This window comes from Mycobacterium sp. 1164985.4 (assembly GCF_001668575.1).
Lineage (GTDB): Bacteria > Actinomycetota > Actinomycetes > Mycobacteriales > Mycobacteriaceae > Mycobacterium.
In genome coordinates this window covers 1-56790 of sequence record NZ_LZMD01000061.1, presented here as the reverse complement: position 1 = coordinate 56790, position 56790 = coordinate 1, and the positions used below count along the sequence as shown (strand labels likewise).

General features: G+C 68.6%; 56 protein-coding genes (1 of these 56 only partly in view). 39 read left to right on the top strand and 17 right to left on the bottom strand.

Translation table 11 applies throughout. The features are described from left to right. Both lppK and A5650_RS11450 read right to left on the bottom strand, forming a co-directional pair. Positions 1–54, bottom strand: the start of a protein-coding gene (gene lppK / locus A5650_RS11455; RefSeq protein WP_197501845.1) for a lipoprotein LppK. 492 nt of this gene lie to the left of the window's left edge; the window shows 54 of its 546 coding nt (coding positions 1–54); the start codon lies at positions 52–54; its stop codon lies beyond the left edge, outside the window. 7 nt (positions 55–61) lie between these two features. Beyond that, entirely contained in the window at positions 62–553 is a 492-nt protein-coding gene (locus A5650_RS11450) for an MTB12 family secreted protein (protein ID WP_067290798.1), read from the bottom strand. A 145-nt stretch (positions 554–698) separates the two neighbouring features. Here A5650_RS11450 and arc point away from each other — a divergent pair, with 145 nt between their 5' ends. Both arc and A5650_RS11440 read left to right on the top strand, forming a co-directional pair. Beyond that, on the top strand, positions 699–2537 hold the full coding sequence (gene arc / locus A5650_RS11445) for a proteasome ATPase (protein WP_067290795.1): 1839 nt from the start codon (positions 699–701) through the stop codon (positions 2535–2537). A 13-nt stretch (positions 2538–2550) separates the two neighbouring features. After that, the gene (locus A5650_RS11440; RefSeq protein WP_067290792.1) at positions 2551–3177 is read left to right on the top strand and encodes a hypothetical protein; all 627 of its coding nucleotides are present in this window, start codon (positions 2551–2553) and stop codon (positions 3175–3177) included. 4 nt (positions 3178–3181) lie between these two features. On the opposite strand, the gene A5650_RS11435 is transcribed toward A5650_RS11440, so the two are convergent. Then, positions 3182–4339: a hypothetical protein gene (locus A5650_RS11435; RefSeq protein ID WP_067290788.1), complete on the bottom strand. Its 1158-nt coding sequence runs from the start codon at positions 4337–4339 to the stop codon at positions 3182–3184. A gap of 94 nt (positions 4340–4433) precedes the next feature. Here A5650_RS11435 and dop point away from each other — a divergent pair, with 94 nt between their 5' ends. The 4 genes from dop (at position 4434) to prcA (ending at position 7872) form a co-directional block, all read left to right on the top strand. Further along, a complete protein-coding gene (gene dop, locus A5650_RS11430; protein ID WP_067290785.1) occupies positions 4434–5942 on the top strand; it encodes a pup deamidase/depupylase in 1509 nt (502 codons plus the stop codon). 93 nt (positions 5943–6035) lie between these two features. After that, entirely contained in the window at positions 6036–6230 is a 195-nt protein-coding gene (locus A5650_RS11425; RefSeq protein WP_003887572.1) for a ubiquitin-like protein Pup, read from the top strand. Then, complete coding sequence (gene prcB, locus A5650_RS11420; RefSeq protein ID WP_067290781.1) at positions 6227–7132, top strand: proteasome subunit beta; 906 nt, start codon at positions 6227–6229, stop codon at positions 7130–7132. The genes A5650_RS11425 and prcB overlap by 4 nt, the downstream gene beginning before the upstream one ends. Further along, a complete protein-coding gene (gene prcA / locus A5650_RS11415; RefSeq protein ID WP_067290778.1) occupies positions 7129–7872 on the top strand; it encodes a proteasome subunit alpha in 744 nt (247 codons plus the stop codon). The genes prcB and prcA overlap by 4 nt, the downstream gene beginning before the upstream one ends. Here prcA and A5650_RS11410 read toward each other — a convergent pair whose 3' ends face one another. From A5650_RS11410 to A5650_RS11400, 3 genes are read right to left on the bottom strand one after another with little or no spacing between them, the layout of a single operon-like run. After that, positions 7873–8760 (bottom strand): alpha/beta fold hydrolase, encoded by an 888-nt coding sequence (locus A5650_RS11410; RefSeq protein ID WP_067290776.1) that lies wholly within the window; start codon positions 8758–8760, stop codon positions 7873–7875. A gap of 20 nt (positions 8761–8780) precedes the next feature. After that, the gene (locus A5650_RS11405) at positions 8781–10352 is read right to left on the bottom strand and encodes an alpha/beta hydrolase (RefSeq protein WP_067290773.1); all 1572 of its coding nucleotides are present in this window, start codon (positions 10350–10352) and stop codon (positions 8781–8783) included. After that, the gene (locus tag A5650_RS11400) at positions 10349–10624 is read right to left on the bottom strand and encodes a DUF7162 family protein (protein WP_067290770.1); all 276 of its coding nucleotides are present in this window, start codon (positions 10622–10624) and stop codon (positions 10349–10351) included. The genes A5650_RS11405 and A5650_RS11400 overlap by 4 nt, the downstream gene beginning before the upstream one ends. A gap of 164 nt (positions 10625–10788) precedes the next feature. On the opposite strand from A5650_RS11400, the gene pafA reads away from it, so the two are divergent. From pafA to A5650_RS11365, 7 genes are all read left to right on the top strand, one after another. Then, entirely contained in the window at positions 10789–12147 is a 1359-nt protein-coding gene (gene pafA, locus A5650_RS11395) for a Pup--protein ligase (RefSeq protein ID WP_156744095.1), read from the top strand. 64 nt (positions 12148–12211) lie between these two features. Continuing rightward, positions 12212–13207: a helix-turn-helix transcriptional regulator gene (locus tag A5650_RS11390; protein ID WP_067290761.1), complete on the top strand. Its 996-nt coding sequence runs from the start codon at positions 12212–12214 to the stop codon at positions 13205–13207. A gap of 31 nt (positions 13208–13238) precedes the next feature. Further along, the gene (locus tag A5650_RS11385) at positions 13239–14198 is read left to right on the top strand and encodes a helix-turn-helix transcriptional regulator (protein ID WP_067290758.1); all 960 of its coding nucleotides are present in this window, start codon (positions 13239–13241) and stop codon (positions 14196–14198) included. Positions 14199–14233: 35 nt separating this feature from the next. Next, positions 14234–14494 (top strand): Sec-independent protein translocase subunit TatA, encoded by a 261-nt coding sequence (gene tatA / locus A5650_RS11380; RefSeq protein ID WP_067290756.1) that lies wholly within the window; start codon positions 14234–14236, stop codon positions 14492–14494. A gap of 51 nt (positions 14495–14545) precedes the next feature. After that, complete coding sequence (gene tatC / locus A5650_RS11375) at positions 14546–15496, top strand: twin-arginine translocase subunit TatC (protein WP_067085290.1); 951 nt, start codon at positions 14546–14548, stop codon at positions 15494–15496. Next, positions 15486–18248 (top strand): DEAD/DEAH box helicase, encoded by a 2763-nt coding sequence (locus tag A5650_RS11370; RefSeq protein WP_502687064.1) that lies wholly within the window; start codon positions 15486–15488, stop codon positions 18246–18248. Before tatC ends, A5650_RS11370 begins: the two co-directional genes overlap by 11 nt. Before the next feature lie 60 nt (positions 18249–18308). Next, the gene (locus tag A5650_RS11365; protein WP_067290752.1) at positions 18309–19103 is read left to right on the top strand and encodes a DUF4333 domain-containing protein; all 795 of its coding nucleotides are present in this window, start codon (positions 18309–18311) and stop codon (positions 19101–19103) included. 10 nt (positions 19104–19113) lie between these two features. On the opposite strand, the gene A5650_RS11360 is transcribed toward A5650_RS11365, so the two are convergent. Continuing rightward, positions 19114–20070, bottom strand: coding sequence for a 5'-3' exonuclease (locus A5650_RS11360; protein WP_067290993.1), 957 nt, complete (start codon positions 20068–20070; stop codon positions 19114–19116). Positions 20071–20139: 69 nt separating this feature from the next. Here A5650_RS11360 and A5650_RS11355 point away from each other — a divergent pair, with 69 nt between their 5' ends. After that, positions 20140–21282, top strand: coding sequence for a M24 family metallopeptidase (locus A5650_RS11355; RefSeq protein ID WP_067290749.1), 1143 nt, complete (start codon positions 20140–20142; stop codon positions 21280–21282). A 6-nt stretch (positions 21283–21288) separates the two neighbouring features. Here the strand turns inward: A5650_RS11355 and A5650_RS11350 are convergent, their stop codons facing one another. Further along, entirely contained in the window at positions 21289–21714 is a 426-nt protein-coding gene (locus A5650_RS11350) for a F420-dependent biliverdin reductase (RefSeq protein WP_067290745.1), read from the bottom strand. Positions 21715–21749: 35 nt separating this feature from the next. Between A5650_RS11350 and dprE2 the strand changes: the two genes are divergently transcribed. The 4 genes from dprE2 to A5650_RS11330 are packed head-to-tail and all read left to right on the top strand — an operon-like array spanning position 21750 to position 25213. Continuing rightward, positions 21750–22508 (top strand): decaprenylphospho-beta-D-erythro-pentofuranosid-2-ulose 2-reductase, encoded by a 759-nt coding sequence (gene dprE2, locus A5650_RS11345; RefSeq protein WP_067290740.1) that lies wholly within the window; start codon positions 21750–21752, stop codon positions 22506–22508. Positions 22509–22536: 28 nt separating this feature from the next. Next, positions 22537–23718, top strand: a complete 1182-nt coding sequence (locus A5650_RS11340; RefSeq protein WP_067290738.1) for a bifunctional cobalt-precorrin-7 (C(5))-methyltransferase/cobalt-precorrin-6B (C(15))-methyltransferase — start codon at positions 22537–22539, stop codon at positions 23716–23718. Further along, positions 23715–24470 carry a precorrin-4 C(11)-methyltransferase gene (gene cobM, locus A5650_RS11335; RefSeq protein WP_067290723.1) on the top strand — a complete coding sequence of 252 codons (756 nt, stop codon included), beginning with the start codon at positions 23715–23717 and terminating at the stop codon, positions 24468–24470. The genes A5650_RS11340 and cobM overlap by 4 nt, the downstream gene beginning before the upstream one ends. After that, positions 24470–25213: a cobalt-precorrin-6A reductase gene (locus A5650_RS11330; RefSeq protein ID WP_067290715.1), complete on the top strand. Its 744-nt coding sequence runs from the start codon at positions 24470–24472 to the stop codon at positions 25211–25213. The genes cobM and A5650_RS11330 overlap by 1 nt, the downstream gene beginning before the upstream one ends. Here A5650_RS11330 and A5650_RS11325 read toward each other — a convergent pair. From A5650_RS11325 to cobG, 5 genes are all read right to left on the bottom strand, one after another. Beyond that, positions 25179–26246 (bottom strand): FAD-dependent monooxygenase, encoded by a 1068-nt coding sequence (locus A5650_RS11325; RefSeq protein ID WP_067290713.1) that lies wholly within the window; start codon positions 26244–26246, stop codon positions 25179–25181. The genes A5650_RS11330 and A5650_RS11325 overlap by 35 nt on opposite strands. 4 nt (positions 26247–26250) lie before the next feature. After that, the gene (locus A5650_RS11320) at positions 26251–27321 is read right to left on the bottom strand and encodes a phosphotransferase family protein (RefSeq protein ID WP_067290710.1); all 1071 of its coding nucleotides are present in this window, start codon (positions 27319–27321) and stop codon (positions 26251–26253) included. Between the two features lie 66 nt (positions 27322–27387). After that, positions 27388–28860 carry a precorrin-2 C(20)-methyltransferase gene (locus A5650_RS11315; RefSeq protein WP_067290707.1) on the bottom strand — a complete coding sequence of 491 codons (1473 nt, stop codon included), beginning with the start codon at positions 28858–28860 and terminating at the stop codon, positions 27388–27390. Further along, on the bottom strand, positions 28857–29483 hold the full coding sequence (locus A5650_RS11310) for a precorrin-8X methylmutase (protein ID WP_067290703.1): 627 nt from the start codon (positions 29481–29483) through the stop codon (positions 28857–28859). Before A5650_RS11310 ends, A5650_RS11315 begins: the two co-directional genes overlap by 4 nt. 9 nt (positions 29484–29492) lie before the next feature. Beyond that, the gene (gene cobG, locus A5650_RS11305; RefSeq protein WP_067290700.1) at positions 29493–30608 is read right to left on the bottom strand and encodes a precorrin-3B synthase; all 1116 of its coding nucleotides are present in this window, start codon (positions 30606–30608) and stop codon (positions 29493–29495) included. A gap of 132 nt (positions 30609–30740) precedes the next feature. On the opposite strand from cobG, the gene A5650_RS26765 reads away from it, so the two are divergent. Next, positions 30741–30905 carry a hypothetical protein gene (locus A5650_RS26765; RefSeq protein ID WP_156744094.1) on the top strand — a complete coding sequence of 55 codons (165 nt, stop codon included), beginning with the start codon at positions 30741–30743 and terminating at the stop codon, positions 30903–30905. On the opposite strand, the gene A5650_RS11300 is transcribed toward A5650_RS26765, so the two are convergent. Continuing rightward, a complete protein-coding gene (locus A5650_RS11300) occupies positions 30906–31844 on the bottom strand; it encodes a TauD/TfdA dioxygenase family protein (RefSeq protein WP_067290697.1) in 939 nt (312 codons plus the stop codon). Positions 31845–31980: 136 nt separating this feature from the next. Between A5650_RS11300 and A5650_RS11295 the strand changes: the two genes are divergently transcribed. The 8 genes from A5650_RS11295 (at position 31981) to A5650_RS11260 (ending at position 41781) form a co-directional block, all read left to right on the top strand. After that, on the top strand, positions 31981–32628 hold the full coding sequence (locus A5650_RS11295; protein ID WP_067290695.1) for an ABC transporter permease: 648 nt from the start codon (positions 31981–31983) through the stop codon (positions 32626–32628). 11 nt (positions 32629–32639) lie between these two features. Further along, entirely contained in the window at positions 32640–33827 is a 1188-nt protein-coding gene (locus A5650_RS11290; protein WP_067290692.1) for an ABC transporter ATP-binding protein, read from the top strand. Further along, positions 33824–34594: an ABC transporter permease gene (locus A5650_RS11285; protein WP_067290687.1), complete on the top strand. Its 771-nt coding sequence runs from the start codon at positions 33824–33826 to the stop codon at positions 34592–34594. Before A5650_RS11290 ends, A5650_RS11285 begins: the two co-directional genes overlap by 4 nt. Beyond that, a complete protein-coding gene (locus A5650_RS11280; RefSeq protein WP_067290679.1) occupies positions 34591–35556 on the top strand; it encodes a glycine betaine ABC transporter substrate-binding protein in 966 nt (321 codons plus the stop codon). The genes A5650_RS11285 and A5650_RS11280 overlap by 4 nt, the downstream gene beginning before the upstream one ends. 65 nt (positions 35557–35621) lie before the next feature. Then, complete coding sequence (locus A5650_RS11275; protein WP_067290678.1) at positions 35622–37085, top strand: flavin-containing monooxygenase; 1464 nt, start codon at positions 35622–35624, stop codon at positions 37083–37085. A 282-nt stretch (positions 37086–37367) separates the two neighbouring features. Next, complete coding sequence (gene cobN / locus A5650_RS11270) at positions 37368–40949, top strand: cobaltochelatase subunit CobN (protein WP_067290667.1); 3582 nt, start codon at positions 37368–37370, stop codon at positions 40947–40949. 62 nt (positions 40950–41011) lie between these two features. Beyond that, positions 41012–41392, top strand: a complete 381-nt coding sequence (locus A5650_RS11265) for a PPOX class F420-dependent oxidoreductase (protein ID WP_067290665.1) — start codon at positions 41012–41014, stop codon at positions 41390–41392. 2 nt (positions 41393–41394) lie between these two features. Beyond that, positions 41395–41781, top strand: a complete 387-nt coding sequence (locus tag A5650_RS11260) for a PPOX class F420-dependent oxidoreductase (protein ID WP_067290990.1) — start codon at positions 41395–41397, stop codon at positions 41779–41781. On the opposite strand, the gene A5650_RS11255 is transcribed toward A5650_RS11260, so the two are convergent. Further along, complete coding sequence (locus A5650_RS11255; protein WP_067290663.1) at positions 41765–42472, bottom strand: dienelactone hydrolase family protein; 708 nt, start codon at positions 42470–42472, stop codon at positions 41765–41767. The genes A5650_RS11260 and A5650_RS11255 overlap by 17 nt on opposite strands. A 47-nt stretch (positions 42473–42519) precedes the next feature. Between A5650_RS11255 and A5650_RS11250 the strand changes: the two genes are divergently transcribed. From A5650_RS11250 to A5650_RS27675, 4 genes are read left to right on the top strand one after another with little or no spacing between them, the layout of a single operon-like run. Beyond that, a complete protein-coding gene (locus tag A5650_RS11250) occupies positions 42520–43005 on the top strand; it encodes an FxsA family protein (RefSeq protein WP_067290660.1) in 486 nt (161 codons plus the stop codon). Between the two features lie 13 nt (positions 43006–43018). Beyond that, positions 43019–44605 (top strand): amidohydrolase, encoded by a 1587-nt coding sequence (locus A5650_RS11245; protein ID WP_067290654.1) that lies wholly within the window; start codon positions 43019–43021, stop codon positions 44603–44605. Next, positions 44598–46238 (top strand): apolipoprotein N-acyltransferase, encoded by a 1641-nt coding sequence (gene lnt / locus A5650_RS11240; RefSeq protein WP_067290651.1) that lies wholly within the window; start codon positions 44598–44600, stop codon positions 46236–46238. Before A5650_RS11245 ends, lnt begins: the two co-directional genes overlap by 8 nt. Next, entirely contained in the window at positions 46235–47011 is a 777-nt protein-coding gene (locus A5650_RS27675; RefSeq protein WP_067290648.1) for a polyprenol monophosphomannose synthase, read from the top strand. The genes lnt and A5650_RS27675 overlap by 4 nt, the downstream gene beginning before the upstream one ends. Positions 47012–47041: 30 nt before the next feature. Here the strand turns inward: A5650_RS27675 and A5650_RS11230 are convergent, their stop codons facing one another. Further along, the gene (locus tag A5650_RS11230) at positions 47042–47377 is read right to left on the bottom strand and encodes an RNA polymerase-binding protein RbpA (protein ID WP_064350208.1); all 336 of its coding nucleotides are present in this window, start codon (positions 47375–47377) and stop codon (positions 47042–47044) included. Between the two features lie 126 nt (positions 47378–47503). Between A5650_RS11230 and A5650_RS11225 the strand changes: the two genes are divergently transcribed. From A5650_RS11225 to A5650_RS11205, 5 genes are all read left to right on the top strand, one after another. After that, positions 47504–47833 carry a hypothetical protein gene (locus A5650_RS11225; RefSeq protein WP_067085347.1) on the top strand — a complete coding sequence of 110 codons (330 nt, stop codon included), beginning with the start codon at positions 47504–47506 and terminating at the stop codon, positions 47831–47833. 485 nt (positions 47834–48318) lie between these two features. Then, the gene (locus A5650_RS11220; RefSeq protein WP_067290643.1) at positions 48319–49101 is read left to right on the top strand and encodes an ABC transporter permease; all 783 of its coding nucleotides are present in this window, start codon (positions 48319–48321) and stop codon (positions 49099–49101) included. Then, the gene (locus A5650_RS11215) at positions 49098–49820 is read left to right on the top strand and encodes an ABC transporter ATP-binding protein (RefSeq protein ID WP_067290640.1); all 723 of its coding nucleotides are present in this window, start codon (positions 49098–49100) and stop codon (positions 49818–49820) included. The genes A5650_RS11220 and A5650_RS11215 overlap by 4 nt, the downstream gene beginning before the upstream one ends. Before the next feature lie 27 nt (positions 49821–49847). Then, the gene (locus tag A5650_RS11210; protein WP_067290638.1) at positions 49848–50861 is read left to right on the top strand and encodes an ABC transporter substrate-binding protein; all 1014 of its coding nucleotides are present in this window, start codon (positions 49848–49850) and stop codon (positions 50859–50861) included. A gap of 7 nt (positions 50862–50868) precedes the next feature. Continuing rightward, entirely contained in the window at positions 50869–51963 is a 1095-nt protein-coding gene (locus A5650_RS11205) for an LLM class flavin-dependent oxidoreductase (protein ID WP_067290635.1), read from the top strand. A gap of 13 nt (positions 51964–51976) precedes the next feature. Here A5650_RS11205 and A5650_RS11200 read toward each other — a convergent pair whose 3' ends face one another. Continuing rightward, positions 51977–52651, bottom strand: a complete 675-nt coding sequence (locus tag A5650_RS11200; RefSeq protein WP_067290631.1) for a hypothetical protein — start codon at positions 52649–52651, stop codon at positions 51977–51979. Between the two features lie 72 nt (positions 52652–52723). Here A5650_RS11200 and A5650_RS11195 point away from each other — a divergent pair, with 72 nt between their 5' ends. From A5650_RS11195 to A5650_RS11185, 3 genes are all read left to right on the top strand, one after another. Then, positions 52724–54232 carry a carboxylesterase/lipase family protein gene (locus A5650_RS11195; RefSeq protein ID WP_067290622.1) on the top strand — a complete coding sequence of 503 codons (1509 nt, stop codon included), beginning with the start codon at positions 52724–52726 and terminating at the stop codon, positions 54230–54232. A 41-nt stretch (positions 54233–54273) separates the two neighbouring features. Continuing rightward, entirely contained in the window at positions 54274–56229 is a 1956-nt protein-coding gene (locus A5650_RS11190; RefSeq protein ID WP_067290619.1) for a DUF7064 domain-containing protein, read from the top strand. A 113-nt stretch (positions 56230–56342) separates the two neighbouring features. After that, positions 56343–56669, top strand: coding sequence for a YnfA family protein (locus A5650_RS11185; RefSeq protein ID WP_067289202.1), 327 nt, complete (start codon positions 56343–56345; stop codon positions 56667–56669). The last annotated feature ends 121 nt before the right edge of the window (positions 56670–56790 follow it).

The window sequence follows — 56790 nt, the reverse complement described above, 5'->3', positions numbered from 1 at the left end:
CGCCGCCGCAAACGCGACGGCGCTCAGGACTGCGAAACGTGTGGTGCGACGCACCGGGCTCCTAGCCGACGGCGGACAGCAGCGCCATGAGCGACTGCTTGGCCATCTGCCAGCCGGTCGGGCTCGGTCCTGGCACGAACTGGATGTTCTGGCTGGCCGACGCGCCGTTGGCGGCGGTCGCGGTGACATCGGCCGACACGACGGGGCCGGTCTGGTCGATGTTGGCCACCGCGAAGCTCAACGGGAACTTGCCTTCGGCAGCCGCCTCACGAAGCTTGGTGTCGGCGACGCGGCTCTCGATGCGTCCGATACCGCCCTGAACGTAGGGCGCCTTGCTCGCGGCCGTGCCGGACGTACCCAACGCCTGCAGCGTCTGCAGCAGCGGACCTTCGAGGTCAGGGGCCGGAGCCTGCGGCATCGGGACGTCCCAGACGACCGGGGCGACGGTCGGTGCGGAGGCCACGTTCGAGGATGCAATGGAAGTCACACCTGCCGCGGCACCTCCGACGACAGCGACCGCTGCGACGCCGGTAACGAGGGCTTTCAGGGTCACGATTTTCCTTTCGATCGGCCCAACACATCAGAGAGGTTAACAGTGGTGCAGGTGTGTCAAATTGCTACACCGCACACAAAGCCTGAATCGCCGGTAGCGTTGAAGTTGTTACTGCACCAACTCTCGGTGCGGGGAGGGGCGCAACATGAGTGAATCAGAGCGTTCTGACGCTTTCTCAGAGGGTTTTGACGCCCGTGGATCCGGCTTGTCCAGTGAGGACGCGGCAGAGCTCGAGGAGCTCCGCCGAGAGGCCGCGATCCTGCGAGAGCAGTTGGAGAACGCGGTCGGCCCCCAGAGTGGTTTACGCAGTGCCCGAGACGTACATCAGCTCGAGGCGCGCATCGACTCACTCGCCGCCCGCAACGCCAAGCTGATGGAGACCCTCAAGGAGGCCCGTCAGCAGCTGCTCGCATTGCGCGAAGAGGTTGACCGCCTGGGGCAGCCGCCGAGCGGCTACGGCGTACTGCTGGGCGTGCAGGACGACGACACCGTTGACGTGTTCACGTCCGGGCGCAAGATGCGCCTGACGTGCTCGCCGAACATCGACACCAAGTCGCTGAAGCAGGGCCAGACCGTCCGCCTCAACGAGGCACTGACGGTCGTCGAGGCCGGCAACTTCGAAGCGGTCGGCGAGATCAGCACGCTGCGCGAGATCCTGTCCGACGGACACCGTGCGCTCGTGGTCGGTCACGCCGACGAGGAGCGAATCGTCTGGCTGGCCGAGCCGCTGGTCGCTGCCGGCGACCTGCCCGACGGTTACGAGGACGCGATCGACGACAGCCGGCCCCGCAAGCTGCGTCCGGGTGACTCGCTGCTGGTCGACACGAAGGCCGGATACGCCTTCGAGCGGATCCCCAAGGCCGAGGTCGAGGACCTCGTGCTCGAAGAGGTGCCCGATGTCAGCTACAACGACATCGGCGGCCTCGGCAGGCAGATCGAGCAGATCCGCGACGCCGTCGAACTGCCGTTCCTGCACAAGGAGCTGTACCGGGAGTACTCGCTGCGCCCGCCGAAGGGCGTGCTGCTCTACGGTCCGCCCGGTTGCGGTAAGACGCTGATTGCCAAGGCGGTCGCTAACTCGCTGGCCAAGAAGATGGCCGAGGTGCGTGGTGACGACGCCCGCGAGGCGAAGAGCTACTTTCTCAACATCAAGGGTCCGGAGCTGCTGAACAAGTTCGTCGGCGAGACCGAGCGTCACATCCGGCTGATCTTCCAGCGCGCACGGGAGAAGGCCTCCGAGGGCACCCCGGTGATCGTGTTCTTCGACGAGATGGACTCGATCTTCCGCACCCGCGGCACCGGTGTGAGCTCTGATGTGGAGACGACGGTTGTGCCGCAGCTGCTTTCGGAGATCGACGGTGTCGAGGGGTTGGAGAACGTCATCGTCATCGGCGCCTCCAACCGCGAGGACATGATCGATCCGGCAATCCTGCGTCCGGGCCGCCTGGACGTGAAGATCAAGATCGAGCGTCCGGATGCCGAAGCGGCGCAGGACATCTTCAGCAAGTACCTCACCGAGGACCTGCCGGTCAACGAGGACGACCTGGCCGAGTTCGGCGGCGACCGGTCGCTGACGATCAAGGCGATGATCGAGAAGGTCGTCGACCGGATGTACGCCGAGATCGACGACAACCGCTTCCTCGAAGTGACCTACGCCAACGGCGACAAAGAGGTCATGTACTTCAAGGACTTCAACTCCGGTGCGATGATTCAGAACGTCGTCGACCGGGCCAAGAAGTACGCGATCAAGTCGGTGCTCGAGACGGGTAAGAAGGGTCTGCGGATTCAGCATCTACTCGACTCGATCGTCGACGAGTTCGCCGAGAACGAGGACCTGCCCAACACCACCAATCCCGATGACTGGGCACGGATCTCGGGCAAGAAGGGCGAGCGGATCGTCTACATCCGCACGCTGGTCACCGGCAAGTCGTCGAGCGCCAGCAGGGCTATTGATACCGAGTCGAATCTGGGCCAGTACCTGTAGGCCCTGTCGCGTCATGTCAGACGACGAACTGTCGACGACGGGCGATGTGTTCGGCAAGCGGTACGGCGAGGTGTTGCTCGTCAAGACCACGCCGTCGGGCGCGGAAGCCACGGTGTACAACACGTTTCCGCTCAACGACTGCCCGCCCGAGCTGTGGAACGCGCTCGACGCGAAGGCCATCGCCGAAGAGAACGGTGCGGTCGCCGCACTGCTCAACGGGCCGCGCTACTGGCTGATGAGCAGCATCGGCAAGCGAGGCCGGGAGACGTTGGAGCGCAGGAGCTTCGGCGGCATCGAGATGCTGCGCCAAGCCACCGTCAAGCTCGCGTCGATGAACCCGGCCCCGTATCAGCTGAACCGCGTGGACCGGAAGGCCGTCTTCACCTTCGACGCCGGGCGGGAGATCTACGAGTTGGTCGATCCGGACGGTCGGCGCTGGGTCATGCAGACCTACAGCCAGACGGTCGACCCGTCCCTGTCGCTGGGCGACCTTCCCGGCCTCGCTTCCAGGTTGTCACTGCCCGACGGCTGGAGCTACCAAGCGCGTACGCCGACTGCGCCGCTCGTCGTCGACACCGCCACCGAGGATGCCTGCGTGACGCAGGACGACCTCGCCAACAGCTACTCGCTGCAGACGTAGGCGATCAGCGGGCGGGCTCCATCGTCAGGTACGCGTCGCGGCCGGCCAGGCTCACTGCGACGTCGGCGATCAGTGGGTCGAAGAAGCGCTCCCGGTACAACGGGTCCACGCTGGTGCTCACCGTGAAGTAGAGCCCGGACAGCACGGCCACGAACAGGGATACATGCACGATCGTCTGCGGGACCGGCACGTGGACCCCGAACCACGTTCCCGGGCACGGCGGTTGACCGACCGGACAGGTCTCTTCCGACGACCACAGCACCGCGACGTCGTCGGGCACCGCGACGATGCCGAGCGCGAGGAAGAACGCGAATAGGCCCGTCGTGAAGAAGATCACCTGGATCGTCTGCGAGAAGACCATCACCGCAACGACATTGACCTGCTCGGCCCGCGACAGCGGTGTGCGCTGCAGGCGTGTCCCGGGCTCGACGGCCAGCGGTGTGCCCTCGAGCAGCTTGGCCGGATCGTCCTGTTCGGCGCGATCCTCGCGCAGCGAACGGACCTCGTCGCGAATCGTCGTGACCACGAACAGCAGCGCGACGAGGGCGAGGAATCCGATTGTCTGCCAAAGTCGTTGGCGCGGCATCCGCGCGGCCAGCTGCCACAGCTCGCCGGTGAAGTACACGACGACCGTCAGCATCAACAACGGCAGCGCGCGGCTCATCAGGGTCCCGAGCGCCCCCAGTTGCACCCATGCGAACCTCAGCGCCCACAGGACGATCGCCCCGATACCAAGATAGGTCAGCCAGACCGCGAGCAGGGCGACGACCGCGAACCCCACCGCTTCGGCCACCGCGATCCCGGAGAAACCGCTGGCGGCGAACGGAAGTCCGAACACGAACACCGCCATCACCACCAGCGCCGCCGACCGGCGTCCGGCTTCGCCGAGCGTGGTGCCGATGCGGTGCAGCAGGTGCAACGCGAAAGGCGCGGCCACCAACAGCGCCGTCAACACCGCCAACCGGATGACGTAACCAATGTCGCGGTCGTCGCCGGTGAGGTCGGCCAGCAGCATCGTCAATGAGATTGCCGCGCCCACGCCGCTCACCATCGGGGCGGAGCGCTCGATCAGCGAGCCGGAGCGGACCCGCCGGGTGAGAACCAGCGGCAGACCGCGGTGCAGGAACCACTCGTGCACCCGACGCATGTCCGACACGGGCATATTGTGCGGGAAATGGGCCGCCAAACCCGCTCACCGCGCCGCAACGGCCAGCACGGTCGCAGGCTACTTTCCGCCGTCACCTAGGCTTGACGACATGCAACGGATTATCGGAACCGAGGTCGAGTACGGCATCTCGTCGCCGTCCGACCCGACCGCGAATCCGATTTTGACCTCCACCCAGGCGGTGCTTGCGTATGCCGCGGCGGCCGGGATCCAGCGCGCCAAGCGCACGCGCTGGGACTATGAGGTGGAATCGCCGCTGCGCGATGCCCGCGGATTCGATCTCAGCCGCTCGGCGGGGCCACCGCCGGTCGTCGATGCCGACGAGGTCGGCGCGGCGAACATGATCCTCACCAACGGCGCGCGGCTGTACGTCGACCACGCCCATCCCGAGTACTCGGCGCCCGAGTGCACCGACCCGCTGGACGCCGTGATCTGGGACAAGGCCGGTGAGCGGGTCATGGAGGCCGCCGCTCGGCACGTCGCCAGCGTCCCCGGGGCGGTGAAGCTGCAGCTCTACAAAAACAACGTCGACGGCAAGGGCGCCTCCTACGGCTCGCACGAGAACTACCTGATGAGCCGGCAGACGCCGTTCTCCGCAGTGATCGCCGGGCTGACCCCGTTCCTGGTGTCGCGCCAGGTCGTCACCGGTTCCGGACGTGTCGGCATCGGGCCGTCCGGCGACGAGCCCGGGTTCCAGCTGTCGCAGCGCTCCGACTACATCGAGGTCGAGGTCGGCCTGGAGACGACGCTCAAGCGCGGCATCATCAACACCCGCGACGAGCCGCACGCCGACGCCGACAAGTACCGCAGGCTGCACGTCATCATCGGCGACGCGAACCTGTCGGAGACTTCGACGTACCTCAAGCTCGGCGCAACGGCGCTGGTCCTCGATCTGATCGAAGAGGGCCCACAAGTCGGGGTCGACCTCAGTGATCTCGCCCTGGCCCGGCCCGTGCACGCGGTCCACGTGATCAGCCGGGACCCGTCGCTGCGCGCCACCGTCGCGCTGGCCGACGGCCGTGAGGTGACCGGCCTTGCGCTGCAACGGATGTACCTCGACCGGGTGGCCAAGCTCGTCGACAGCCGCGACCCGGACCCGCGCGCCGCGGACATCGTCAAGACCTGGGCCGAAGTGCTCGACCTGCTGGAACGCGATCCGATGGAGTGCGCGGAGATCCTGGACTGGCCTGCCAAGCTGCGGCTGCTCGAGGGTTTCCGGCACCGCGAGAACCTGGGCTGGTCGGCGCCGCGGCTGCACCTGGTCGACCTGCAGTACTCCGACGTCCGCCTGGACAAAGGCCTGTACAACCGCCTGGTGGCCCGCGGGTCGATGAAGCGGCTGGTGACCGAACAGCAGGTGCTGGACGCGGTCGACAACCCCCCGACCGACACGCGCGCATACTTTCGCGGCGAGTGCCTGCGCCGCTTCGGCGCCGATATCGCGGCCGCCAGCTGGGACTCGGTGATTTTCGATCTGGGCGGCGATTCGCTCGTCCGGATCCCCACCCTGGAACCCCTGCGCGGCAGTAAGGCGCACGTCGGAGCCCTGCTGGACTCGGTGGACAGCGCCGTCGAACTGGTAGAACAGCTTACGAACTAAGCGCGCTATCGCAGGCAATCCGCGCGACGACCGGTAATGTGGAGTCACGGCGGGCAGCAGTGAGCCCGCCGACAACTTACGCAGGAGGCAGCGATGGCTCAGGAGCAGACCAAGCGTGGCGGTGGTGGCGGCGAGGACGACGACCTCACCGGCAGCACGGCCGCCGGGCAGGAGCGTCGCGAGAAGCTGGCCGAGGAGACCGACGACCTGCTCGACGAGATCGACGACGTTCTCGAGGAGAACGCCGAAGACTTCGTTCGCGCATACGTACAGAAGGGTGGACAGTGACCTGGCCGCAACGCGATCAGCTGGCCTTCCCGTCACCACTACCCGGCGCTCCGTCGGTCCCCGTGGACCTCTCGTCCTTCTCTGAACTGCTGCGCCGCCAGGCGCCCGAACTCCTACCCGCCCACCGCGCCGCCCAGTCGGGCGACGCCCATTCCGACTTCGCGCCGCACGGCACCACGATCGTCGCGTTGAAGTTCCCCGGCGGCGTCGTGATGGCCGGCGACCGCCGCGCCACCCAGGGCCACATGATCGCCAGCCGCGACGTGCAGAAGGTGTACATCACCGACGACTACACGGCGACCGGCATTGCGGGAACGGCGGCCATCGCCGTCGAATTCGCCCGGCTCTACGCTGTCGAACTCGAGCACTACGAGAAGCTCGAGGGCGTCGCGCTGACCTTCCCGGGCAAGGTGAACCGGCTCGCGACCATGGTGCGCGGCAACCTCGGCGCGGCTTTGCAGGGCTTCGTCGCGCTGCCGCTTCTCGCCGGCTACGACGTCGACGACCCGAACCCGGAAGCGGCCGGACGCATCGTGTCCTTCGACGCGGCCGGCGGCTGGAACTTCGAAGAAGAGGGTTACCAGTCGGTGGGCTCGGGTTCGATCTTCGCGAAGTCGTCGATGAAGAAGCTGTATTCGCAAGTGAGCGACGGGGATTCGGCACTGCGGGTGGCGATCGAGGCCCTCTACGACGCCGCCGACGACGATTCCGCGACCGGCGGTCCCGACCTGGTGCGGGGTATCTACCCGACCGCGGTGGTCATCGATGCCAACGGTGCCGAGGAGGTCTCCGAGCAGCGCATTGCCGAGTTCGCCCGTCAGGTCATCGAAAACCGTTCGCGCGCTGACACGTTCGGCCCGGACGCCGTCCACCGTTCGACCGACGCGCGGGGAGATTCGTGAGCTTTCCCTATTTCATCTCGCCCGAACAGGCGATGCGTGAGCGCTCCGAGCTTGCGCGCAAAGGTATCGCCAGGGGACGCAGCGTCGTGGCGCTGGCGTATGCCGACGGCGTGCTGTTCGTCGCCGAGAACCCGTCCCGCTCGCTGCAGAAGGTGAGCGAGCTCTACGACAGGGTCGGGTTCGCCGCCGTCGGACGGTTCAACGAGTTCGACAATTTGAGACGCGGCGGCATCCAGTACGCCGACACCAGGGGCTACGCCTACGCTCGCCGCGACGTGACCGGCCGTCAGCTGGCCAACATCTACGCTCAGACGCTGGGCACGATCTTCACCGAGCAGGCCAAGCCCTACGAGGTCGAGTTGTGCGTCGCGGAGGTCGCCCACTACGGCGAGACGAAACCCCCGGAGATGTACCGCATCACCTACGACGGGTCGATCGCCGACGAGCCGCACTTCGTGGTCATGGGTGGGACGACCGAACCCATCACGACCGCGCTCAACGACTCCTACACCGAGAACGCGAGCCTGCAGGACGCGGTGAAGATCGCCATCGACGCGCTGCAGGCCGCGGGCAATGGCGGCTCAGAACAGCGCGTGCTGGGGCCGTCGACGCTCGAGGTGGCGATCCTGGACGCCAACCGGCCGCGCCGGGCGTTCCGGCGGATCACCGGCGCCGCTCTCGAAGCGCTGCTGCCGGCGTCGGAGACGCCCGCCGAGAGCTCCGACACCGCCGGAGAGTAGTCAGCCCGCGGCAGGCGTCGGTCGGGCCCGGATGAGGATGAGCTCGGCGAACTGCTCGGGGCACTCCAGCGGGGTGAAATGCCCGGCGTCGTAAGCGAAGTGCAGGTGCACATCGCTGAAGTAGTGCCCGAGCCGGTCCGACCACTCGGCGGGGAACAGCGGATCGTGGTGCGGCCACACCACATCGGTGGGCACGTGGATCTTGATGGCCCGCTCGGGCGGCAGTTCGGTCAGTGACTGCGCGATCATCCCGGCGCCCGCGCGGTACCACGCGATCGACGCGGTGAACGCGCCGGGCAGCGCGTAGTCGGACACCAGCCGCTCCATATCGTCGTCGGAGACGGCGAAATTCGGTGCGGACCAATGCGTCCAGAAGTGCCTCAGGTAGTCGCGGACCAGATCGGGATTTCCGTCGAGCAGCTGCCCGGCCAGCGGCAGTTGGTGAAACGCCTGATACCAGAACTCGCTCTGTGCCTTCGCCGTCAGGACGCGGTCGCCGGCGCCGGGTAGCGGCGGGGACAGCACCAGCGACCGCACCAGGTCCGGCTGCATGCGGGCCACGCTCTGCGCGACGCGGCTGCCGACGTCGTATCCGGCGAGCACGACCTCGGTCAGTTCCAGCTCTTTGATCAGGCCGATGACGCTGCCGGCCTGCGCGGTGGCGCTGTAGAAGTGCCGGATCGCGACGGCGTGCTTGTCCGAACCGCCGAACCCGCGCAGATCCGGCACGATGACATCGGCGGCGTCCCCCAGCAGCGGCACCACGCGGCGATAGTCCTGCCGGTTGCCGGGCCAGCCGTGCAGCAGAACGACGGGTGGCGCGCCCTTGGTGCCGAACCGGTCATAGGCGAGCCGGAACCCGTCGACGGGGGAGCTGCGGGACCACACCGGCTTATTCTGGCCAGATCTCAACCCGGTTGTCGTGAGGTTGCGCGATCCCTGCCGATATCGCCGGTGATCACCCCGAGGATCGTCCGCCACGCGTCTGACGGGGCGTTGAGCACGTCGGAATGGGCGCCCGGTCCGGCCATCGGCCTCCCGTCGTCGTAGCGGCCAGCGGGCAACCTGACCACGCCGCGCATCTCGTCCGGGTCGGCGCCGTGGGGGCCGCCCGGAATGCCCTGCACCGCGGTGATGAAGTCGCCCGGCGGCGTCATCGAGAAGCGCAGGACGTGCGGGTTACGGTTGTGCCAGTCGCCGGGGTCGTGGACACCGACCCCCGCGCCGGCGGCCGCCACGTACAGCGTGCGGTCCGACGTCATGCCCAGCGCCTCCGCGGTGCCCACGATGGACCCGCCGTAGGAGTGGCCGATCACGGTTATCGGGATGCGTCGGCGGGTCGAGTCCACCGTGCGGTCGACGTCCTCGCTGAACGCGACCAACCGCGGCGCCATGTTCAGCGCGTATCGCGGGTCGGCCGCGCTCGCGAGACCGCGCACGATGTTGTCGCCGCGCGGGAACGGTCCGCCGAGGTAGGTGATGGCGGCGACGTCACCGCGGGTCGCCGAGACGAACCGGCGGGCGGTCGTGGCGTTGGCGGCCGATCCGGTGATGGTCGTGTTCAGCCCGGGAACCAGCACGGCGACGCTGGACGCCGACGCGACGTCGCCGTGCAGTTCGATCAGAGACCCCCTTCCGGGATCGAAGCCGAGGAGCTGGCGGTCGAGGCGGCCGTGTTTGCCTGCGGGGTCGTCGATCTCACCCAGCAGCTCTCGGTACACCGCGAGGCGTTCGGGGTCGGGTTCGCGCAGCGCGGCCTGCGCGACGTTGGTGCGGTTGGCCTGGACCCGCATCTCCCACGGCACGCCGTCGGTGTTGCCGACCTGCTCGGGGAACTCGTGGACCAACCGCTGCCGCTGCTCGGGCGTCATCGCCGCGATCTGGGCAGCGATCCCGTCTTGGCTCGTCGTCGGCCACGCGGCGACGACGTCGGCGTCGGCGTTCTGCGCACTGGCCGGCGGCGTGATCACGAGTGCCTCGGCGATGTCGGCGGCGGCGTCGGCGTCCGCGGCGTCCAGCCGATCCAGCGCCACATTGAGTCGGTCGGTCAACTCGTCGGCGCGCACGGTCAGCATCTCGGCGGCGACGGACGGCGCACCGCCGGACAGCGTGACCAGCAGTGACGACGGTGGGGCGTGCACCGCGACCGACCCGGTGTCGTCGACGGTGAAGCCCTCCGAGCGTGCGGTGTCCACCAGTGCCAGCACGCCGGCGCGGGCCGCGTCGAGCTGGGCGGCACCGTCGCGGGCGGCAGCGGCCGCCAGGACCAGGGCCCGCGCGAGTGTATCCGCCGTCGCGACAATGCTTTTCGCTTTCATACCGGCGGCGTCGGCGGCCGTACCGGTCCAGAAGCTGAGATCGGCGGGCAGGGTGTCGGCGTGCGCGGACAGGAACCGGGCGTTGCCGTCCCACCCGTCGGCCAGCCGGTTCAGCGCGGCGGGCTGCCACGCTTCGACCTGGCCGATGGTCGGCCGCGTCACCGTCCGATGCGGTCGCCGGTGCGTTGTTCGGCGCGTTCGAACGCGTCCGCGGAGATCCGGGCCGCGAGCGCCCAACCGCGCATGGTGGCGACGACCTCGGCGAGGCCGGGCGCGACGGGCGCCGGTTCGACGACGCCGGCGACGGCCGTGCCGCGAAGGTCGTCCGGATTCAATTCGGGCCAACGCATCTCGGCGATCCGATCGGCGGCGGTCATGACCCGGTCGGCGACGGTGCGCAGTTGCGACACGTCGAGTTCAACGATTTCCCCCATGGCTCATGCTGACAGACTCGGCGGGCGCGCTGCTGAAGTTATCCACAGGCCGGGGACGGGCGCGGCCCTTACGGACCGCCGCGAGGATGTCAACCGAAGGTCCGCCGCCTTCTTCGGCGCGGCTTGCACTCCGTGACCGGCGAGCAACAAGTAGTCTCGATGAGGTGCAGCGACGAATCATGGGCATCGAGACCGAATTCGGTGTCACCTGCACGTTCCACGGCCACCGTCGGCTCAGCCCTGACGAGGTGGCTCGATACCTCTTCCGGCGAGTCGTGTCGTGGGGCCGCAGTTCGAACGTCTTCCTCCGAAACGGCGCCCGGCTCTACCTCGACGTGGGCAGTCACCCCGAGTACGCCACCGCCGAGTGCGACAGCCTGACGCAGTTGGTCACGCATGACCGCGCGGGTGAGCGGGTGCTCGAGGACCTGCTGATCGACGCCGAACAGCGGCTGGCCGACGAGGGCATCGGCGGGGACATCTACCTGTTCAAGAACAACACCGACTCGGCGGGCAACTCCTACGGCTGCCACGAGAACTACCTGATCGTGCGGGCCGGTGAGTTCTCGCGGATCTCCGACGTGCTGCTGCCGTTCCTCGTCACACGCCAGCTGATTTGCGGTGCGGGCAAGGTGCTGCAGACCCCGAAGGCCGCGACATTCTGCCTGAGCCAGCGTGCCGAGCACATCTGGGAGGGCGTCTCCTCGGCGACCACCCGCTCGCGCCCCATCATCAACACCCGCGACGAGCCGCACGCCGACGCGGAGAAGTACCGCAGGCTGCACGTCATCGTCGGCGACTCGAACATGTGCGAGGCCACGACGATGCTCAAGGTCGGCACCGCATCGCTGGTGCTCGAGATGATCGAGGCCGGGGTCGCGTTCCGCGACTTCTCGTTGGACAACCCGATCCGCGCGATCCGCGAGGTCAGCCACGATCTGACCGGCCGCCGGCCGGTCCGCCTCGCCGGCGGCAGGCAGGCCAGCGCGCTCGACATCCAGCGCGAGTACTACTCCCGCGCCGTCGAATACCTGCAGAGCCGCGAGCCCAACACGCAGATCCAGCAGGTCGTCGACCTGTGGGGTCGCCAGCTCGACGCCGTGGAGAGCCAGGACTTCGCGAAGGTCGACACCGAGATCGACTGGGTCATCAAGCGCAAGCTGTTCCAGCGCTATCAGGACCGCTACAACATGGAGCTGTCCGATCCGAAGATCAGCCAGCTCGACCTGGCGTATCACGACATCAAGCGCGGCCGCGGCGTGTTCGATCTGCTGCAACGCAAAGGCCTGGCCACGCGGATCACCACCGACGAGGACATCGAGGCGGCCGTCAACACCCCGCCGCAGACCACCCGGGCCAAGCTGCGCGGGGAGTTCATCAGCGCCGCGCAGGAGGCCGGCCGGGACTTCACCGTCGACTGGGTGCACCTCAAGCTCAACGATCAGGCGCAGCGCACGGTGCTGTGCAAGGACCCGTTCCGATCGGTCGACGAGCGGGTGAAGCGGCTGATCGCCTCGATGTAACTCCCCGGCGCGGCGCGCAGGCTGAGCGCTCGGCCGACCGGCGGGACGCCCTAAGCTGGGTCGAGTGGCGATCTCCAAAGTCGAGCGGTTGATGAACCTCGTGATCGCGCTGCTGTCGACACGGAATTTCATCACCGCCGAGCGGATCCGGCAGACGGTTTCCGGCTACTCGGACAGCGCCAGCGACGAGGCCTTCTCTCGCATGTTCGAGCGCGACAAGAACGAGCTGCGCGACCTGGGCATACCGCTGGAGACCGGGCGGGTTTCGCAGTTCGATCCGACCGAGGGCTACCGGATCAACCGCGACGCCTATGCGCTGCCCGCGGTCGAGCTGACCCCTGACGAGGCCGCCGCTGTCGCGGTCGCCACCCAGCTGTGGGAGTCGCCGGAGCTCATCACCGCCACCCAGGGCGCACTGCTGAAGCTGCGCGCGGCGGGCATCGACATCGACGCGGTGGAGGCCGCTCCGGCGATCACGTCGACCGCGGCGCTGCCCGGCCTGCGCGGTTCGGAAGAGGTGCTGGGAATCCTGTTGTCCGCCATCGACTCCGGACAGGCGGTGCAGTTCCCGCACCGGCCGTCGCGCAGTGACCCATACACCACCCGCACAGTGGAGCCCTGGGGCGTCATCACCCACCGCGGTCGCTGGTACCTGGTGGGGCACGACCGCGACCGCGATGCCACCCGCACGTTCCGGCTCTCCCGCATCGGCGCCGAGGTGGTGACGGTCGGGCCGCCGGGCGCGGTCAAGCGGCCGCGCGACGTCGACCTGCGCGAGATCGTCGAACGCGCCGTGAGCGAGTGGCCCTCCGGTGGTCAGGCCCGCGTGTGGATCGCCGAGGGGCGCGGCACCGCGCTGCGGCGACGGGCCGCGACGACGACCCCGGAAACGCTCAACGGCCGCGCGGGCGAGGTGATCACCATCGACGTCGGGATGTTCGACCGGCTGGCCCGCGAGGTCGCGAGCTACGGCCCGGATGCCGTCGCGCTCGAACCGGAGTCGCTGCGGGAGGACGTACTGGCCAGGCTGCGGGCGCAGGCGAAGGCGGAGCAGAGGTGACTTGCAAGCGAGTAGCGAAGGCGGATCGCGCATGACGGCCGTGTCGACCCGGCTGGTCCGGTTGCTCAACATGGTGCCGTACTTCCAGGCCAACCCGAAGATCACCTACGCCGAAGCGGCCTCGGATCTCGGCGTCAGCGTCAAGCAGCTGCGCGAGGACCTCAACCAACTGTGGATGTGCGGGCTGCCCGGCTACGGGCCCGGCGATTTGATCGACTTCGAATTCTCCGGCGACACAATCGAAGTCACGTTCACCGCGGGCATCGACCACCCGCTGCGCCTGACGTCGCCGGAGGCGACCGGCGTACTGGTGGCACTGCGCGCGCTGGCCGACGTGCCGGGCATGGTGGATCCCGAAGCGGCGCGTAGTGCGATCGCCAAGATCGAGAACGCCGCGGGCACCGTCGGCAGCGACGGCGCGGCGGTCGAAGAACCGGCCCCGATCGAGAGTGAGGCGGCCGCGGCGGTGCGAGCGGCCGTCCGCGACGGGCGGGCGTTGTCGATCGAGTACTACTCGGCTTCGCACGACATGTTGACCAGCCGCATCGTCGACCCGATCCGCGTCGTGCTGGTCGGTGACCACAGCTACTTGGAGGCGTGGTGCCGAACCGCCGAGGGAGTGCGGCTGTTCCGGTTCGACCGCATTGTCGACGCGCAGGTGCTCGACGAGGCCGCGTCGCCGCCGCCACCGGCTGTGCAGGCCGAACCGGACACCTCGCTGTTCGACGCGGACCCGGCGCTGCCGTCGGCGACGCTGCTGATCGACCGTTCGGCGGCGTGGATGTTCGACTACTACCCGCTGCGGGTGAGCCGCGAGTTGCCGGACGGGGGTTGGGAAGCCGCGATGACCTACGCCTCCGACGACTGGATGGCCCGGTTCGTGCTCGGGTTCGGCTCCGCCGTGCGAGTGCTCGAACCCGCCGACCTCGCCGATCGGGTTCGCGAGTCGGCGCTCGCCGCGTTGCGCGCCTACGGCGAAAAGACCGAGTGACGGTAGACTGGCCCGGACGTCTGGAGGTGACCTAAATGGGCGGTCTACAACCCTGGCACTGGGTGATCGTTATCGCTGTATTCGTGCTGCTCTTCGGTGCCAAGAAGCTCCCGGACGCGGCGCGCTCGCTCGGCAAGTCGATGCGGATCTTCAAATCGGAGATCAAAGAGATGCAGTCCGATTCCAAGGCGGAAACGCCGTCGGCGACTCCGATCGCCTCCGAGCGGGTCGACCACGCCTCGGACAACGCAACGGCTCCAACGACCGAGCAGCCCTCGGACAAACGTCCGGCCTGACCGTCGAGAATCGACTAACCGCGGCTCCGCTGCCGCGTCAGTAGGCATGCCGTGCAGACCCCAGGACTCTTCCGAAAACTCGATCCTCGTCGGCGCCGCTCGCGGGTCAACCCCGATGGCACGATGTCGCTGGTCGAGCACCTGCACGAACTACGCACCCGACTCCTGATCTCGGCGGCCGCGGTCGTCCTGACCACCATTTTGGGCTTCCTCTGGTACACCCACGGTGTCTTCGGGCTGCCCAGCCTCGGCGACTGGCTCCGCGGCCCGTACTGCGCCCTACCCCCGTCGTCGCGGGCGACCATCGCGCCCGGCGACGAGTGCCGACTGCTCGCCACCGCCCCGTTCGACCAGTTCATGCTGCGGTTGAAGGTCGCGCTGACGGCGGGCATCGTGCTGGCCTGTCCGGTGTGGCTCTACCAGATCTGGGCGTTCATCACCCCGGGGCTGTACAAGAAGGAGCGCCGGTTCGCGATCGCGTTCGTCACCGTCGGCGCGGGACTGTTCGTCGCGGGCGCGGTGCTGGCCTACCTGGTGCTGGCCACCGCGCTGGGCTTCCTGCTCACTGTCGGCAGCGACGTGCAGATCACCGCGCTGTCCGGCGACCAGTACTTCGGCTTCCTGATCAACCTGCTGCTCGTGTTCGGCTTCAGCTTCGAGTTCCCGCTGGTGATCGTGATGCTCAACGCGGTCGGCGTGCTGACCTACGAGCGGCTCAAGGCGTGGCGCCGCGGCCTGATCTTCGCGATGTTCGTGTTCGCTGCGCTGTTCACCCCCGGCTCGGACCCGTTCTCGATGCTGGCGCTCGCGGCCGCCCTGACTGTGCTCCTGGAGTTCGCAATCCAACTCGCGCGGCTGCACGACCGGCGCAAGGCCAAACGCGCCGCGCTCGAGGACATTCCCGACGACGCGGCGGCGCCTATCGGACCGGTCGAACCCGTCGACGCCTCCAGCACCGTGCCGACGTCCGCGCGGCATGTGATCGATGACGATGCCACCTAGTGAATCGGGCTGCGAACTGGCCCGTTTCACCGAGCAGTTGTCGTTCACGCTCGACGACTTCCAACGCCGCTCCTGCGAGGCACTCGAGAATGGGCATGGGGTGCTGGTGTGCGCGCCGACCGGCGCCGGCAAGACCGTCGTGGGGGAGTTCGCGGTGCATCTCGCGCTGGCGGCGGGTGGTAAATGCTTCTACACCACGCCGATCAAGGCGTTGAGCAACCAGAAGCACACCGATCTGGTGCGCCGGTACGGCCCGGAGAAAATCGGCTTGCTGACGGGGGACCAGTCGATCAACGGCGACGCCGATGTGGTCGTGATGACCACCGAGGTGCTCCGCAACATGCTCTACGCGAATTCGTCCTCACTGCACGGGCTTTCGTATGTCGTCATGGACGAAGTGCACTTCCTGGCCGACCGGATGCGCGGCGCGGTGTGGGAAGAGGTCATCCTGCACCTGCCCGACGAGGTGCGGCTGGTCAGCCTGTCGGCGACGGTGAGCAACGCCGAGGAGTTCGGCGGCTGGATCCAGACCGTGCGCGGGGACACCGCGGTCATCGTCGACGAGCACCGACCGGTTCCGCTGTGGCAGCACGTGCTGGTCGGCAAGCGGCTGTTCGACCTGTTCGACTACCGCGCCACCCGCGCCGACCGCGCTCCCAAGAGGCAGAACCGGGAGCTGGTGGTCGACCCGGAGTTGTTGCGCCACATCGCACATCGGCGCGAAGCCGACCGGCTCACCGACTGGCAGCCGCGGGGCCGGGGCCGTAACAGGGGCCGGCCGGCCATGTACCGCCCGCCGTCGCGGCCGGACGTGATCGCCACGCTGGACCGCGAAGAGCTGCTGCCCGCAATCACATTCATCTTCTCGCGTGCGGGCTGCGACGCGGCGGTCAAGCAGTGCCTGCGGTCGTCGCTGCGGCTGACCACCAACGAGGAACGGGCCCGCATCGCCGAGGTCGTTGACCGTCGCTGCGGCGATCTGCCCGAGTCCGACCTGATCGTCCTGGACTACCACGAATGGCGTGAGGGGCTGCTGCGCGGCCTGGCCGCCCACCACGCAGGCATGCTGCCGGTGTTCCGTCACACCGTGGAGGAGCTGTTCTCCGCGGGTTTGGTGAAGGCTGTATTCGCTACGGAGACATTGGCTTTGGGCATCAACATGCCCGCCCGCACGGTGGTTCTGGAGCGGTTGGTGAAGTTCAACGGCGAGCAACACGTTCCGTTGACGCCCGGCGAGTACACTCAGCTGACCGGGCGCGCCGGCCGTCGCGGCATCGACGTCGAGGGCCATGCGGTGGTGCTGTGGACCCCCGACGTCGAACCCGCCGAGGTGGCGGGGCTGGCGTCCACCCGGACGTTCCCGCTGCGCAGTTCCTTTGCGCCGTCGTACAACATGACGATCAACCTCGTCCGGCAGATGGGCCCGGCCCAGGCGCACAAACTGCTGGAGGCGTCGTTCGCGCAGTATCAGGCCGACCGGTCGGTGGTCGGGCTGCGCCGCGGCATCGAGCGCGGCGAGCGGATGCTCGAAGAGATCAGCGCCGAACTGGGCGATGACGCGATCCTCGACTACGTCCGGCTTCGGATGCAGATCTCCGAACGCGAACGCGCCCAGTCGCGGGCGTCGCGGTTGCAGCGCCGCAGGGCCGCCAACGAAGCGTTGGCATCACTGCGCCGCGGCGACATCATCACGATCACCCATGGCAGACGCGGGGGATTGGCCGTCGTGCTCGAACCGGCCCGCGACGACGAGGATCCCCGCCCGCTGGTGCTGACCGAACACCGCTGGGCCGGGCGGATCTCGTCGGCCGACTACTCGGGCACGTCGGCCCCGCTGGGGTCCATGCCGCTGCCCAAGCGCGTCGAGCACCGCAACCCGCGCGCCCGGCGCGACCTGGCGTCGGCGCTGAACTCCGCGGCCGAACGCCTCGATGTCCCTCCGAAGAAGGGCAAACGCAGCGGCCCCGCGAACCCCGAACGCGACATCGACCCCGAACTCGCCGTTCTGAGGGAGCAATTGCGCGCCCACCCGGTGCACCACCGGCCCGACCGCGAGGAGAAGGCACGGCTGGCCGAGCGGTACCTGCGCATCGAGAAAGACAACGAGCAGATCCGGCAGAAGGTGGCGGCCGCGACGAACTCGCTGGCGCGCACGTTCGACCGGATCGTGGCGCTGCTGACCGAACGGGGATTCATCACCGGGGCCGCCGACGATCCGAAGGTGACCGACGACGGGCGCCTGCTGGCCCGGATCTACAGCGAGAGCGACCTGCTGGTGGCGGAGGCCCTGCGTACCGGCATCTGGGAGGGGCTCGACGCGGCCGAACTGTCGGGCGTGGTGTCGGCGGTGCTCTACGAGGCACGCGGCGACACGCCGGGCGGGCGCGACGGCTTCGACATCCCGACCGGCAAGCTGCGCCGCGCGCTCAACCAGACGCGGCGGCTGTGGAGCGAGCTGCGCGCCGATGAACAACGCCACCGGATCACGGGCAGCCGCGAACCCGACGACGGATTCGTCGCGGCGATTTTCCGCTGGGCCACCACCGGCGACCTGACCAGCGCCCTGGCCGCATCGGATGCCACGGGCAGCGGATCGCCGCTGTCGGCGGGTGATTTCGTCCGGTGGTGCCGACAGGTGCTCGACCTGCTCGACCAGGTGCGCAACGCCGCACCCAGCGCGGCGTTGCGGGCCACCGCGAAACGCGCGATGAACGACGTTCGACGCGGCGTCGTCGCTGTTGATGCGGGGTAATGTGTCGGGAGCAAGACGCCCAGATATTCGCGGCTCGGCCGCGGGTGAACAAGGAGTGATATGAGCGGACCGCAAGGATCTGATCCGACGCAGTCGTGGCCAGGCCAGCAGCCGGACCAGCCTACGGACCAGTCGTCCAGCGATCCATCGGCCAACCAGCAGTGGCAGCCGCAGGGTGGTGACGCGACCCAGGCGGCGCCGAATTGGCAGCCGCCCGCCTACGACCCCTCGCAGCAGGCTCAGCAGTATCCGCAGTACCAGCAGCCGGCGTATCAGCCCCCGCAGCAGTACCCGGGTGGCGAGCAGTACGGCCAGCCCGCATTCCAGCAGCCCGGCCAGTACGCGCAGCCGCACTACGGCCAGCCCTACGCGCAACCCGGACAGACCGGTTATCAGCCCGGCCAGTACGGCGATCAGTCCGGCCAGTTCGGTCAGCAGGCCGGCCAGTACGGCCAGCAGCCGGGGCAGTACGGCCAGTACCCGCAGTACGGCACACCCGGCTCCGAGGACGGTTCCAAGCGCTCACTGGCCGTGATCGGCGGCGTGATCGGCCTGCTGGCGGCGGTCATCGTCGCGGTGGTGCTGGTGCTGGGCTTCTGGAAGCCCGGGTTCTTCGTCACGACCAAGCTCGACATCGGCGCCGCGCAGAGCGGGGTGCAACAGATCCTCACCGATGAGGCCAACGGATACGGCGCCAAGAACGTCAAGGACGTCAAGTGCAACGACGGCCAGAACCCGACCGTTCAAAAGGGCGGCACGTTCGACTGCGAGGTCAGCATCGACGGCACCAAGCGCCAGGTGACGGTCACGTTCCAGGACGACAAGGGCACCTACGAGGTCGGCAGGCCCAAGTAAGCGGTAACCGCTAGCCGTCGAGCCCGTCGAGGGCCTTCTGCAACCGTCCGATCGAGGACGTGACGCCGTACGTCTCGGCGAGCTTGACCACCTTGCGTGGATGCTCGGCGGCCAGCGGCAGCGTGTCGTTCGGCGTCGACCAGTCCAGTTCGGCGTCGGTGGCCACCTTGACCACCGGGGCGGCCGCCTCGATGTAGTCGGCCGCCTTCAACAGCTTGGTCCGGTACGCCTTGCTCATTTTCGACTTCGGGTCGTTGGCCGCGGCGAGGATGTTCTCCAGCGACTTGTGCTGGGCCAGCAGCGTCGCCGCCGTCTTCTCGCCGATGCCGGGCACGCCGGGTAGGCCGTCGCTCGGATCACCGCGCAAAAGGGCGAGCTCGGCGTAGGCCGGGCCCGCCCGGTCGACCGGGACCCCGTACTTCTCCGCCACCTCCACCGGACCCCACTTCGTCGCCTTGGCCAGCCCGCTGCCCAGGTAGAGCACCCGCACCGGCACCGGCTCGTCGCGCACCAGCTGCAGCAGGTCCCGATCGCCGCTGACCACGACGACGGGGTCGCGTTCCTCGCGCGCGGCCAGGGTGCCGAGAACGTCGTCGGCCTCGTGCTCCGCGGCGCCGGCGGTGGGGATGCCGAACGCGTCGAGGATCTCGAAGATCATGTCGACCTGCGGGGTGAGTTCGTCGGGCACCTCCTCGACGTCGGGTTCGCCGTCGGGGTGCTCCTCGAGGACGCGATGCGCCTTGTAGGACGGGATGAGGTCGACGCGCCACTGCGGCCGCCAGTCGTCGTCGCGGCACACCACCATCCGCCCGGGACGCTCCCGGGTGATCACCGTCGCCATGGCGTCGAGGAAGCCGCGCAGCGCGTTGACGGGGCGGCCGTCGGGCGCGGTGATCGAGTTGGGCACCCCGAAGTAGGAGCGAAACCACATGCTGGCGCCGTCGAGCAGGACGAGGGGAGCGGCCACGGTCACTGACAGTAGCGCGAAGGTCGAGCGAGCTCGCCACCTATTCGGGCGCGGATTAGCCTGAATCCCATGACGGCCAACCGATTCAGCACCGATGTCTACGCCTCCCGGCTGCGGGCCGCCGCTTCGGCGGCCGCCGATGCAGGTCTCGCGGGCCTGGTCATCACGCCGGGCTACGACCTGCGCTATCTGATCGGTTCACGGGCGCAGACGTTCGAGCGGCTCACGGCCCTGGTGCTGCCTGCCGACGGCGACCCGACCGTCGTGGTGCCCCGGTTGGAATTGGCCGCGCTCAAGGAGTCCGCGGTCCCCGAACTCGGGCTGACGGTGCGCGACTGGGTCGACGGTGACGACCCCTACGCGTTGGTCGGCGAGGCGCTCGGTGGTGGGACACTGACCACCGCCGTCACGGACTCGATGCCCGCCCTGCATCTGCTGCCGCTCGCCGACGTGCTCGGCGCCGTACCGGTGTTGGCCACCGACGTGCTGCGCCGGCTGCGGATGATCAAGGATCCGGCCGAAATCGACGCGCTGCGCAAGGCCGGGGCCGCGATCGACCGGGTCCACGCGCGGGTCCCCGAATTCCTGGCTCCCGGCCGGACGGAAGCCGACGTCGCCGCCGATATCGCAGAAGCCATTGTCGCCGAGGGACATTCGGAGGTCGCGTTCATCATCGTCGGCTCGGGACCGCACGGTGCCGACCCGCACCACGAGTGCTCCGACCGCGAACTGCGCGCCGGCGACATCGTGGTCGTCGACATCGGCGGACCCTACGAGCCCGGCTACAACTCCGATTCGACCCGCACCTACAGCATCGGCGAACCGGACGCCGACGTCGCGCGTCGGTACGCCGTGCTGCAGCGCGCCCAGCGTGCGGCGGTCGAGGCCGTGAAGCCGGGCGTCACCGCCGAACAGGTCGACGCGGCCGCGCGTGACGTGCTGGCCGCCGAGGGACTGGCCGACGCGTTCGTGCACCGCACCGGACACGGTATCGGGCTCTCGGTGCACGAGGAGCCCTACATCGTCGCCGGCAACGCGCTGACCCTCGAGGCGGGGATGGCGTTCTCGGTCGAGCCGGGGATCTACTTTCCCGGCGAGTGGGGCGCGCGGATCGAGGACATCGTGATCGTCACCGCCGACGGGGCCGAGTCGGTGAACAACCGGCCGCACGATCTGGTGGTGGTGCCCGCAGGCCCTGCCGCGACGGGCTGACCCGCGTCAGTCGGTGATGCGGTCCAACAGGTCCGAGGAGCCCAATACCCGCTCGACGCGGACTTCGATGACGACGCGCTTGGGATTCACCCGCGGCGTGCGGTACCGCTGCGCGTAGCGCAGTTCGGCGTCGCGGACGGCGTCGGGATCGGTGTTGACCGTGGCCTTGCCCTCGAGCGACAACCACCGCGCACCGTCGACCTGACTGAGCACCGCGACGCCCTGGCGCTCGGCGTTCACGGCCTTCTGGGAGCCGCCGCTGGTGATGACGCGCGCGATGTGGGTAGCGGGATCGAATGTGAACCCGACGGCGACGACATGCGGCGAATTGTCCGAGCGCAGGGTCGTCAGCATCGCGAGATGACGCTCGGAAAGGAACGCGAGCGCGTCATTGGTGAGCCGGGTGGTCGCCCGGCGGCTGGACTGGGCCATCGGCCTTCACGGTAGCGCAGGACATAATCGCTGCCATGACAGACACGGCTGACGCGCGCCCGCCTTTGGTCGTGATTTTCGGCGGTCGCAGCGAGATCGGCCTCCAGGTGGCCACGCGCCTGGCGCCGGGAGCGGCGGTCCTGCTCGCGGCGCGCCGCTCGGACGACCTGAACGCCGAGGTGGCCGCGGTCCGTGCGGCAGGCGCCGCAGCGGTGCACGTGCGTGAGTTCGACGCCGACGACCTCGACTCGCACGGACCGCTCGTCGAGTCCATCGTCGCCGAACACGGCCCGATCGGCACCGCGGTGCTGGCCTTCGGCATTCTCGGCGACCAATCCGTCGCGGAGAAGGATCCCGCGCACGCCACCGCGATCGTGTACACCGACTTCGTCGCGCAGGTCAGCCTGTTGACCGTGCTCGCGGAGACGATGCGCGCCGCGGGTTCCGGAGCCCTCGTCGCGTTCTCGTCGGTGGCCGGCGTGCGGGTGCGGCGCGCCAACTACGTGTACGGGTCCGCCAAGGCGGGGCTCGACGGGTTCTGCAGCGGGCTCGCCGACGCGCTGCACGGATCGGGCGTCCAATTGCTGGTGGTCCGGCCGGGGTTCGTGATCGGCCGCATGACCAAGGGGATGAAGCCCGCGCCGCTGTCGAGCACGCCGGCGCAGGTGGCCGACGCGGCCGTCCGTGCGCTGCGCCGCGGCCGGAGCACCGTGTGGGTGCCCGCGTCGCTGGCCCTGCTCGCGCTGGCGTTCCGGATGACGCCGCGGGCCGTGTGGCGGAGGTTGCGGCGATGAGCGCTTGCGCGAAGAGCAGAGGGCCGCGATGACGATCGTCGTCGTCGGCATCGGCGCCGACGGTATGGCCGGCCTGTCGCCGGCCTCCCGCGCCGAACTCGCCAGGGCCACCGTGGTTTACGGATCACGCCGCCAGCTCGATCTGCTCGACGACAGCGTCACCGCGCGGCGTCGAGAGTGGCCGTCGCCGATGCTGCCCGCACTGCGCACGCTGCTCGAGGACGTCGAGGGTGACGTGCACGTCGTGGCCAGCGGCGACCCGCTGCTGCACGGCATCGGCGGCTCGCTGATCCGGATCTACGGGCCCGACCGGGTGCGGGTGCTGCCGCACGTGTCGTCGGTGACGCTGGCGTGCGCGCGGATGGGCTGGGCGGTGCAGGACACCGAGGTGATCAGCCTGGTGGTGGGCGAGCCGCAGACCGCGGTGCGCCGCGGCGGTCAGGCGGTGGTGATGTCGCGCGACGGCTCGACTCCCGCCGCGCTGGCGCAGCTGCTGGCGGACGCCGGCCGCGGCGACTCCGAATTCACCGTGCTCGAACAGCTAGGCGGCCCCGCGGAGCGCCACCGCACGACCACCGCCCGCGAGTGGGCTGCCCAGCCGCCGGGCGACGTCGACGATCTCAACGTGATCGCGGTGCGCTACCTGCCCGACGAGCGACGGCTCGGGGTGCTGCCCGACGACGTGTACGCCAACGACGGTCAGATCACCAAGCAGCCGGTGCGCGCCATCACGATGGCGGCGTTGGCGCCGCGGCCGGGTCAGATGCTCTGGGACGTCGGTGCGGGATCGGGCAGCATCGCGATCGAATGGTGTCGCAGCGGAACCGGTTGTCGGGCCGTGGCGTTCGAGCGCGACGAGAAGCGCCGCAAACGCATCGCCGACAACGCGCTGGCGTTGGGCGCCTTGGTGGAGGTGCAGTTCGACGCGCCGGAGTCGTTCGACTTCGTACCCCCACCGCACACGATCTTCGTCGGGGGCGGCCTCACGCAACCGGGCCTGCTGGAGGCGTGTTTCGAGCGGCTGCCGCCGGGCGGTCGGCTGGTCGCCAACGCCGTCACCGTCGAGTCTGAAGCCCTTGTCGCCCAGTGGTATTCACGCCACGGCGGCGAACTCCAGCGGTTCGCGCACTACCGCGGCGAGCCGCTCGGCGGTTTCACCGGATGGCGGCCCGCGATGCCGGTGACGCAGTGGGTGGTGACCAAACCATGACCGTCTACTTCATCGGCGCCGGCCCCGGCGCGGCCGACCTGATCACCGTTCGCGGGCAGCGGCTGCTGCAGCACTGCCCGGTGTGTCTGTACGCCGGTTCGATCATGCCCGAGGATCTGCTCGCGCTGTGTCCGCCCGACGCCCGCGTCATCGACACCGGTCCGCTGACGCTCGATCAGATCGTCGACGAGCTCGCCACCGCGCACGCCGCAGGGCTTGACGTGGCGCGACTGCATTCCGGCGACCCGTCGATCTACAGCGCGCTGGCCGAACAGTGCCGTCGCCTCGACGATCTCGGCGTCGACTACGAGATCGTGCCCGGCGTACCGGCATTCGCCGCGGCCGCGGCCGCACTGGGCCGTGAGCTGACGGTTCCCGGTGTGGCGCAGACAATCACGCTGACGCGGGTGGCGACGCTGTCGACCGCGATGCCGCCGGGCGAGGATCTGCGTACGCTGTCGGCGCCGGGGGCCACGCTGGTGCTGCACCTGGCGGCCGCGCAGATCGACGCGATCGTCCCCGAGCTGCTCGCCGGCGGCTACGGGCCCGAAACGCCCTGCGCGGTGGTCGCATTCGCGTCATGGCCGCAGCAGCAGGTGGTGCGCTGCACGCTGGCCGATCTCGCCGAGCAAACGAAGGCGGCGGGCATCACCCGCACCGCGGTCATCGTGGTGGGCGACGTGCTGGCGGCCGAGGGCTTCGCCGACAGCTACCTGTATTCGTCGGACCGCGTGCGGCGGGGGCGGCACTGATGCGAATCCTGTTGCTGGGGGGCACATCGGAGGCCCGTGCGCTGGCCGCGCGGTTGCATCCCGAGGTCGAGGTGATCAGTTCGCTCGCCGGCCGGGTACCCGACCCCGCTCTGCCGGTTGGCAAGGTGCGCATCGGCGGCTTCGGCGGGGTCGACGGCCTGCGTCGGTGGTTGCGCGACGAGCGCGTGGACGCCGTCGTCGACGCCACGCATCCGTACGCGGCGACGATGACCGCGCACGCCGCGGCCGTGTGCGCCGAACTCGAGCTGCCGCATCTGGTGCTGGCCAGACCCGCATGGCCGTCCGGCGACGCGACCGTCGTCGCCGATGACGCCGAAGCGGCCAAAGTCGTTGCCGCGCAGGGCTACCAACGAGTGTTCCTGACCACCGGGCGTTCCGGTGCCGCGGCGTTCAAGGACGTCGACGCGTGGTTCCTGATCCGCGCGGTCACCCCGCCCGACGCTGCGGATCTGCCGTCGCGGCATCAGGTCGTGCTGTCGCGCGGCCCGTACCGCTACGACGACGAGCTTGCCCTGCTGCGCGAGCATCGCATCGGCGCGTTGGTCACGAAGAACAGCGGCGGGGCGATGACGCGCCCCAAACTCGACGCCGCAGCGGATCTCAAAGTCGCGGTGGTGATGGTCGACCGCCCACCGCTGCCCGCCGGGGTGACGACGGTCGCGTCGGTTCAGGAGGCGGTCGACTGGGTCAGGAGGATCGCGGGGGAGCCGTCCACCGGCTGACCGACCCGACGGAGGACGCCATCACGCGGTCGGGTGCCAGCCGCAGCGCTGTATTCCTCGCCGCGGCCAGGATCCGGAGTTTGGGGATGGCTACTCGAGAGCCGGTCTTCGACACCCAATAGAGCGCGAGCATCCGGGGCCTGCGCCGCGCTAGCTGTTCTATCCCGCCATGCGCGAGGGTGATCGCGTCCTCCATGGCCAGCGCGGCGCCCTGACCCAGGGTCGGGCGCATCGCGTGGGCGGAGTCACCGATGAGGACGACGCGTCCCTTCGGAAAGTTGCGCGGCGGGGCAACCTCGGTCAGTTCCACGGTCGAGATGCGATCGGAATCCGCCGCAGCGATCAGTTCGGGCAGGGAGAGGGGCCAATCGCGGTATGCGCTCAGATCGGCGTGGCCGGGGCGCGCTCCGCCCCAGACGTATGTTCTGCCGTCGGGCAACGGCAGGATTCCGAATTCGGCGAAACGGCCCCAGATTGCGCCGTATCCGTCGTTCATCTGCTGGTTGACAATCCATGTCCACGCCGTGATGCCGGTGCGGTGTGGCGTCGCTTCGTGCGGCCACAGCGTTCGGCGTGCACGGCTGTGTGCACCGTCGGCGGCGACGACGAGATCGAATCGATGCTGCACCCCGTCAGCGTGGACCTCGCCGGTGGGCCGCACCTCGGTGACATTGCTGCGAAACCGAACACTCGCGTGTGGTACCTGCGCGAGAAGCGATTTGAGAAGCATTGACCGCTCAGCAAGGCAATAGTCGTCGCCGCCGGCAAATCGTGCCAGGCTGCTGCGCATCAGGACCCGGCCGGTGTCGCTGCGTATGGTCGCCGGGAGCCGCGCCATCGAGCTGGACGGAAACTGATCACGTACGCCGAGAATGTCCAGGCATCGCAGAGCATTCGGCGCGAGCGAAATCGCAGCGCTGCTCTCGACGATGCCGTCGGATCGCTCGAATACCGTCACGTCGTGTCCGCCCTGACGGAACGCGATCGCGGCAGCCAGCCCCGCGAAGCCGCAGCCGATCATACCGACGCGCACGAGGTTACGAGTAGGAGGCGATGAGGTCGAGGGTCCCCAGTTCGCGAATGGCCTGGCAGCCGCGGCTCAACATGACGAGCATCATCTCGTCGCCGCGTTCGGTGGTCGACGCGAAGGCCGTGCCCAGCGCGACGAGCAGCGGCGCCTGCACCAGCCCGAGCCGGTAGTCGTTCCAGCAGGTGTCGAGGTCGTAATCCTCGACACCGTATCCGGTCAGCGCGCGGTGATAGCACTCGACGAGGTCACGCTCGATCTCGGCGCGCAGCGCAGGTTCGAGGCTCGTCGCGGTGAAGTAAGCGAGGTCGCGACCCGGCAGTCCGATGCCGATCGTCTGCCAGTCCACCACTGTGATGCGGGTGCGGTCCGGGGCGAACAGCATGTTGTCCAGCCGGTAGTCGCCGTGCATCAGCGCGTAGCGGCCAGGTTCGGCCATCAACCAGTCGCTCACCGAAGCCATTGCGGCCGAGAGGGTTTCCTGGTCTTCGACGCTGATCGAGGACCCCAGACGGTCGTTGACGATGTCACCGGCCATCGTGCAGACGTCGCCCATGCCCTTCGCCGCCTCGGCATCGCCGGGTTTGGGCATGACGATCGCGGACAGGTCCATCCACTCGGGCGCACACCAGCTCGGGCCGTGCAGCCCGGCCAGCGCCTCGACGGCCAGCCGGGCCTCAGTCGGACTGCATCCGGCGATCTGGTCGCCCTGCACCGCGGGCGCCATGTCGGCCAGCAGCAGCACGACGTCGGCGCCGTCCTCGGAGATGTCCTGGTAGTAGCTGTGCGGGACCGGGATTCGCATCCGGTCGGCGATAAGCGAGTAGAACTCGACCTCGGAGCGGTAGCCGAGCGCCACCCGTTCGCGCACCACATCGTCCTGCGCGGACAGCTTGATCGCGAACGACGGGGGCAGCTCCGTGGCCCCGCTGTACGTCGCCGCGACGCGGTACGTGGCGCCGGTCTGGCCCGTCCCGATCGGCGTCACCTCGACCGTGTCGACGTCTGCCCGCAGCACTGATCCCAACCACGCCGGCGTTACATCTTCGGGCCCACGTGGAATGGCGAGAACGGATGTCACGCGCCGGACATTAACACCCTCCGTCGTGCCGGACGTTCAGCCTTCTACGAAAACAACGCCCCGAAGCTACTGGGGGTAGCGCCGCGGCGTGAAGACCCGATCGCCGTCGTCGGTGTACCACTGGGTCTGCGAGGAGCCGATGATCAGCAGGCACCGCATGTCGACATCGGCGGGGTCGAGGTCCGCCAGGCGCAGCACCGAGACCTCCTCGCGGGGCCCGGACACGTCGCGGCCGATCACTACCGGGGTGCCGGGATCGCGGTACTCGAGTAGCAGATCGCGCATCGCGCCGACCTGCCACCGGCGCGTCTTCGACGCCGGGTTGTAGATGGCCAGCACCAGGTCGGCCTGCGCGGCGGCGGACAACCGCGCGGCGATCACGTCCCACGGCTTGAGCCGGTCCGACAGCGAGATCACGGCATAGTCGTGTCCCAGCGGTGCGCCGACCCGGCTGGCCACGGCCTGCGCGGCGGTCATCGCCGGGACCACCCGCACCGAGACACCCGGCCACTGCTTGGCCTCCTCGAGCACCGCGGTCGCCATCGCGAAGACGCCCGGGTCGCCGGAGGACACCACCGCGACGGCGCGGCCCTGTTCGGCGAGCGTGCACGCCAACCGGGCGCGGGCGGGTTCGTCGGTGTTGTCGCTGGGGTGCTTGCGTTGACCGGCGCGGTTGCCGACGCGGTCGAGATAGGGGCCGTAGCCGATGAGGTCGGTGGCCGCGGCGAGTTCGCGACGGCACTGCGGGGTCATCCAATCGGTGCTGCCCGGGCCGAGCCCGACCACCGCGACGCTGCCGCTCACCGCATCGCGGTCGCGCTGGCCCGGCAGCATCGCGAGCGAGAAGTACGGGACGGTGGTGTCGTCGACCTCGCCGGCGCCGAGCACCCGTTGCTGCGGCGTGCTGGCCCGCTCGACGTAGAAGGCGTCGTCCAGCCGACCGGCGGCCGAGAGTGCCTCGCGCACAGCAGGATACGACCGTCCCAGCTTGAGCATCACCGCCGCGTCGGTGTCCGAAAGCCGACGTTGGAGCTCGTCGGCGGGCAGCGTGCCCGGCAGGATTGTCAGCACCTCGTCGCCCTGGACGAGGGGAGTGGCCACCGCCGCCGACGCCGCGCTCACCGACGTCACCCCCGGCACGATCACCGCGTCGAACCGTTCGGTGAGCCGGGTGTGCATGTGCATGTAGGAGCTGTAGAACAGCGGGTCACCCTCGGCCAACAGCGCCACGTTGCGCCCTGCCTCCAGATGGGCGGCGATGCGGTCGGCGGCCTCGCGGTAGAAGTCCTCCATCGCGCCGGCGTAGCCGCCGGGGTGGTCGGTGGTCTCGGTCGTCACCGGGTAGACGAGATGCTCCTCGATCTGACCGGGACGCAGATACGGCTCCGCGATGCCGCGCGCGATGCTCTTACCGTGCCTGGCGCTGTGGTAGGCGACGACGTCGGCCTCGCCGATCACCCGCGCGGCCTTGACGGTGACCAGTTCGGGGTCGCCCGGTCCCAGCCCGACGCCCCAGAGCGTCCCTCGCGTCGCGCTCATTCTCGATCACTGGCAATCGCGTTGACGGCCGCGGCGGCCATCGCGCTGCCGCCGCGACGACCCGTCACCACGAGATACGACATCCCGCGGGGCCGGTCGATGAGTTCCTGTTTGGACTGGGCCGAGCCGACGAAGCCGACCGGACCGCCGAGCACCGCCGCAGGGGTCGGCGCGCCGTCGTCGACGAGCTCGAGCAGCCGGAACAACGCCGTCGGCGCGTTGCCGATCGCCAGCACCGCGCCGCCGAGCCGGTCCGCCCACAGGTCGACGGCCGCTGCGGAGCGGGTGGTGCCCAGGCGGGCGGCGAGGTCCGGCGCGCGGGGGTCGGCCACCAGCGAGACCACCTCGTTGTCGGCGGGCAGCCGCGATCTGGTGATGCCGGCGGCGACCATCGACGAGTCACACAGGATCGGGGCTCCGGTCCGCAGCGCGGCGTGGGTGGCGGCGACGACGTCGTCGCTGTACGCGACGTGGTCGGCGACGTCGACCTGGCCGCAGGTGTGGATCAACCGCACGACGACGCGGGCCACGTCGTCGGGGAATCGCGCCAGGTCCGCCTCGTCGCGAATCGTCGCGAACGACTGCCGGTAGATCTCCCCGGCGTCGCGGATGTAGTCGAGCACGCGATCACCCTACGGGTGCGCGCCGCGCGTCCGGTATCCGTCTCCGGTTGCCACCAGCACCTCACCAATAGGCGGGCTGCCGCAGGCTCGCTCGCATCCGACGAAGTGGCGGTGGCCCGCGGCTGGGTTGTCCATGGCAGCGGCGGCGTCTGCGCGGACGTCGGCCAGCGAGTGCTCACAACCGGGGCTGCCCGTGCATGCGCTGACCGACAGCCACGGCGAGTTCTCGTCGAACACCAGGCCCAGCGGCGCGAGCACGCGCAGCGCGACGTCGGCGACGTCCTCGGCAAGGTCGAACACGACCACCGAACGCCACGGCGTGATCGCCATCGGCGCCTCGATCGCGGCGAGGAACTCCGCGGTCCTGGCGGGCAGCACGCCCAGCGGAACCGCGGCGCCCAACGCGATGCGGCCGTCGTGCTGTTCAAGCCATCCCACGGGCGGGCGGGTGACCGCCGGCCACGTCATCCCCGGTGCCTCCGACGGGGTCAGCCCGACGAGCAGCGGGCCGACATCGTCGAGTTCCTTGACCCGCCAGGCCTTTCCGCGCACGGCGGCGAACCGTCGGGCCACGGCCACCATCGTCGGCACCGCCGAGCTTTCCGGGAGCCGCACACCGGTGTCGCGCCCCGCCAGCAGCAGCGCGGCCACCTCACCGTCGAAGTGCACGCCGACATCGGGGCCGAGGCCGGAGATGTCGCCGCGGCCGTCGTCGATGCCGAACATGAACCGGCCGGGCAGGGCCGCCAAGTCCGTGTCGGCCCGGATGGCTTCGTCGAGGTCGATGACGAGGCCACGGATGTCCGTGGTCGGTCCCACCCGGCCCGACAGCGGTGAGGCGACGATGTTGCGTATGCGTTCGTGGGTCGCCGACGGCAGCAGACCCGCCGCCGCCGCGGCCTCGGCGACCGCCGCCGTGTCGGTGACGCCGCGGATCTGCAGATTGCCCCGCGAGGTCAGCTCCAGCGTGCCCGCACCCCATTCGGTGGCCGCTCGCGCCAGCGCCTGCAGTTGCGGCGCGGTGATGACCCCGCCGGGCAGCCGCATGCGGGCCAGCGCGCCGTCGGCGGCCCGATGCACTTGCAGCGCACCGGGGCAGGCGTCCTGGTCGCGGGTCCTGGCCACGAATCAACGGTAGTCGTGAGTGCGGGGTCCGAACACAGGTAGTGCTCTACGCGTGCCCTGCCGGTCCAGCGCTCGTAGCGTCCGGAACATCGAGGTCCGAGGGGGACCAAGCCAGCACGGTGGGAGATCGTCATGACCGAACTGACCACGACCAGCCAGCCGACGAAACGACCGGTGCCGACGATAGCGGTGCGCGGGCTCTTGCACAGCCACCGCGGACCGGAGCACAGGCACTATCCGCAGCGGTTCACCTATCTCGACAACGCGTTGCTGTCTCGCGAGCTCGACCGGCTGTGATCAGCTGGCCAGGGCCGCGGTCTGCGTGGTTTCGACACTGACCACCGCCGAGTACGACGAGGCATCACCCGCCACGACGCGGCTGTGCCGGCCGTAGATGTCGACGGGGATGTCCCCGGCCAGGGTGATGCGGTTGAGCCGGCGGTACTGGTCGTCGTAGTCGGCGACGGCGTAATGCTGGGTGGCCCGGTTGTCCCACAGCGCGACGTCGCCGAGCTGCCAGCTCCACCGGATCGTGTTTTCCAGCTTGGTGATTCGATCCTGGAACAAATTGAACAGCGCGGCCGACTCGGTCGATCGAAGGCCGACGAACCCCTTGACGAAGTGGCCGAGCAGCAACACCCGCTTACCGGTCTCCGGGTGCACGCGGACCACCGGATGCTCGGTTTCGTAGTAGTCGGAGACGAATTCGTCGCGGTACGACCGCTGCTCGGCGGTCAGGGACGCGTTGGGCTCGTCGTGCAGGGTGGCGTAGTCGTACTGGTTGGTGTGCACGGCCCACAGGTTCTCGGCGAGCGTGCGCAGGGGTGCCGGTAGCCGGTCGTAGGCGGCTTCGGTGGACGCCCACGTCGTAGTGCCGCCGTACGGGGGCAGGGTGATGGCCCGCAGGATCGACGCCTTCGGAATCCGGTCGACGAACGTCACGTCGGTGTGCCAGCTGTTGGCCTTGTCGTAGCGGGAATCGATGGGCAAGAAGCGCTCACCGCGTGAGGTCACGGTCGGGTGCGCGGTCGTCGGCGTGCCCAACGACTGAGCGAAGGCGAGCTGACCGTCATCGTCCAGACCGTGCTGGTCGCGGAAGAAGACGACCTTGTGTTCGAGCAGGGCCGCGTTGATCGCCGACGCGGTCTCCGCGTCGACGCCCGCGCTGAGGTCGACGCCCTCGATCCGAGCACCGATGTGGGCGCCGAGCTTTACCACCCGTAGCGATGACGGCACGTGAGCAACCTCCAGACGATGCGTGAAGCCTGCCGATCACATTTGCCGCCGGACCTCGCGACCACAATCGTTCGGCTCAGCGCGAATCGAAGGGGCTCGTTGTTTCGGCTGGATCAAGATCGGGTAGCTCACCGCCGTGAGGGCACTGTGGGAGTACATCACCGCCCACCAAGCGCAGCTGGCGTTCGACTCCTATCAACACGTCAGTGCCGTCGTCCAGAGCGTGCTCATCGCGACGATCGTCGGGGTGGTGATCGGGGTGCTGACCTACCGCAACCCGACGGCCGCCAACCTCGCGACCGCGACATCCAGCGTGATCCTGACGGTCCCCGCGTTCGCTCTGCTCGGTTTGCTGATCCCATTGTTCGGGCTCGGGGTGGTGCCCAGTGTTGCTGCGCTGGTGCTGTACTCGCTGTTGCCGATCGTGCGCAACACGATCGTCGGGCTCAACGGGGTCGACCCCGCGCTCACCGACGCTGCGCGGGGGATCGGCATGAGCCGGCTCGACACCTTGGCCCGCGTCGAACTGCGTCTGGTGTGGCCGTCGATCCTGTCCGCCATGCGGATCAGCACGCAGATGTCTATGGGCGTGCTGGCGATCGCCGCCTACGTCAAGGGGCCCGGACTGGGCAACCTGATCTTCACCGGGCTGGCGCGCGTGGGCAGTCCGACGGCCGTCCCGATGGCCCTCGCCGGGACGCTGCTGATCGTCGTCCTCGCGCTCGCACTCGATGCGGTGCTCGTCGTGATCGGCCGCCTCACCACGTCGAAAGGTATTCGATGACAGGGAATTCGATGACAACCCAAATCGCGCCGGAGGACACCAGCCCGAACGGCAGCACGGGGGTCCGCATCGTGCTGGACCACGTCTCGAAGGTCTATCCCGGCTCCGACCGCCCCGCGGTGGACGACGTCTCGCTGGAGATCCCCGCCGGTGAGATCGTTGTGTTCGTCGGCCCGTCCGGCTGCGGGAAGACCACGATGATGCGGATGATCAACCGGCTGTCCGAACCGACGTCGGGCACGATCATGATCGGCGACAACGACGCGCTGTTCATCCGGCCGACCGAGCTTCGCCGCTCGATCGGCTACTCGATCCAGCAGGCGGGGCTGTTCCCGCACATGACGATCCGGCAGAACATCGGCCTGGTGCCGGGGTTGCTGCGCTGGGACCGCAAGCGCATCGCCGAGCGCGTCGACGAACTGCTCGACATGGTCGGCCTGGAACCGGGTCAGTACGCCGAGCGGTATCCGCGCCAGCTGTCCGGCGGTCAGCAGCAGCGCGTGGGCGTCGCGCGGGCGCTGGCCGCCGACCCTCCGGTCCTGTTGATGGACGAACCGTTCGGCGCCGTGGACCCGATCACTCGCAGCACGCTGCAGGACGAGCTGCTGCGGTTGCAGGGCGAACTGCGCAAGACCATCGTGTTCGTCACCCACGACTTCGGCGAAGCCGTCAAGCTCGGCGACCGGATCACGGTGCTGGGCAACCAGTCCAAGGTCCTGCAGTACGACACACCGCAGAATATCCTGGCAAACCCCGCCGATGACACCGTCGCCGGTTTCGTCGGCTCCGGCGCTTCGTTGCGCCAGCTTGGCCTGATGCGCATCAAGGATGTGGAGCTGCGGCCGCATCCGGCTGTGCGCCAGAGCGATTCGATCGACGACGTCCGAAAGGCTTTGGCGGGAAGCGATTTCGACTGGGTAGTGGTGCTCGACGAACGGGAGCGGCCCGTGAGCTGGGTGCGGGAGAGCAAACTCGACCACGCGGCCGCGCTCGCCGACGCCGTCGAACCGCTCGACGTCGTCAGCACCCAGTCGACGCTCGAGGACGCCCTGGAAGCGATCCTCGCACAACAACATGCGTCGGCCGTCGTGGCCGGTCCCGGCAGCCGTTATGCCGGTGTTGTCACGCTCGACACGCTGATCGACACGATCACCTGGCTGCGGGCCTCGGCGGAGGCCGGCACGGACGGACAACCGTGACCGCGGTCGCGGACTCCACCCAGTCGGCGCGCGCCAACCCCGGCGAACGCAGGCGACTGCTCATCCAACCCATCGTGGTGCTGATCGTCGCTGCGACCGTGGTGTTCTGGGCGTTCAACCGCGACCTGACCGCGACCCAGCAGGAGAACATCAACCCCGGCAACATCGCCACGCTGATCTGGCAGCACCTGTTGATCACCATTGCGGTCACCGCGATCGTGCTGTTGATCGGGGTGCCGCTCGGCGTGCTGGTCACACGCCCCGGTGCGAAGATGTTGCGGCCTTTCTTCATGGGTGTCGCCAACATCGGCCAGGCGGCGCCCGCCATCGGCCTGCTGGTCCTGCTGTTCCTCTGGACCGGCAGGACCGGATTCTGGATCGGCGTCCTGCCGATCGCGCTGTACTCACTGCTGCCGGTGCTGGCCAGCACGATCCTCGGCATCAACCAGGTGGACCGGTCGCTGGTGGACGCCGGTCTGGGACAAGGGATGTCGCGGCGATCGGTGCTGACGCGGGTCGAGCTGCCGCTGGCAATCCCGTACATCCTGGCCGGCCTGCGCACATCGCTGGTGCTCGCGGTGGGGACGGCAACCCTGTCCTTCCTCGTCAACGCCGGCGGCCTCGGCATCCTCATCGACACCGGATACAAGTTGCAGGACAACGTGACCCTGATCCTGGGCAGCGTGCTCGCGGTGTGCCTAGCCCTGCTGGTCGACTGGCTCGGCGGGCTTGCCGAGTTCTACCTCAACCCCAAGGGTCTGCGATGATTCGCCGCACCATCGCCCTGCTGGCCTGCACACTGCTCGCCGGGTGCGGGCTCGGAGCGGGAAGCACCGTGCCGCTCAAGGTCGGGCCGGCCTCGATTCAACCCAATCCCGCACTCGAGGGCGTTCCGATCACGGTGGGCTCCAAGGAGTACACCGAACAGGTGATCCTCGGGTACATCCTCGAGTACACCTTGGCTGCGGCCGGAGCCGACGTCCGCGACCTCACCGGCATCGTGGGCTCGCGCAGCACCCGCGAGGCGCAGTTGTCGGGTCAGGTCGACGTCGCCTACGAGTTCACCGGCAACGCGTGGATCAACTATCTGGGCCACGAGAAGCCGATCCCCGACAGCCGCAAGCAGTTCGACGCCGTCCGCGAGGAGGATCTCGCCCGCCACGACATGGTGTGGTTACCGCCGGGGCCGATGGACGACACCTACGCGCTGGCGGCCAGCCGGGGCGTCGTCGAGCGGACCAATGTGCGCACGCTGTCGGAGTACGCCGAGCTGGTCAAGCGCAATCCGGCCGCGGCACGCACGTGCGTCGACACCGAATTCCGGGCCCGCCAGGACGGTTATCCCGGGATGGCGGCGGCCTACGGATTCGACCCCGCGCGGGCGCAGACGCCGGTGCTCCAGGTCGGCATCATCTACCAGGCCACCGCCGACGGGACGCAGTGCGACTTCGGTGAGGTGTTCACCACCGACGGCCGCATCGCTGCGCTGGACCTCGTCGTGCTCAGCGACGACAAGCAGTTCTTCGCCCACTACAACCCGTCGGTGACGATGAAACGCGCCTTCTACGAGGCGCATCCGCAGATCGCCGACGTCACGGCACCGGTCACGGCGGCGCTGACCAACGAGGCCATCATGGACATGAACAAGCAGGTCGACGTGGAGGGCCGCGACCCGAGCCTGGTCGCGCGTGACTGGATGGTGGCGCAGGGCTTCATCACCGCGCAGTAATCGCGATTTTCGTCGATATCGTCTCTTTTCCGCGCGTACCCTTCCGATAGCCGAAGGGGGTCGCGATGTCAGAGAAACGTGCGGTGAAGGTCGCGATCGTCGGCGCCGGTATGTCGGGCATCTGCATGGCGGCCAAGTTGCAGGACGCCGGCATCGAAACCTTCACGATCTTCGAACAAGCCGACGAGGTCGGTGGCACCTGGCGCGACAACACCTATCCCGGGCTGCACTGCGACGTGCCGTCGCGGTTCTACTCGTATACCTTCCGATTGAACCCCGAGTGGTCCCGACTGTTACCGCCGGGCAACGAGGTTCAGTCGTACTTCAAGCAGGTGGCGACCGAGCGCGGCATCCGCAGCCACATCAAGTTCGGCACACCCGTGACCAGCGCGGAGTTCCGCGACGGCAAGTGGTGGATCGGCACCGCCGACGGCTCCGAACCCTTCGACGTCCTGATCACCGCGACCGGCATTCTGCGGGTACCGCGCTATCCCGACATCCCTGGACTGGACACGTTCGCAGGCCCGATGTTCCACTCGTCTCGCTGGGATCACTCGGTGGCGTTGCAGGACAAGCGGATCGGTCTGATCGGGACTGGATCGACAGGTGTCCAGATCACCGCCGAACTCGCCGGAAAAGTGCGGGGGCTCAAGATCTTTCAACGCACCGCGCAGTGGGTGTTCCCGTTCCCGAACCCGCGGTACTCACCGATCACGAAGGCAGCGCTGCGGCGGGCCCCGGCGCTGAGCCGGCTGGGCTACCGCTTCTGGCAGGCCGTGTACGAGAACTTCTTCGCCAAGGCGATGGTTCATCCGGGACTCCGTCGCCGGCTGGTGTCGGCGATGTGCCGGTGGAACCTCAACCTCTCCGTGCGCGACCCGCAACTGCGCCGCAAACTGACACCCGACTACCAGGCGATGTGCAAGCGCATCGTCGCCGCCGGACACTACTACCAGTCCGTGCAGAAGCCCGGCGTCGAAGTCGTCGTCGATCCGATCGATCACGTCGAGCCCCGGGGCGTCGTCACCGCGGACGGCACCCTGCACGAGCTCGATCTCCTGATCAGCGCCACCGGCTTCGACGCGCACGCCTATACGCGCCCGATGGAGATCATCGGGCACAACGGCGTCTCGTTGGACGATGCGTGGACAGACGGCCCGCAGGCCTACCGATCGGTCGCGGTGCCGGGCTTCCCGAACATGTTCATGCTGATGGGGCCGCACTCTCCGATCGGTCAGCAGTCGCTCGTGATCATCGCCGAGAACCAGGCCGATTACGCGATGTGGTGGATCGAGCGCATCCGGGACGGTCGCATCGAGACCGCGGCACCGACGGAGATCGCCACCAAGCATTACAACGAACAGATGAAATCGGCTATGCCACATACGGTTTGGACGACCGGCTGCAACAGCTGGTATCTCGACAAGCACGGGATGCCCGAACTGTTCCCGTGGGAGCCCGTCCGTCATCGCCGGCTGTTGGCGTCGCCGGAGCCATCCGATTTCGATGTACAAACGGCTCAAACGTGATGGTCGTCACACTAGAGCCTCTAGTGATCCGTGCCACACAACTCGATCTCAAACCGTCGCTGACGTCGTATGTTCCCGATTACTGCACGTGTGTGCAGTAAGCGTCAGGAAGGAACGACGATGTTCGAACTCATCGTGTTCGGTGCTCTTTTGGTCGTGCTGATCGCCGCCCTCGGGTTGCCGTATCCGCAGAGCACCTACGGCCGCTGGAACCGCCACTAGCCGCTTCGGTATCTGCCGCACGCTGGCGGAGGGAAATAGGGCGTGGGGTAGGAATGGGGGGTGGTTCAGCCGTCTCGCGACCCCGCCGTCTTGCTCCTGTCCACCTCGGACACCGATCTGATCACGGCCCGGTCCAGCGGCGCCAACTACCGGTGGGCGAACCCGTCGCGGCTGGTCGACGGCGAACTCGGCGAACTGCTGCGTGATGCCGACGTCGTGGTGGTGCGCATCCTCGGCAGCTACCGCGCCTGGCAGGACGGCATCGACGAAGTCGTGGCCAGCGGAGTGCCCGCGGTCGTCGTCAGCGGCGAGCAGTCGCCGGACGCGGAGTTGATGCGGCACTCGACCACACCCGCGGGGGTGGCGCTGCAGGCGCACGTCTATCTGGCTCAGGGCGGCGTCTCGAACCTGCGCCAGTTGCACGCGTTCCTGTGCGACACGGTGTTGATGACCGGCTTCGGGTTCTCGCCGCCCGAGAGCACGCCGCTGTGGGGCGTGGTGCCCCGCGGCAACGGCGGTGACGGCCCGACCGTCGCGGTGCTCTACTACCGCGCCCAGCACCTCGCGGGTAACACCGCCTACGTCGAGGCGCTGTGCGATGCGATCGAAAACGCCGGGGGTCGTGCATTGCCGGTTTTCTGCGCGTCGCTGCGCACCGCCGATGCGGAGCTTCTCGAACTGCTCGGAACGGCCGACGCGCTGATCACGACCGTGCTCGCGGCCGGTGGGTCCACCCCGTCAACCGTGTCGGCCGGCGGCTCGGATGACAGCTGGAACGTCGCGCACCTTGCGGCACTGGACATTCCGATCCTCCAGGGGTTGTGCCTGACAAGCCCGCGGTCGCAGTGGCAGAACAACGACGACGGCCTTTCACCGCTCGACGTCGCGACACAGGTGGCCGTGCCGGAGTTCGACGGCCGCATCATCACCGTGCCGTTCTCGTTCAAGGAGATCGACGACGAGGGACTGACCTCGTACGTGCCCGATCCCGAACGCTGCGCACGGGTCGCCGGGCTGGCCGTGCGGCACGCCCGACTGCGGTCGATTCCGGTGCAGGACAAGCGGATCGCGGTGGTGTTCTCCGCCTATCCAACCAAACACGCGCGCATCGGCAACGCCGTCGGCCTCGACACCCCCGCCAGCACCGTCGCCCTGCTGCGCGCGATGCGCGAACACGGTTACCGCATCGATGACGTCCCCGGCCTCGACGCCGGCGACGGCGACGCGCTCATCCACGCCCTGATCGAACGCGGCGGCCAGGACCCCGATTGGCTGACCGAAAGACAGGTCGAAGGCAACCCGATCCGGGTGTCGGCCAAGGATTATCGCGATTGGTTCGCCACGCTGCCTGCCGAGCTCACCGACGCGATCGTCGAGCACTGGGGTCCGCCGCCGGGGGAGATGTTCGTCGACCGCAGCGCCGACCCCGACGGCGAGATCGTCATCGCCGCGCTGCAGGCGGGCAACGTCGTGCTGATCGTGCAGCCGCCGCGCGGATTCGGCGAGAATCCCGTCGCCATCTACCACGACCCGGACCTTCCGCCCAGCCACCACTACCTGGCCGCCTACCGGTGGATCGAGTCGGTGTTCGGCGCTGACGCCGTCGTACATCTGGGCAAACACGGCAATCTCGAATGGCTGCCGGGCAAGACCCTCGGCATGTCGGCGGCCTGCGGATCGGACGCCGCGCTGGGCAACCTGCCGCTGATCTACCCATTCCTGGTCAACGACCCCGGCGAGGGCACTCAGGCCAAGCGTCGCGCCCACGCCACCCTCGTCGACCACCTCATCCCGCCCATGGCACGCGCCGAAAGCTACGGCGACATCGCCCGTTTGGAGCAGTTGCTCGACGAGCACGCGAACGTATCGGCGCTCGACCCCGGCAAGCTGCCCGCGATTCGACAGCAGATCTGGACGCTGATGCGCGCCGCGAAGATGGACCACGACCTCGGTCTAAAGGAGCGCCCCGAGGAGGACTCGTTCGACGACATGCTCCTGCACGTCGACGGCTGGCTCTGCGAGATCAAGGACGTACAGATCCGCGACGGCCTGCACATCCTCGGCGAAACACCCAGCGGCGAGGATGAACTCGACCTGGTGCTGGCGATCCTGCGGGCCCGGCAGTTGTTCGGCGGTGAACAGACGGTGCCGGGCCTGCGCCAGGCGCTCGGCCTGGCCGAGGACGGCAACGACGAGCGCGCCGCAGTCGACGTCGCCGAGGAGCAAGCCCGTAATCTGGTTGCCGCGCTGCAGGAGTCGGGATGGAACCCTGATGTCGTCGAGACGCTGACTGACAATGCCGACGTCGCCGCGGTGCTGCGGTTCGCCGCCGCCGAAGTGGTGCCGCGGCTCGCGGGCACGGCGCGGGAGATTCCGCAGATTCTGCGGGCGCTGGATGGGCGCTTCATCCCGGCCGGGCCGTCGGGGTCGCCGCTGCGCGGGCTGGTCAACGTGCTGCCGACCGGACGCAACTTTTACTCCGTCGATCCGAAGGCGGTGCCGTCGCGACTGGCGTGGGAAACCGGTGTGGCGATGGCGGATTCGCTGCTGGCCCGTTACCGCGACGACTACGGCGAATGGCCGCGGTCGGTCGGTCTGTCGGTATGGGGCACCTCGGCCATGCGGACCGCCGGTGACGACATCGCCGAAGTGCTGGCCCTGCTGGGAGTTCGCCCGGTATGGGACGAGGCGTCGCGGCGGGTCGTCGACCTCGCACCGATCGCGCTCGCCGACCTGGGCAGGCCCCGCATCGACGTCACTGTGCGCATCTCGGGATTCTTCCGAGACGCGTTCCCCCACGTCGTCACGATGCTCGACGATGCCGTGGCGTTGGTCGCCGGGCTCGACGAACCGGCCGAGAACAACTATGTCCGTGCCCACGCACAAGCCGACATCGCCGAACACGGCGACGAGCGTCGCTCAACCACAAGGATTTTCGGATCGAAACCGGGAACATACGGCGCCGGGCTGCTGCAGCTGATCGACAGCCGCAACTGGCGCGACGACGCAGACCTCGCCGAGGTGTACACGGCGTGGGGCGGCTTCGCCTACGGCCGCGGTCTGGACGGCGCGCCGGCCGCCGACGACATGAGCAGGCAGTACCGTCGAATCGCGGTTGCCGCGAAGAACACCGACACCCGCGAACACGACATCGCCGACTCCGATGACTACTTTCAGTACCACGGCGGCATGATCGCCACCGTGCGGGCGTTGACTGGTAAGCATCCGGCCGCTTATATCGGCGACAACACCCGCCCCGACGCCGTGCGCACCCGCACACTCTCCGAGGAGACCACCCGGGTGTTCCGCGCCCGCGTGGTCAACCCGCGGTGGATCAACGCGATGCGCAGGCACGGCTACAAGGGTGCGTTCGAAATGGCCGCCACGGTCGACTACCTGTTCGGCTACGACGCGACCGCGGGCGTGATGGCCGACTGGATGTACGAGCGGCTGTCGCAGGAGTACGTGCTCGACGACGAGAACCGCAAGTTCATGGCCGAGTCCAATCCATGGGCCCTGCACGGTATGGCAGAACGACTTCTTGAGGCCGCCGATCGCGGCATGTGGGCCGCACCCGAACGGGCTACGCTCGACGGACTGCGCAACGTGCTCCTGGAGACCGAAGGCGACCTCGAGGGCTGACCTGCGCGCGGTGGTGACCGAGGCACAGGCAGAGTCGAGGTGAGCGCAGTATCTTCGGGAAGATGTCTGCCACCTTTGCCGATGTCGCGAAGTCCGAGTACATCCTGCTGACCACGTTCACCAAGGACGGCAGGGCGAAGCCCACGCCGATCTGGGCGGTGCCCGAGGGTGACGGCCTGATCGCCATCACGCAGGAACAGTCGTGGAAGGTCAAGCGGATCCGCAACACGCCGCGGGTGACCATTGCGCCGTGCGATATGCGCGGTAATCCGAAGGGCGAGGCGGTCGAGGCGGTCGCTTCGATCCTCGACAAATCGGCCAACGGCGCGACCTACGCCGCGATCGGCAAGCGCTACGGGTTGCTCGGCAAGACGTTCAACGTTTTCTCCAAGCTGCGCGGGGGAATGAGCAAGAACGTGACCATCGAGATCAAGCCGGGGTGATCATGGCCGACACGTTCGACGACGTCGCGCATTCGAAGTACATGCTGCTGACGACCTTCACCAAGGACGGCAGACCCAAGCCCACCCCGATCTGGGGTGCCCCAGAGGGGGACAAGCTGCTCGTCATCACCGACGACGGGTCGTGGAAAACCAAGCGCATCAACAACACCCCACGGGTGACCATCCAGAAGTCGTCGGCCCTGGGCAAGCCCAGGGGCGAACCCGTCGAAGCGGTCGCCCGGGTGCTGCCCAAGGACGACACCCGCCGCGTGTTCGACAAGGTCACCCGCCGCTACTGGTATCACGCGTGGTGGTGGATCCCGCAGGCGCTCATCCGCGGCGGCATCGACAAGGTGCACATCGGTATCGAGATCAAGGCGGCGGCGTAGCCGGCAGGTGGTCGCCGAAGAACGCGAACACCCGCGCCCAGGCGTCGTCGGCGGCCGCCTGGTTGTAACCGAACCCGGTGATCCGTAGCAACGGTTGCCCCGGAAGCTTGTTGGCGAAGCTGTGGCCGGCGTCCGGATACACCTTGATGTCCGACGAAATTCCCTTGTCCGCGAGCACTTTCCGTAACCGGTCGGCGGCCCCGATGCCGATCGGGTCACGGCGGCCGAAGCTGGCGACGACCGGGCACGCGCCGGTCAGTGTCTGGTCGAGTTGGCGGGGCAACGGAGTGCCGTAGAACGGCGCCGACGCGCCGAACCCCTGCGGCGACATCACCAACGCGAACTGCCCACCCATGCAGAACCCGGCGATGCCGACCGCGCCCGTGCACTCCGGCAGGGCCAGGACATGGTCGCGGGCGGCCAGGATGTCGTCGAGCGCGCGACCCCGCTTGCTGAGCAGTTCGCGAAACACACGAGTGATGCAGCGGGCGCGCCCACCCCGGGAGTACAGATTCGGCGTGATCGCGATGTAGCCGGCGTCGGCGATGCGCGCCGCGATCGCCGCGTTGTCCGGTCCGTACCCGATCGCGTCGTGCACGACCACGATCGCCGGCCACGGCCCCTCGCCGTCCGGCGTCGAGAGCAACGCGTCGATCGGACCGTCCGGCGTATCGATCTTGATCGTGCCCACACCGTCAATCTACGGAACCCGACGGGGCGCCCGGACGTTAACCGCGTATGGCGATGCGGCTGTTTGTCCTCTATGTGCTGATCGAGACAGCGGTCGTGGTGGCCCTGGTGTCGACGATCGGCATCGGCTGGACGCTACTGCTGCTGCTCGCGACGTTCATATTGGGGTTCGCGCTTGCCGGATCGCAGCTGCGGCGCCATATCGGCCGGCTGCGTTCGGGTCTGACCCCGGCGACCCTGCACGGTACGGCCGCCGACAGCATCCTGGTCGCGCTCGGCGTCGTGCTGGTCGTGATCCCGGGGCTGGCCAGCTCGGTGATGGGCGCGCTGCTCCTTCTGCCCCCGACGCGGGCGGCGGCCCGCCCGGTGCTGACCGCGCTGGCCGCACGCCGGATGCCGCTGATCACCGCCGGGGTCGCGGGCTGGGGAGCGGCCGCGAGGCGGGAGGACTACATCGACGGTGAGGTCGTCGACGTGGTCGACGTCGAACCGCCCGCCGTTGAGCGCGCGCCGCGTCCCGCCGACGACCTGTGAGAATCTCCCGTAGGTGACGACCCTTCTGCTCAACGGGCGGGTGCACAGCCCCGCCATGCCCGACGCCACCGCGCTCGCGGTGCGCGACGGCGTGATCGCCTGGCTGGGCAGCGACGACGTCGGCCGCGGCCAATATCCCGACGCGCAGGTCATCGACCTCGACGGCGCCTTCGTCGCACCCGCCTTCGTCGACAGCCACATCCACCTCACCGCCACCGGGCTGGCGCTCTCGGGCCTCGATCTCCGGTCGGCACGATCCAGGCAGCACTGCCTGCAACTGCTCGACGACTACGCCCGCAGCCATCCCGACGGCCCGATCTGGGCCCACGGCTGGGACGAGTCGAACTGGCCCGAATGCGCCCCGCCCAGCACCGATGACGTCGACGCCGTCGTCGGCGACCGGCCCGCCTATCTCGCGCGGGTGGACGTGCACTCGGCCGTCGCGTCGAGCGCTCTGCGCGCACTTCGGCCCGGACTGGTCGATGCCGCCGGATACGACCCGCAGCGGCCGCTGACGGCCGACGCGCACCACGTGGTCCGTGCCGAGGCGCGCACCCGGCTGACCCCGCAGCAGCGCGACCGCGCGCGCACAGCCGCGCTGAACGCGGCGGCGGCGTCCGGCATCGCCGCCGTGCACGAGTGCGCGGGCCCGCAGATCGGCGGCCTCGACGACTGGGACGAGATCCGCGCCATCGACCACGGCGTCGAGATCATCGGCTACTGGGGCGAACCGGTGACCACGGCCGATCAAGCGCACGCGCTGATCGAGCGCACCGGCGCACGGGGCCTGGCCGGCGACCTGTTCGTCGACGGAGCGCTCGGCTCGCGCACCGCCTGGCTGCACGAGCCCTACGCCGACGCGCCCGGCTGTGTCGGCAACACCTATCTCGACCGCGACGCTATCGCGGCGCACCTGCAGGCCTGTACGCAAGCCGGCATCCCCGCCGGCTTCCATGTGATCGGCGACGCGGCCGTCACCGCCGTCGTCGACGCGCTCGAGACCGTCGTCGCATCGGCCGGAGCCCCCGCCGTCGCCCGGTGCGGGCACCGGCTCGAACATCTGGAGATGGTCACCGAGGAACAGGCACACAAGCTCGGCGCCTGGGGCGTGCTCGCCAGCATGCAACCGAACTTCGACGCCCTGTGGGGCGGCGAAACCGGCATGTACGCCCAGCGTCTCGGGCGCGAGCGAGCCAGATCGTTGAACCCGTTCGCGCTGTTAGCATCCCAAGGCGTGCCCCTCGCATTCGGCTCGGACAGCCCTGTCACCGGAATGGACCCGTGGGCGACGGTGCGCGCGGCGACGCGGCATCAGACCCCGGGCAGCGCGCTCTCGGCCCGTGCGGCGTTCGCGGCACTGACCCGCGGTGCATGGCGGGCCGCAGGCGTGCGGGACGGGGTGGCCGGCATGTTGATTCCCGGCGCTCCGGCCTCGTACGCGGTCTGGGAGGCCGACGAACTCGAGGTGAGCGCCCCGGCCGACGCGGTACAGCGGTGGTCGACCGACCGGCGCTCGCGGGTGCCGGCGCTGCCGCGACTGGACGGCCCGTCACCCCGCTGCCGTCAGACGGTTCACCGGGGTGTCGTTACCCATGGCTGAAACTGCCTCCAGGACAAGGCGGTTCGGGCTTGCCCTGATCAACCGACTGCCGCAGCTGGCCGTCGTGATCGTGGCCGGGGCGCTGCTGTGCCTGAGCTTCCCGCCGTTCGGTTGGTGGTATCTGAGCTTCGCCGCGTTCGCACTACTGGCCTGGGTACTGACCCGCGAGACCACCACCGTGCGGGGCGGATTCGGCTACGGCTTCCTGTTCGGAGCCGCGTTCTACCTGCCGTTGCTGCCGTGGGTCGGTGCGTTCGTCGGCCCGTTCCCGTGGATCGGCTTGGCGCTCGCCGAGGCGCTTTTCCCGGCGCTGTTCGGCGCGGCCGCGGTGGCGGTTCGGAAGCTGCCGGGCTGGCCGCTGTGGTTCGCGGGGCTGTGGTCGGCGCAGGAGTGGCTCAAGTCGACGGTGCCGTTCGGTGGCTTCCCGTGGGGCGTGGTCGCTTACGGCCAGACCGAGAGCCCGCTTCGGTCGATCGCCCAGCTGGGCGGTGCGCCGCTGCTGAGTTTCGCCACCGTACTCGTCGGGTTCAGCGTCGCGGCAATCGTTTTCGAGATCGTCGAATGGTGGCGGCGCGACGCCGGACAGAACGCCGCACCGCCGGCGGTGGTGGTTCCCGGGGTGGCCATCAGCGCCGTCCTGCTCGTCACCGCGCTGACGTGGCCGCACGTCCGCCAGTCCGGCCTCGGCGCCGGCGACGAACACTCGGTCACCGTCGCCGTCGTCCAAGGCAACGTCCCGCGGCTCGGCCTGGACTTCAACGCGCAGCGGCGCGCAGTGCTCGACAACCACGTGCGCGAGACGCTGCAACTCGCGGAGGACGTACGAGCCGGGCGCGCACCCCGGCCGATGTTCGTCGTCTGGCCCGAGAACTCATCCGACATCGACCCGCTGGCCAATCCGGATGCCGACGAGCTGATTTCCTCGGCGGCGGCAGCCGTCGATGCGCCCATCCTTGTGGGCGCGGTGGTCGAGGCGCCCGGTGCCACGCCCGACGAGCCGGCCACAACGAACTCGGTGATCGTGTGGAATCCGCGCGGCGGGCCGGGCGAGCGACACGACAAGCAGATCGTCCAGCCGTTCGGGGAGTACCTGCCGTGGCGCGGATTCTTCCGGCACTTCTCCGACTACGCCGACCGCGCGGGGTACTTCGTGCCGGGCGACGGCACCGGGGTCGTGCATCCCGCCGGTGTGCCGGTGGGGGTGACCACCTGTTGGGAGGTGATCTTCGACCGCGCACCGCGTGAGTCGGTGCGCAACGGGGCGCAGTTGCTGGTGGTGCCGTCGAACAACGCGACGTTCACCGAGTCGATGAGCGAACAGCTGCTGGCCTTTGCGCGGCTGCGCGCGGTCGAACACGACCGGTACGTCGTCGTCGCCGGGACGACGGGAATCAGCGCCGTCATCTCGCCGGACGGCCGTGAGCTGTCTCGCACCGCGTTCTACGAACCCGCGTACCTCGACTCCGCGGTACGCCTGAAAACGCAGCTCACGGCCGCGACGCGGTGGGGTCCGCTGGTGGAGGGCCTGCTCGTCGCCCTCGGCGTAGGCGGGCTTATCGCCGCGATGCTGCACAATGAAAGCTTTGTGCGCCGCCGATTGACCGGCGGCACCAAAGATAGAGGAGCTACATGACGACGGGCCGGGTCCCGGGGGAGCGCCCCAGCCAGCGCACGCTGGTCATCATCCCCACGTACAACGAGCGGGAGAATCTCCCGCTGATCGTCGAGCGCGTCCAAAAGGCGCAGCCCGACGTGCACATCCTGGTCGTCGATGACGGCAGCCCCGACGGCACCGGCAAGCTCGCCGACGACCTGGCGCTCGCCGACCCGGACCGCATCCACGTCATGCACCGCACCGCCAAGGCCGGCCTCGGCGCGGCCTACCTGGCCGGATTCGCATGGGGGCTGGGCCGCGAGTATTCGGTGCTCGTCGAGATGGACGCCGACGGCAGCCACCCTCCCGAGCAGCTGTACCGCTTGCTCGACGCCATCGACGGCGGCGCCGACGTGGTGATCGGTTCGCGCTACGTGGCGGGCGGAGAGGTGCGTAACTGGCCGCGTCGCCGCCTGGTGCTCTCGCGCACCGCGAACGGCTACAGCCGCATCCTGCTCGGCGTCGACATTCACGACATCACCGCCGGTTATCGCGCGTACCGCCGAGAGGTGCTCGAGAAGATCGACCTTAGCGCGGTCGAATCGAAGGGCTACTGCTTCCAGATCGACCTGACCTGGCGGTCGATCAACAACGGGTTCGTCGTCGTTGAGGTGCCCATCACGTTCACCGAACGCGAGTTCGGTCAGTCCAAGATGAGCGGTTCCAACATCCGCGAGGCCCTGTTCAAGGTCGCGGGGTGGGGTCTGCGGGGTCGCATCGACCGCGCGCGGGGGGCCCGCGTCACGCCGTGATCAGCCGCGGCGACTGCGGTGAACGACGGGTCAGCCGCGGCGGCGGGCCTTGATGATGTCGAGGCGCTCCTTGAGCAGTTCCTCGAGCTCCTCGATCGAGCGGCGCTCGAGCAGCATGTCCCAGTGCGTCCGCGGCGGCTTGGTCTTCTTGGGCTCCGGCGCGTCACCCTCGATGAGGGTGCCTTCCATGCCGTTGCGACACAGCCAGGTGTGGGGGATCTCGGCGTCGTCGGCGAACGGGACGTCGAACTCCTCACCGTTGTCGGTGCGGTACCGCGCGACCTGACGCGGCGCCAAGTCGTGGTTGCGGTCGGTCTCGTAGCTCACGGCTCCGAGGCGACTTCCCCTCAAGACACGATCAGCCATCGTCAAACAACTCCTCGATCAGCGCGTAATTGTCCGGATCATCAACGCAGCAATACGCTGTGAAGTTCCCGACTCGACCCTCCATGATACCGGGGAACGGGTGGCGCTCGGTTTACAGTCACGTCTGTGGCACGTCGGTTACGTCCCCAGTCCTGCCGCTGGTGCGGTCGCGAGGTCGGCGACGCCGGTCTGGGCCGGCGGCGCCAGTACTGCAGGCAGTCCTGCCGCCAGCGCGCGTATGAACAGCGAAGCCTGATCAAGGGCACCTCGCTGGCCCCCGACGCGGTGGTCCTGTCCCCGGAGGAGGCCGCCGAACTCTCCGACCGCGTCTACCAGGTCCGATGCGCGGCCGAAGACGTCGCCCTGGCCGTCGAGGAAGGCGCGGACACCGGTGAACTGCGCGAGCTGTGCGACGCCCTGATGCAGGCGGCCAAGGCCGCCGACGGGTGGCGGTGACGGCCGGCATTTTCCGATAAATCGATGCGCGGTTGAACCGCCACGGGGTTGGCTCGTCGTCCTCACGACCAGCAAGATCCCCCGATGGACCACCATGACCGTGCTCCTGATGTGATTGACCCGCATCCCGTTCGTCGCGGTCGGCGCGATGCTCGCGCTCGCCACCCTGTCCGCCTGCTCGGGCGGGTCGTCTCCGGAGTCGACCCGGACGCGTCGTCCGCGTCCGCTCGGCCGTTTCCGCAGTCGGCCCGATTCGTCGCCTAGCCTGCAACGGCACCGAGGCCGACGGCGACGTCACGATCAACGGCAGGGATGTCACGCCGACGTCGGTGACCGGTTCGTTTTCGCTTGAACTGACAACCCGATCACCCGTCGGGGGCGGTCTTTCCTTCAGCCAGAATCAAAACCTTCAGCTCTCGCGAGGCCGTGCGTAGCGTCAAATCACCGTGACCGCCCCCGCAGATCTCGCTGCACCCAACGCGCCCATGACCGCCGGGCCTGCCGCGAATCAGGCTCGGCGGCAACGTAAGTGGGCCGCGATTCGGTTGGCGTCGCCGGTTCTGTTGCTTCTGCTGTGGCAGCTGCTCAGCGCTGTCGGCCTGATCCCGCAAGACGTGCTGCCCGCGCCGTCGCTGATCCTCGAGGCCGGGGTGGAGCTGATGCGCAACGGCCAACTCGCCGACGCGCTGCACGTTTCCGGCATCCGGGTGGTCGAGGGCCTGGTGCTCGGCGGGTTGCTCGGCGTCGCGCTCGGCACGGCCGTCGGGTTGTCGCGGTGGGTCGAGGCCGGCATCGATCCACCCATGCAGATGATCAGGGCGCTCCCTCACCTCGGTCTGATTCCGCTGTTCATTCTGTGGTTCGGCATCGGCGAACTGCCCAAGGTGTTGCTCGTGGCGTTGGGTGTGAGCTTTCCGCTGTACTTGAACACGTTCTCGGCCATCCGCCAGGTGGATCCGAAATTGTTCGAAACCGCTCAGGTGCTGGGGTTCTCGTTCTGGCAACGGTTCTGGCGCATCATCGTGCCCAGTGCGGCGCCGCAGGTGCTCGTCGGCTTCCGGCAGTCGTTGGCGATCGCGTGGCTGACGCTGATCGTCGCCGAACAGATCAACGCCGACAGCGGGATCGGCTTCCTGATCAACAACGCCCGCGACTTCCTGCGGATCGACATCATCATCTTCGGCCTGATCGTGTACGCGTTGCTCGGCATCGGCACCGACGCAATCGTCCGGGTTCTCGAACGACGCGCATTGAGGTACCGCTCATGACACTCGCCACCGCCCGGAAAGTGCGCACCGCCGCCGAACTAGGCCACGTCGACAAGTGGTACGGCGACCACCATGTGCTCATCGACGTGTCGCTGACGGTCGGTCGCGGCGAAATCGTCGCGTTGATCGGCCGCAGCGGCTCCGGGAAGTCGACCGTACTGCGTGTGCTCGCCGGTCTGTCGACCGAACACACCGGAGAGCGGATCGTGTCGGGCGCGCCGGCGCTGGCCTTCCAGGAGCCGCGGCTGTTCCCGTGGCGCGATGTGCGCACCAACGTGGCGTACGGGCTCACCCGCAGCGGGCTGCGTAAGGACCAGGCACGCGCCCGGGCCGAGCAGGCGCTGGCCGATGTCGGGCTCGCCGACCGCGCCGACGCGTGGCCGCTGACGCTGTCCGGCGGTCAGGCGCAGCGGGTTTCGCTCGCTCGAGCGTTGGTCGCCGAACCGGAGCTCCTCCTGCTCGACGAGCCGTTTGGCGCCTTGGACGCGTTGACCCGGCTGAGCATGCGCGAGCTGTTACTCGACCTCTGGCGTGAGCACGGGTTCGGCGTCCTGCTCGTCACGCACGACGTGGATGAGGCCGTCGCTCTGGCGGACCGGGTCCTGGTGCTCGACGACGGCCGTGTCACCCACACGCTGGAGATCGCCGACCCGCGCAGCACGATCGGCGCGGATGCCTACCGCGCCGAACTGCTCGAACAGCTCGGCGTGCAGAGCTGAAAACCATTGCTAGCAAGGGGGATAACCATGCCCAGAATCGTCGTCGTTCTTGCGCTGATCGGCCTGCTGCTGACCGGCTGCGTGTCGCGTCAGGACAGTTCGGGGGCCCAGGAGGCGCCGGCTACCGTGCCGCTGTCGGACCTCGCCGGGGTGACGCTCAACGTCGGCGACCAGAAGGGCGGCACCGAGGCGCTGCTGAGGGCGTCGGGTGCGCTCGACGATCTGCCCTACGAGATCAACTTCTCGACGTTCACCTCGGGCCCGCCCCAGATCGAGGCCGCCACCGCAGGCAAGATCGACTTCGCGATCACCGGTAACACGCCACCGATCTTCGGCGCCGCATCCAACGCGAAGGTGAAGGTGGTATCGGCCTACGACGGCGGCGGGCACGGAGATCAGCTCCTGGTGCATGCCGACGCGCCTATTCAGCGCGTCGCAGATCTGCGGGGCAGGAGCATCGCGGTCGCCAAAGGCAGCTCGGCGCACGGGCATACGCTGGTCCAGCTTGACCGCGCGGGGCTGAACGTATCCGACGTGAAGCTCGTGTTCCTGCAACCCGCCGATGCGCTGTCGGCCTTCACGCAGCGCCGCGTCGACGTGTGGGCCATCTGGGACCCCTACACCGCGCAGGCCGAGACCGATCTCGCGGTGCGCAGCATCGCCACCGCAACCGGCATCACCAACGGCGCCGGCTTCGGCGTCGCCTCCGACGCCGCGTTGGCCGACCCGAAACGCAACACTGCGCTGGGTGATTTGCTGCAGCGCTACGCCAAGGCCGTGCGGTGGGCCAACGACAACCGCCAGCAGTGGGCCGAACGTTACGGCGAGGAAGTGGGCCTGCCCCCCGTGGTCGCCTCCCTGGCGCAGGGCCGCAGCCTGCGGTTGCCGACCGATCTGTCGGAAACGTTGATCGCATCGGAGCAGGAGATGGCCGACCTGTTCGCCGAGTCCCAACAGATCGCGGCCGCACCGGATTTCGAACGCTGGGTCGACCGACGGTATACCGACGCGCTCAAGCCGCTGTACCTGGATCGCGATTAGGAGCAACATGTCCTCGGCGAAGTTCTTCTGGTTTCTGCCCACCGCGGGAGACGGCCGATCCATCGTCGGTTCGTCGCATGCGTCGTCGCAGAAGACGGTGCCCGCCAATTACCGTCCACCGACGCGGCGCTACCTCGCCGAGGTGGCCCGCGCCGCCGACCGCCTGGGCTACGAGGGTGTGCTGACGCCGACCGGAACCTGGTGCGAGGACGCCTGGTTGACCGCATCCGCCGTGCTCGCAGAGACCGAGCGATTGAAGTTCCTCGTCGCGTTCCGGCCGGGTCTGACGCCGCCCACACTGGCCGCGCAGCAGGCCGCCACGCTGCAGCGGTTCTCAGACGGCCGCGTTCTGCTCAACATCGTCAGCGGCGGCGACGACGTCGAACAGCGCCGGTTCGGCGACTGGCTCGACCACGACCAGCGCTATGCGCGGACGGGGGAGTTCCTCCACATCGTGAACTCCGTCTGGCGCCAGGAATCGCTGGACTTCGAGGGCGACCACTACAAGGTCGCCGACGCGCGGGTGTCGGCTCCGCCGGATCCGTTGCCGCAGATCTACTTCGGCGGGTCCTCGCCCGCTGCGCTGCCGATCGCCGCGCAGTACGTCGACGTGTACCTGACGTGGGGTGAACCCCCGCAGGACGCGGCGGCCAAGATCGCGCGCGTCCGTGAGCTCGCCGAAGAGCGGGGACGCGCCGTGCGGTTCGGGATCCGGTTGCACACCATCAGCCGCGACACGTCAGAGGCCGCGTGGGCGGTCGCGAACGCGATGATCGCGGAGTTGAGCCCCGCGCAGATCGCGAAAGCCACTGCACTGCACTCGAAGTCGCAGTCCGAAGGACAGCGGCGGATGACCGCTCTGCACGGCGGCCGGACAGATCGACTAGAGATCTACCCAAACCTGTGGGCCGGTGTCGGGCTCGTGCGCGGTGGCGCGGGCACCGCGCTGGTCGGCAGTCATGAAGAAGTCGCCAACCTGATCTACGAGTACTACTCGCTTGGTTTCGACGAGTTCATCCTGTCGGGCTACCCGCACCTGGAAGAGGCGTACTGGTTCGCCGAAGGTGTGCTGCCGCTGCTCAAACGCAAAGGCGTCGCCTAGTTCGCGGCGAAGGTCAGCAGCTGAACTTCTCGCCGGTCTGCGGGGGCGCGGTGGCCGGCTGCAGACATCCGAACGGTTCGATGCCGGCGTCGCTGAACCGGACCGCGGACCGGTATGCATAGTTGACGCAGAACAGTCCGACGGTGTCGGTGCGACAGCGGTAGTCGCCGAAGGACAGCACCTGCCCGTACGGGAGCTCGGGTCCCTCCCCGGCGGTGAACCGGCCGGGGTCGCCGTGCACTGAGCCGACGGTCACGCTGGTGCCGTCGTAGTCGACCCAGCCGCCCTTCCACTCGCCGTAGGCGTCGTCCGGCCGGGGCGGCGGGTTGACCAGGTCCACCAGGCAGGCCAGCGCCCCGTCGGCGTACTGGCTGTCGGTCATGCAGCTGGTCTTGCCCGACGGCGTGGTGAATGCGACGTCTTCGCCGAGGTCCGTCGTCTGCCCGTCGCGCGAGGCCGCGTGATACTGGGCGGCGTCGGCGGGTTCGCCGGCCTCTACCCAGGCCACGACGTCCCCGATCGGGGCGCCCGGGGCCGGCGGGGCGGCCGGCTTGGGTTTCGTCGTGGACGTCGTCGGCGAACTCGCCGATGGGGACGGCGGAATCGGTTCGATCCGTTCAGCCTGTCCGCCCGTCGTCGTCGAACACCCCGCAACCAGCACAGACGCGATCAGCACAGCCATTCGCATAGGGGCCAGGCTAGCGGGCCGACACGCAATCCCTGGCCAGGCGCGGCGGTAGTCCATTGCTAACGTCGGGTGATGCACGAACACACCGTCCGCGCGACCATCGCCTCGGGCACGATCGAGGGCTTCACCCGCGACGGCGTGCACCGCTGGCGTGGAATTCCCTATGCGCGCCCGCCGGTGGGCCCGCTGCGGCTGCGCGCGCCACAGCCGGTTCAGCCGTGGCGCGGCGTCCGGTACTGCCACGGATACGGCAACTGTGCGCCTCAGCAACGCATGTACACGATGCTGGCGCCGGGCAAGTACCAACCGATGAGCGAGGACTGTCTGACGCTCAACGTCGTGACCCCGAAGAAGCGGTTCGATTCCGCACTGCCGGTCATGGTCTTCATCCACGGCGGCGGCTACTTCATGGGGACCTCGGCCACGCCGATCTACGACGGCGCGGCACTGGCCCGCAAGGGGTGTGTGTACGTCTCGGTCAACTACCGCCTCGGCGCGCTCGGCTGTCTCGACCTGTCGTCGTTGTCCAACGGGACCTTCACCATCGACGACAATCTCTACCTGCGCGATCTGGTCATGGCGCTGCGCTGGGTGCGCGACAACATCGCGGTGTTCGGCGGCGACCCCGACAACGTGACGATTTTCGGTGAGAGCGCGGGTGCGCACGCCGTGGCCACGCTGCTGGCGGTGCCCGCCGCCAAAGGCCTGTTCGCCAAGGCGATTTCGGAGAGTCCCGCGGCCGGCATGGTGCGCACGCCGGAGGTGGCCGAGCAGTACGCGACGAGGTTCGCCGAGATGCTGGGCGCGGGGGTGGGCGACGGCGCCGACGCGGTGATGGCGGCTCGGCCGGCCGAACTGGTAACCGCGTTCGAACGGCTCATCAAGCAGGGGCAGCGCGAGATGCTCGGTGCCTTTGCGGCCGGGCCGACGAGCGGAACCGATTACCTGCCACTGGATCCGGTGGAGGCGATGCGCAGCGGAAAGGCGCACCGGCTGCCGCTCATCGTCGGGACGAACGCCGAGGAGGCCAACCTCTTCGGCCGTTTCCTCAAGCTGCTGCCGATGAACGAGCCGATGATCGAACGACTGCTCGCCGAAGCGGAACCCGAGGAGCGGCAGCGCATCACCGCGGCCTACCCGGGTTATCCGGACCAGAAGGCATGCGTGCAGTTCGGCGGGGATTTCGCGTTCGGCTCGGCCGCCTGGCAGATCGCCGAGGCGCACAGCCGCCACGCGCCGACGCACCTGTACCGCTACGACTACGCGCCGCGGTCGTTGCGATGGTCGGGGCTCGGCGCCACGCACGCCACGGAACTGCTGGCGGTCTTCGACGTGTACCGCAGCCGGTTCGGGCGTCTGCTCACCGCGGTCGGTGACCGCCGGACCGCCCTGCGCGTCAGCGATGACATCCAGCGCCGCTGGCGCGAATTCGCCCGCACCGGCGTCCCCGGCGACGACTGGCCCGCCTACACCAGCGCCGACCGTGCCGTGCGAGTCTTCGATCACCGCCCGCGGATCGAGTTCGACCCGCACGCCGCCCGCAGGGAGGCGTGGGAGAGCTTCTCGCTGGTCTCGCGATAACGGTGGCGCCGCCACCCGAACAGGTCACATGGAGGTGACGAGTGCCCATCATCAACGTCGTGGAGCGCCCCGCAGAACTGAGCGCCGAGTGGCTGACGTCAACGGTCGGCGCACTGGTGGCGGACTTCTCGTACGAGCGCATCGGCACGGGGCAGATGAGCGAGTGCTACCGCGTCGCGCTGACATACGCGGCTGAGGGCTCAGGTCCCGCGACGGTTGTGCTCAAGGTGGCCGCCAGCGATCCGGTGAGCAGGCAGACCGGGCTGGCGCTGGGCCTCTACGAGCGCGAGGTGCGGTTCTACACCGACATCGCGCCGCGGATCGGGGGACCGGTGGCGCCGTGCTTCTCCTCGGGGCTCAACCCCGAGACCGGTGCCTTCCATCTTCTGCTCGGCGACGCCGGACCCGCGATCGTCGGCGACGAAATCCGCGGCGCCTCAGCCGAACAGGCCATGCTGGCACTGTCCGAGCTGGGCCGGCTGCACGGACCGCTGCTCGGCGATCCCGCGGCCGCCAGCGTCGAGTGGCTCAACCGTGAGGCGCCGGTCAACCAGGCGTTGATCGCAGGGCTGTATGCGGGGTTCGCCGAACGCTATGCCGACAGGATCGCGCCTGCGCACCGTGAGGTGTGCGAGCGGCTGATCGACGCATTCGACGCCTACATCGCCGCCGAGTCCGCACCCGGCCGGGTCAAGGGGCTCGTGCACGGCGACTACCGCCTCGACAACATGCTGTTCGGGCAGCCCGGCGCGGACCGTCCGCTGACGGTGGTCGATTGGCAGACCGTCACCTGGGGACCGGCGATGACCGACGTCGCGTACTTTCTCGGCTGTGCGCTGCCCGTCGAGGTACGTCGCGAGCACTACGACGCGCTGTTGTCTGCCTACCACTCGGCGCTCGGTCCCGACGCCCCGATCACCATCGACGATGTCCGAGACGGGGTGCGCAGGCAGACGTTCGGTGGGGTGATGATGGCGATCATCTCGTCGATGCTCGTGGAGCGCACCGAGCGCGGCGACGAGATGTTCATGACGATGCTGCACCGCCACTGCGAGCATGTGCTCGACGTCGATGCGCTGGCCACCCTGCCGGAACCCGTTACACCCGAACCCCTTACGCCGACTGCCGACGACGAAGGCGAACACCCGCCCGGTGACGAACCGCTGTGGAACGAGAGCTGGTACTACGACTTCGTCGACCTCGAGCAGGAGATCGGCGGATGGGTGCGTCTCGGGCTGTACCCGAACCTGGACAAATCGTGGATCAACGGCCTGGTGTGCGGGCCGGGCATCCCGACCTACGCACTGCTCGACTTCGAAGGCACCGGCGACATCGATCTGATCCTCACGGCCACCGAACCGCTCAAGACCTATCGCGTCACGATGCGGGGCCGCGGTGAGGCCTACGACGATCCGGCGGCGCTGCTGCGCAACGAATCCGGGCGGCCCGTCGACGTGTCGATGGAACTCGAGTACACGACCGCGGGCGCGCCGTATCTGTACCGGATCACGCCGCGTTACGAGATCCCGTGCACAGTGTCGGGCACTGTGTCCGTCGACGGCCGCGAGTTCACGTTCACCGACGTCCCGGGCCAGCGTGACCACTCCTGGGGTGTACGCGACTGGTGGGCGATGGACTGGGTGTGGAGCGCGTTGCACCTCGACGACGGCACCCGCCTGCACGGCGTCGACATCCGCATTCCGGGCGCCCCGCCGCTCGGCATCGGTTATGTGCAATCGGCGGGTCAACCGCTGATCGAACTGCAGGCCGTCACCGCGCGAGAGACGTTCGCCGACAACGCGTTACCCGTCGAGACGACACTGACGCTCACGCCTGGCGACGTGACCGTCACCGCGGAGGTGCGTGGCCACGCGCCTGTGCTGCTGGTGTCGCCCGACGGCCGTATCAGTCACTTTCCCCGCGCCTGGGCGACGGTCACGACGGCCGACGGCCGCAGGGGCGTGGGCTGGCTGGAGTGGAATCGCAACCAGGACTGACGGCCCCGCGCACCTGTGCTGTGCCCCTCTGTTGCGCGAGCGTGCGTGTTTGCACACGACACGCCGCGCCATGACAGCATTTTGCGCACGCTCGCGGCACGCTGAGTGACGTGATGGTGCTCAAGTCGGTGATGTTGTTCGTCCTTGCCGCGGTGCTCGAGATCGGCGGCGCGTGGCTCGTGTGGCAGGGCGTGCGGGAGCACCGCGGGTGGTGGTGGATCGGTGCGGGCGTGATGGCCCTCGGCGCTTACGGCTTCGTCGCCGCGTTTCAGCCCGACGCCCACTTCGGCCGGGTGCTGGCGGCGTACGGCGGAGTCTTCATCGCCGGATCACTCGCCTGGGGCATGGTCGCCGACGGCTTTCGGCCCGATCGCTGGGATGTCACGGGCGCGCTGATCTGTCTGGCCGGCGTGGGGCTGATCATGTACGCGCCGCGCTGACGCACGTTCGCGGGCGCTCGACCGTGCGCGAAGTGCTGAATTTTCGCGGCGTGTCGTGTGCAAACACGCACGCTCGCGCAACAGAGGGTTACGTGAGATGGGCGCTGTCGTCGTCGAGATC

Bases quoted from the DNA above. Each gene is read 5' to 3' on its own strand.
- arc (WP_067290795.1), top strand. From the start codon at position 699: ATGAGTGAATCAGAGCGTTCTGACGCTTTCTCAGAGGGTTTTGACGCC.
- A5650_RS11440 (WP_067290792.1), top strand. From the start codon at position 2,551: ATGTCAGACGACGAACTGTCGACGACGGGCGATGTGTTCGGCAAGCGG.
- A5650_RS11435 (WP_067290788.1), bottom strand. From the start codon at position 4,339: ATGCCCGTGTCGGACATGCGTCGGGTGCACGAGTGGTTCCTGCACCGC.
- dop (WP_067290785.1), top strand. From the start codon at position 4,434: ATGCAACGGATTATCGGAACCGAGGTCGAGTACGGCATCTCGTCGCCG.
- A5650_RS11425 (WP_003887572.1), top strand. From the start codon at position 6,036: ATGGCTCAGGAGCAGACCAAGCGTGGCGGTGGTGGCGGCGAGGACGAC.
- A5650_RS11400 (WP_067290770.1), bottom strand. From the start codon at position 10,624: ATGGGGGAAATCGTTGAACTCGACGTGTCGCAACTGCGCACCGTCGCC.
- A5650_RS11385 (WP_067290758.1), top strand. From the start codon at position 13,239: ATGACGGCCGTGTCGACCCGGCTGGTCCGGTTGCTCAACATGGTGCCG.
- tatA (WP_067290756.1), top strand. From the start codon at position 14,234: ATGGGCGGTCTACAACCCTGGCACTGGGTGATCGTTATCGCTGTATTC.
- A5650_RS11370 (WP_502687064.1), top strand. From the start codon at position 15,486: ATGCCACCTAGTGAATCGGGCTGCGAACTGGCCCGTTTCACCGAGCAG.
- A5650_RS11365 (WP_067290752.1), top strand. From the start codon at position 18,309: ATGAGCGGACCGCAAGGATCTGATCCGACGCAGTCGTGGCCAGGCCAG.
- A5650_RS11355 (WP_067290749.1), top strand. From the start codon at position 20,140: ATGACGGCCAACCGATTCAGCACCGATGTCTACGCCTCCCGGCTGCGG.
- A5650_RS11350 (WP_067290745.1), bottom strand. From the start codon at position 21,714: ATGGCCCAGTCCAGCCGCCGGGCGACCACCCGGCTCACCAATGACGCG.
- dprE2 (WP_067290740.1), top strand. From the start codon at position 21,750: ATGACAGACACGGCTGACGCGCGCCCGCCTTTGGTCGTGATTTTCGGC.
- A5650_RS11340 (WP_067290738.1), top strand. From the start codon at position 22,537: ATGACGATCGTCGTCGTCGGCATCGGCGCCGACGGTATGGCCGGCCTG.
- cobM (WP_067290723.1), top strand. From the start codon at position 23,715: ATGACCGTCTACTTCATCGGCGCCGGCCCCGGCGCGGCCGACCTGATC.
- A5650_RS11330 (WP_067290715.1), top strand. From the start codon at position 24,470: ATGCGAATCCTGTTGCTGGGGGGCACATCGGAGGCCCGTGCGCTGGCC.
- A5650_RS11315 (WP_067290707.1), bottom strand. From the start codon at position 28,860: ATGAGCGCGACGCGAGGGACGCTCTGGGGCGTCGGGCTGGGACCGGGC.
- A5650_RS26765 (WP_156744094.1), top strand. From the start codon at position 30,741: ATGACCGAACTGACCACGACCAGCCAGCCGACGAAACGACCGGTGCCG.
- A5650_RS11290 (WP_067290692.1), top strand. From the start codon at position 32,640: ATGACAACCCAAATCGCGCCGGAGGACACCAGCCCGAACGGCAGCACG.
- A5650_RS11280 (WP_067290679.1), top strand. From the start codon at position 34,591: ATGATTCGCCGCACCATCGCCCTGCTGGCCTGCACACTGCTCGCCGGG.
- A5650_RS11275 (WP_067290678.1), top strand. From the start codon at position 35,622: ATGTCAGAGAAACGTGCGGTGAAGGTCGCGATCGTCGGCGCCGGTATG.
- A5650_RS11265 (WP_067290665.1), top strand. From the start codon at position 41,012: ATGTCTGCCACCTTTGCCGATGTCGCGAAGTCCGAGTACATCCTGCTG.
- A5650_RS11260 (WP_067290990.1), top strand. From the start codon at position 41,395: ATGGCCGACACGTTCGACGACGTCGCGCATTCGAAGTACATGCTGCTG.
- A5650_RS11250 (WP_067290660.1), top strand. From the start codon at position 42,520: ATGGCGATGCGGCTGTTTGTCCTCTATGTGCTGATCGAGACAGCGGTC.
- lnt (WP_067290651.1), top strand. From the start codon at position 44,598: ATGGCTGAAACTGCCTCCAGGACAAGGCGGTTCGGGCTTGCCCTGATC.
- A5650_RS27675 (WP_067290648.1), top strand. From the start codon at position 46,235: ATGACGACGGGCCGGGTCCCGGGGGAGCGCCCCAGCCAGCGCACGCTG.
- A5650_RS11230 (WP_064350208.1), bottom strand. From the start codon at position 47,377: ATGGCTGATCGTGTCTTGAGGGGAAGTCGCCTCGGAGCCGTGAGCTAC.
- A5650_RS11220 (WP_067290643.1), top strand. From the start codon at position 48,319: ATGACCGCCGGGCCTGCCGCGAATCAGGCTCGGCGGCAACGTAAGTGG.
- A5650_RS11215 (WP_067290640.1), top strand. From the start codon at position 49,098: ATGACACTCGCCACCGCCCGGAAAGTGCGCACCGCCGCCGAACTAGGC.
- A5650_RS11210 (WP_067290638.1), top strand. From the start codon at position 49,848: ATGCCCAGAATCGTCGTCGTTCTTGCGCTGATCGGCCTGCTGCTGACC.
- A5650_RS11205 (WP_067290635.1), top strand. From the start codon at position 50,869: ATGTCCTCGGCGAAGTTCTTCTGGTTTCTGCCCACCGCGGGAGACGGC.
- A5650_RS11200 (WP_067290631.1), bottom strand. From the start codon at position 52,651: ATGCGAATGGCTGTGCTGATCGCGTCTGTGCTGGTTGCGGGGTGTTCG.
- A5650_RS11195 (WP_067290622.1), top strand. From the start codon at position 52,724: ATGCACGAACACACCGTCCGCGCGACCATCGCCTCGGGCACGATCGAG.
- A5650_RS11185 (WP_067289202.1), top strand. From the start codon at position 56,343: ATGGTGCTCAAGTCGGTGATGTTGTTCGTCCTTGCCGCGGTGCTCGAG.